The 56,117-nt window shown below is 60.3% G+C and carries 53 protein-coding genes and 1 other RNA gene (2 of these 54 running past the window's edge); 35 read left to right on the top strand and 19 right to left on the bottom strand.

What is annotated here, in order from left to right:
- Both CLU80_RS12175 and CLU80_RS12170 read left to right on the top strand, forming a co-directional pair.
- On the top strand, positions 1-926 hold the 3' portion of the coding sequence (locus CLU80_RS12175) for a CDP-6-deoxy-delta-3,4-glucoseen reductase (protein ID WP_095049381.1). Its footprint begins 43 nt before the window's first position; the window shows 926 of its 969 coding nt (coding positions 44-969); its start codon lies beyond the left edge, outside the window; the stop codon is at positions 924-926.
- A 196-nt stretch (positions 927-1,122) separates the two neighbouring features.
- A complete protein-coding gene (locus tag CLU80_RS12170; RefSeq protein ID WP_099757479.1) occupies positions 1,123-1,791 on the top strand; it encodes a gamma-glutamylcyclotransferase in 669 nt (222 codons plus the stop codon).
- Here CLU80_RS12170 and glpT read toward each other — a convergent pair.
- Complete coding sequence (gene glpT, locus CLU80_RS12165; RefSeq protein WP_016985912.1) at positions 1,767-3,116, bottom strand: glycerol-3-phosphate transporter; 1,350 nt, start codon at positions 3,114-3,116, stop codon at positions 1,767-1,769. The two genes, CLU80_RS12170 and glpT, sit on opposite strands and share 25 nt — an antisense overlap.
- Positions 3,117-3,340: 224 nt before the next feature.
- On the opposite strand from glpT, the gene CLU80_RS12160 reads away from it, so the two are divergent.
- Positions 3,341-3,970 (top strand): flagellar basal body-associated protein FliL, encoded by a 630-nt coding sequence (locus CLU80_RS12160; protein WP_099757478.1) that lies wholly within the window; start codon positions 3,341-3,343, stop codon positions 3,968-3,970.
- Between the two features lie 6 nt (positions 3,971-3,976).
- Here CLU80_RS12160 and CLU80_RS12155 read toward each other — a convergent pair whose 3' ends face one another.
- A complete protein-coding gene (locus tag CLU80_RS12155) occupies positions 3,977-4,954 on the bottom strand; it encodes an NADPH:quinone oxidoreductase family protein (RefSeq protein ID WP_099757477.1) in 978 nt (325 codons plus the stop codon).
- 150 nt (positions 4,955-5,104) lie between these two features.
- Between CLU80_RS12155 and CLU80_RS12150 the strand changes: the two genes are divergently transcribed.
- Complete coding sequence (locus CLU80_RS12150) at positions 5,105-5,512, top strand: flagellar basal body-associated protein FliL (protein ID WP_027610485.1); 408 nt, start codon at positions 5,105-5,107, stop codon at positions 5,510-5,512.
- A gap of 16 nt (positions 5,513-5,528) precedes the next feature.
- On the opposite strand, the gene CLU80_RS12145 is transcribed toward CLU80_RS12150, so the two are convergent.
- From CLU80_RS12145 to CLU80_RS12130, 4 genes are all read right to left on the bottom strand, one after another.
- Positions 5,529-6,647 carry an ABC transporter permease gene (locus CLU80_RS12145; RefSeq protein ID WP_099757476.1) on the bottom strand — a complete coding sequence of 373 codons (1,119 nt, stop codon included), beginning with the start codon at positions 6,645-6,647 and terminating at the stop codon, positions 5,529-5,531.
- Positions 6,647-9,376 (bottom strand): ribosome-associated ATPase/putative transporter RbbA, encoded by a 2,730-nt coding sequence (gene rbbA / locus CLU80_RS12140; RefSeq protein ID WP_099757475.1) that lies wholly within the window; start codon positions 9,374-9,376, stop codon positions 6,647-6,649. Before rbbA ends, CLU80_RS12145 begins: the two co-directional genes overlap by 1 nt.
- Positions 9,373-10,338: an HlyD family secretion protein gene (locus CLU80_RS12135; protein ID WP_099757474.1), complete on the bottom strand. Its 966-nt coding sequence runs from the start codon at positions 10,336-10,338 to the stop codon at positions 9,373-9,375. The genes rbbA and CLU80_RS12135 overlap by 4 nt, the downstream gene beginning before the upstream one ends.
- A gap of 121 nt (positions 10,339-10,459) precedes the next feature.
- Positions 10,460-10,909 (bottom strand): EVE domain-containing protein, encoded by a 450-nt coding sequence (locus CLU80_RS12130; RefSeq protein ID WP_099757473.1) that lies wholly within the window; start codon positions 10,907-10,909, stop codon positions 10,460-10,462.
- Positions 10,910-11,106: 197 nt separating this feature from the next.
- Here CLU80_RS12130 and CLU80_RS30230 point away from each other — a divergent pair, with 197 nt between their 5' ends.
- Entirely contained in the window at positions 11,107-11,262 is a 156-nt protein-coding gene (locus CLU80_RS30230) for a hypothetical protein (RefSeq protein WP_016985917.1), read from the top strand.
- 36 nt (positions 11,263-11,298) lie between these two features.
- Here CLU80_RS30230 and CLU80_RS12120 read toward each other — a convergent pair whose 3' ends face one another.
- The 4 genes from CLU80_RS12120 to CLU80_RS12105 all read right to left on the bottom strand — a co-directional run bounded on the left by CLU80_RS12120 (position 11,299) and on the right by CLU80_RS12105 (position 12,716).
- Complete coding sequence (locus CLU80_RS12120; RefSeq protein ID WP_099757472.1) at positions 11,299-11,904, bottom strand: 5-formyltetrahydrofolate cyclo-ligase; 606 nt, start codon at positions 11,902-11,904, stop codon at positions 11,299-11,301.
- 79 nt (positions 11,905-11,983) lie between these two features.
- A non-coding RNA gene (ssrS, locus tag CLU80_RS12115) (6S RNA) lies at positions 11,984-12,162 on the bottom strand.
- 30 nt (positions 12,163-12,192) lie between these two features.
- On the bottom strand, positions 12,193-12,510 hold the full coding sequence (locus CLU80_RS12110; protein ID WP_093429754.1) for a cell division protein ZapA: 318 nt from the start codon (positions 12,508-12,510) through the stop codon (positions 12,193-12,195).
- Positions 12,507-12,716: a TIGR02449 family protein gene (locus CLU80_RS12105; protein WP_007911197.1), complete on the bottom strand. Its 210-nt coding sequence runs from the start codon at positions 12,714-12,716 to the stop codon at positions 12,507-12,509. Before CLU80_RS12105 ends, CLU80_RS12110 begins: the two co-directional genes overlap by 4 nt.
- Positions 12,717-12,841: 125 nt before the next feature.
- Between CLU80_RS12105 and CLU80_RS12100 the strand changes: the two genes are divergently transcribed.
- The 9 genes from CLU80_RS12100 to gcvH all read left to right on the top strand — a co-directional run bounded on the left by CLU80_RS12100 (position 12,842) and on the right by gcvH (position 22,414).
- The gene (locus CLU80_RS12100) at positions 12,842-13,402 is read left to right on the top strand and encodes a YecA/YgfB family protein (protein WP_093429755.1); all 561 of its coding nucleotides are present in this window, start codon (positions 12,842-12,844) and stop codon (positions 13,400-13,402) included.
- Between the two features lie 27 nt (positions 13,403-13,429).
- Positions 13,430-14,764, top strand: coding sequence for a Xaa-Pro aminopeptidase (gene pepP / locus CLU80_RS12095; protein WP_099757471.1), 1,335 nt, complete (start codon positions 13,430-13,432; stop codon positions 14,762-14,764).
- Positions 14,761-15,948 carry a 2-octaprenyl-6-methoxyphenyl hydroxylase gene (gene ubiH / locus CLU80_RS12090; protein ID WP_093429757.1) on the top strand — a complete coding sequence of 396 codons (1,188 nt, stop codon included), beginning with the start codon at positions 14,761-14,763 and terminating at the stop codon, positions 15,946-15,948. Before pepP ends, ubiH begins: the two co-directional genes overlap by 4 nt.
- Positions 15,941-16,426, top strand: a complete 486-nt coding sequence (locus CLU80_RS12085) for a DUF4442 domain-containing protein (RefSeq protein ID WP_093429758.1) — start codon at positions 15,941-15,943, stop codon at positions 16,424-16,426. The genes ubiH and CLU80_RS12085 overlap by 8 nt, the downstream gene beginning before the upstream one ends.
- 9 nt (positions 16,427-16,435) lie before the next feature.
- A complete protein-coding gene (locus CLU80_RS12080; RefSeq protein ID WP_286079820.1) occupies positions 16,436-17,653 on the top strand; it encodes a 2-octaprenyl-3-methyl-6-methoxy-1,4-benzoquinol hydroxylase in 1,218 nt (405 codons plus the stop codon).
- Positions 17,654-17,874: 221 nt separating this feature from the next.
- The gene (locus tag CLU80_RS12075) at positions 17,875-18,879 is read left to right on the top strand and encodes an extracellular solute-binding protein (protein ID WP_093429760.1); all 1,005 of its coding nucleotides are present in this window, start codon (positions 17,875-17,877) and stop codon (positions 18,877-18,879) included.
- A 246-nt stretch (positions 18,880-19,125) separates the two neighbouring features.
- Positions 19,126-20,742 carry an ABC transporter permease gene (locus CLU80_RS12070; protein WP_095125817.1) on the top strand — a complete coding sequence of 539 codons (1,617 nt, stop codon included), beginning with the start codon at positions 19,126-19,128 and terminating at the stop codon, positions 20,740-20,742.
- 156 nt (positions 20,743-20,898) lie between these two features.
- Positions 20,899-21,981 carry a glycine cleavage system aminomethyltransferase GcvT gene (gcvT, locus tag CLU80_RS12065; RefSeq protein ID WP_093429762.1) on the top strand — a complete coding sequence of 361 codons (1,083 nt, stop codon included), beginning with the start codon at positions 20,899-20,901 and terminating at the stop codon, positions 21,979-21,981.
- 49 nt (positions 21,982-22,030) lie between these two features.
- Complete coding sequence (gcvH, locus tag CLU80_RS12060) at positions 22,031-22,414, top strand: glycine cleavage system protein GcvH (RefSeq protein ID WP_034151982.1); 384 nt, start codon at positions 22,031-22,033, stop codon at positions 22,412-22,414.
- Between the two features lie 55 nt (positions 22,415-22,469).
- On the opposite strand, the gene CLU80_RS12055 is transcribed toward gcvH, so the two are convergent.
- Positions 22,470-23,612 (bottom strand): DegT/DnrJ/EryC1/StrS family aminotransferase, encoded by a 1,143-nt coding sequence (locus CLU80_RS12055; RefSeq protein WP_099759371.1) that lies wholly within the window; start codon positions 23,610-23,612, stop codon positions 22,470-22,472.
- 156 nt (positions 23,613-23,768) lie between these two features.
- Between CLU80_RS12055 and gcvP the strand changes: the two genes are divergently transcribed.
- A complete protein-coding gene (gene gcvP, locus CLU80_RS12050) occupies positions 23,769-26,642 on the top strand; it encodes an aminomethyl-transferring glycine dehydrogenase (protein ID WP_099757469.1) in 2,874 nt (957 codons plus the stop codon).
- Between the two features lie 186 nt (positions 26,643-26,828).
- On the opposite strand, the gene CLU80_RS12045 is transcribed toward gcvP, so the two are convergent.
- From CLU80_RS12045 to CLU80_RS12035, 3 genes are all read right to left on the bottom strand, one after another.
- Complete coding sequence (locus tag CLU80_RS12045; protein ID WP_171057234.1) at positions 26,829-27,149, bottom strand: DUF2388 domain-containing protein; 321 nt, start codon at positions 27,147-27,149, stop codon at positions 26,829-26,831.
- A gap of 65 nt (positions 27,150-27,214) precedes the next feature.
- Positions 27,215-28,999 carry a type IV pilus assembly ATPase TfpB gene (gene tfpB, locus CLU80_RS12040; RefSeq protein ID WP_099757468.1) on the bottom strand — a complete coding sequence of 595 codons (1,785 nt, stop codon included), beginning with the start codon at positions 28,997-28,999 and terminating at the stop codon, positions 27,215-27,217.
- A gap of 92 nt (positions 29,000-29,091) precedes the next feature.
- The gene (locus tag CLU80_RS12035; protein WP_099757467.1) at positions 29,092-29,430 is read right to left on the bottom strand and encodes an ACT-like domain-containing protein; all 339 of its coding nucleotides are present in this window, start codon (positions 29,428-29,430) and stop codon (positions 29,092-29,094) included.
- A gap of 126 nt (positions 29,431-29,556) precedes the next feature.
- Between CLU80_RS12035 and CLU80_RS12030 the strand changes: the two genes are divergently transcribed.
- Positions 29,557-30,021, top strand: a complete 465-nt coding sequence (locus CLU80_RS12030) for an Lrp/AsnC family transcriptional regulator (protein ID WP_016983809.1) — start codon at positions 29,557-29,559, stop codon at positions 30,019-30,021.
- A gap of 89 nt (positions 30,022-30,110) precedes the next feature.
- On the opposite strand, the gene CLU80_RS12025 is transcribed toward CLU80_RS12030, so the two are convergent.
- Positions 30,111-31,481 carry a CYTH domain-containing protein gene (locus tag CLU80_RS12025; protein WP_099757466.1) on the bottom strand — a complete coding sequence of 457 codons (1,371 nt, stop codon included), beginning with the start codon at positions 31,479-31,481 and terminating at the stop codon, positions 30,111-30,113.
- 155 nt (positions 31,482-31,636) lie between these two features.
- On the opposite strand from CLU80_RS12025, the gene argE reads away from it, so the two are divergent.
- On the top strand, positions 31,637-32,794 hold the full coding sequence (gene argE, locus CLU80_RS12020) for an acetylornithine deacetylase (RefSeq protein WP_099757465.1): 1,158 nt from the start codon (positions 31,637-31,639) through the stop codon (positions 32,792-32,794).
- A 273-nt stretch (positions 32,795-33,067) separates the two neighbouring features.
- Positions 33,068-34,369 (top strand): amino-acid N-acetyltransferase, encoded by a 1,302-nt coding sequence (gene argA, locus CLU80_RS12015; RefSeq protein WP_064116338.1) that lies wholly within the window; start codon positions 33,068-33,070, stop codon positions 34,367-34,369.
- A 67-nt stretch (positions 34,370-34,436) separates the two neighbouring features.
- Here the strand turns inward: argA and tauA are convergent, their stop codons facing one another.
- The gene (gene tauA, locus CLU80_RS12010) at positions 34,437-35,426 is read right to left on the bottom strand and encodes a taurine ABC transporter substrate-binding protein (RefSeq protein WP_099757464.1); all 990 of its coding nucleotides are present in this window, start codon (positions 35,424-35,426) and stop codon (positions 34,437-34,439) included.
- A 364-nt stretch (positions 35,427-35,790) separates the two neighbouring features.
- Between tauA and CLU80_RS12005 the strand changes: the two genes are divergently transcribed.
- The 8 genes from CLU80_RS12005 to CLU80_RS11965 all read left to right on the top strand — a co-directional run bounded on the left by CLU80_RS12005 (position 35,791) and on the right by CLU80_RS11965 (position 43,089).
- Positions 35,791-37,158 carry an OprD family porin gene (locus tag CLU80_RS12005; protein WP_099757463.1) on the top strand — a complete coding sequence of 456 codons (1,368 nt, stop codon included), beginning with the start codon at positions 35,791-35,793 and terminating at the stop codon, positions 37,156-37,158.
- A gap of 298 nt (positions 37,159-37,456) precedes the next feature.
- Entirely contained in the window at positions 37,457-38,095 is a 639-nt protein-coding gene (locus tag CLU80_RS12000; protein ID WP_095125823.1) for a peroxiredoxin, read from the top strand.
- Between the two features lie 334 nt (positions 38,096-38,429).
- Positions 38,430-39,023, top strand: a complete 594-nt coding sequence (ssuE, locus tag CLU80_RS11990; protein WP_007913832.1) for an NADPH-dependent FMN reductase — start codon at positions 38,430-38,432, stop codon at positions 39,021-39,023.
- An 89-nt stretch (positions 39,024-39,112) separates the two neighbouring features.
- On the top strand, positions 39,113-40,078 hold the full coding sequence (locus CLU80_RS11985) for a sulfonate ABC transporter substrate-binding protein (RefSeq protein WP_099757462.1): 966 nt from the start codon (positions 39,113-39,115) through the stop codon (positions 40,076-40,078).
- 25 nt (positions 40,079-40,103) lie between these two features.
- Positions 40,104-41,252 (top strand): FMNH2-dependent alkanesulfonate monooxygenase, encoded by a 1,149-nt coding sequence (ssuD, locus tag CLU80_RS11980; RefSeq protein WP_007939251.1) that lies wholly within the window; start codon positions 40,104-40,106, stop codon positions 41,250-41,252.
- 8 nt (positions 41,253-41,260) lie between these two features.
- Positions 41,261-42,043 (top strand): aliphatic sulfonate ABC transporter permease SsuC, encoded by a 783-nt coding sequence (gene ssuC / locus CLU80_RS11975; RefSeq protein WP_003229260.1) that lies wholly within the window; start codon positions 41,261-41,263, stop codon positions 42,041-42,043.
- Entirely contained in the window at positions 42,040-42,846 is an 807-nt protein-coding gene (gene ssuB / locus CLU80_RS11970; protein WP_099757461.1) for an aliphatic sulfonates ABC transporter ATP-binding protein, read from the top strand. The genes ssuC and ssuB overlap by 4 nt, the downstream gene beginning before the upstream one ends.
- 27 nt (positions 42,847-42,873) lie before the next feature.
- Positions 42,874-43,089, top strand: coding sequence for a TOBE domain-containing protein (locus CLU80_RS11965; protein ID WP_003229256.1), 216 nt, complete (start codon positions 42,874-42,876; stop codon positions 43,087-43,089).
- 178 nt (positions 43,090-43,267) lie between these two features.
- Here CLU80_RS11965 and CLU80_RS11960 read toward each other — a convergent pair whose 3' ends face one another.
- Both CLU80_RS11960 and CLU80_RS11955 read right to left on the bottom strand, forming a co-directional pair.
- Complete coding sequence (locus CLU80_RS11960) at positions 43,268-43,906, bottom strand: TetR/AcrR family transcriptional regulator (protein ID WP_099757460.1); 639 nt, start codon at positions 43,904-43,906, stop codon at positions 43,268-43,270.
- A gap of 243 nt (positions 43,907-44,149) precedes the next feature.
- Complete coding sequence (locus tag CLU80_RS11955) at positions 44,150-45,526, bottom strand: glutamine synthetase family protein (RefSeq protein WP_038358985.1); 1,377 nt, start codon at positions 45,524-45,526, stop codon at positions 44,150-44,152.
- A 278-nt stretch (positions 45,527-45,804) separates the two neighbouring features.
- On the opposite strand from CLU80_RS11955, the gene CLU80_RS30225 reads away from it, so the two are divergent.
- The 8 genes from CLU80_RS30225 to CLU80_RS11920 all read left to right on the top strand — a co-directional run bounded on the left by CLU80_RS30225 (position 45,805) and on the right by CLU80_RS11920 (position 54,615).
- On the top strand, positions 45,805-46,161 hold the full coding sequence (locus CLU80_RS30225; protein WP_116254289.1) for a gamma-glutamyl-gamma-aminobutyrate hydrolase family protein: 357 nt from the start codon (positions 45,805-45,807) through the stop codon (positions 46,159-46,161).
- A 94-nt stretch (positions 46,162-46,255) separates the two neighbouring features.
- On the top strand, positions 46,256-47,614 hold the full coding sequence (locus tag CLU80_RS11950) for a glutamine synthetase family protein (protein ID WP_099757459.1): 1,359 nt from the start codon (positions 46,256-46,258) through the stop codon (positions 47,612-47,614).
- 56 nt (positions 47,615-47,670) lie between these two features.
- Positions 47,671-49,035 carry an aspartate aminotransferase family protein gene (locus CLU80_RS11945; protein ID WP_093429776.1) on the top strand — a complete coding sequence of 455 codons (1,365 nt, stop codon included), beginning with the start codon at positions 47,671-47,673 and terminating at the stop codon, positions 49,033-49,035.
- Positions 49,036-49,206: 171 nt separating this feature from the next.
- Positions 49,207-50,316, top strand: coding sequence for a polyamine ABC transporter substrate-binding protein (locus CLU80_RS11940; RefSeq protein ID WP_099757458.1), 1,110 nt, complete (start codon positions 49,207-49,209; stop codon positions 50,314-50,316).
- 187 nt (positions 50,317-50,503) lie between these two features.
- Positions 50,504-51,601, top strand: coding sequence for a polyamine ABC transporter substrate-binding protein (locus CLU80_RS11935; RefSeq protein ID WP_099757457.1), 1,098 nt, complete (start codon positions 50,504-50,506; stop codon positions 51,599-51,601).
- A 67-nt stretch (positions 51,602-51,668) separates the two neighbouring features.
- Positions 51,669-52,811, top strand: coding sequence for an ABC transporter ATP-binding protein (locus CLU80_RS11930; RefSeq protein WP_034151965.1), 1,143 nt, complete (start codon positions 51,669-51,671; stop codon positions 52,809-52,811).
- Positions 52,812-52,846: 35 nt separating this feature from the next.
- A complete protein-coding gene (locus CLU80_RS11925; protein ID WP_177413063.1) occupies positions 52,847-53,728 on the top strand; it encodes an ABC transporter permease subunit in 882 nt (293 codons plus the stop codon).
- Positions 53,725-54,615 carry an ABC transporter permease subunit gene (locus CLU80_RS11920; RefSeq protein WP_093429780.1) on the top strand — a complete coding sequence of 297 codons (891 nt, stop codon included), beginning with the start codon at positions 53,725-53,727 and terminating at the stop codon, positions 54,613-54,615. Before CLU80_RS11925 ends, CLU80_RS11920 begins: the two co-directional genes overlap by 4 nt.
- 150 nt (positions 54,616-54,765) lie before the next feature.
- Here the strand turns inward: CLU80_RS11920 and CLU80_RS11915 are convergent, their stop codons facing one another.
- Entirely contained in the window at positions 54,766-55,404 is a 639-nt protein-coding gene (locus CLU80_RS11915; protein ID WP_093429781.1) for an HD domain-containing protein, read from the bottom strand.
- 152 nt (positions 55,405-55,556) lie between these two features.
- Here CLU80_RS11915 and CLU80_RS11910 point away from each other — a divergent pair, with 152 nt between their 5' ends.
- Positions 55,557-56,117 carry the 5' portion of a GlxA family transcriptional regulator gene (locus CLU80_RS11910; RefSeq protein ID WP_099757455.1) on the top strand. It continues 405 nt past the right edge of the window, so the window shows 561 of its 966 coding nt (coding positions 1-561); the start codon lies at positions 55,557-55,559; the stop codon falls past the right edge of the window.

Genomic DNA, 56,117 nt, shown 5'->3' with positions numbered 1-56,117 from the left:
AGCCCGGTGAGCGGATTCTCGACGGCGCGCGGCGTCTGGGCTACGAATGCCCGCAAAGCTGCCGCAACGGTAATTGTCATGTGTGTGCGGCGTTGCTGGTTGAAGGCCGCGTCGCGCAGGATGGCAAAGTGCACGACCACGGCGAGTTCTACACTTGCATAGCCGAGCCGCTGGAAGACTGCATCCTGCTGTGGGATGGCGTGCTCGCGCTGGGAGAACTGCCGGTGCGCAGCCTGTCATGTCAGGTCATCGAATGCCGCGACGTGGGTGGCGACACCTGGCGTGTGCGGCTGCGCGCTCCGGCGGGCAAGCCACCGCGTTATCACGCCGGGCAGTATTTGATGATCGAGCGCGAGAACGGTGAGAAGTCAGCGTTCTCCATGGCCTCGGCACCGCACGGCGGGCGTGATCTTGAAATCCACGTGCTGGCGCGCGAAGCCAGTGCACTGAGCCTGATCGAACAGCTGCAACGCAACGCGATGGTGCGGGTCGAGTTGCCGTTCGGCGATACGCATCTGGCCGAGCTGCCCGACGGGCCGCTGGTGTTGGTTGCCGCCGGCACCGGCATGGGCCAGATTCACGCCCTGATCGAACACTGCCGCGCTAAAGGCTTCAAACACCCGGTGCATCTGTACTGGGGCGTGCGCCGTCCGGAAGATTTCTATGAGATCGAACATTGGGACGAGTGGCTGAAATTACCCAATCTGTTCCTGCATAAAGTCGTCAGCGATCAATGCGGTTGGGAAGGGCGCTGCGGCATGCTGCACGAGGCAGTCTGTGAAGATTTCCCGGATCTGAAACCGCTGCACGTCTACGCCAGCGGCTCGCCGGCCATGGTCTACGGCACTCTGGACGCACTGGTTGAAGCGGGCATGGACGCCCATCAAATGCGCGCCGACGTGTTCGCTTACGCCCCCCGCTCCTGATTCGTTATAACTCGCTATATAGCCGATCGGTATTTATGTAATCGCATAAATACCGCTAGGTTATATATCAATCAGGCAATCAATTAAGAACTGTGCCATGGCACTCAAATTGCCTTAAAACATATGTGCCTTATTGTTACAGCGGTGCGTTCTATTAAGTAATTCTTCACCCGCGGGGAGCTGAACGCTATTCGCCATGAGCGCCATTGAAAACGCTTTTCTGAATTTGAATTACCCTCCGCGGCTCGATCTTGGGCCGCAGCTGACGCACGAACAACTTCTCGCTTCCATGCAATCAACCATGGCGCGCCACAAGGGCGGGCCGGTGTGGCTGTTCGCGTATGGCTCACTGATCTGGCGGCCTGAATGCTCGGCGGTGGAGCGGTTGCGCGGACGCGTGCATGGTTACCATCGCGGTTTGTACCTGTGGTCGCACGAGCATCGCGGCACGCCGGAAATGCCCGGTCTGGTGTTTGGTCTGGATCGCGGCGGTTCGTGCAGTGGCTTCGCCTATCGCTTGCCGGAAGATAATCTCGACGCGGCGCTGTACGCCTTGTGGAAACGCGAGATGCCAGTGCCTTCCTACCGGCCACACTGGCTCAACTGCCGGCTCGAAGATGGCAGTCAGGTTCAGGCGTTGGGATTCGTTTTGGAGCGACACCTGCCCAGCTATGCCGGCAACTTGCCGGATCACGTGCTGAGCCAAGTGTTCGCAAGCGCTTGCGGGCGTTACGGCACCACTCGCGATTATGTCGAGCAGACCGCCCACGCCCTGCGCAGCCACGCCATGCCAGACCGTAATCTGGAGGCGCGGCTCAAGCGCTGTAAATCACAAAGCGATCAAGCGACTGCTTCACGGCTCTGACTGGCGACTTGCTTGTGCCATAGCGTCGGGGCCAGGAAGGCCATCGCCAGCAGGCAAGCGCCCACCAGCAGGACGAAACCGCCGTCCCAGCCAAAATGGTCAACGGTGTAGCCCATCGCCGCACTGGCCGCGACCGAACCACCCAGATAGCCGAACAGGCCGGTGAAACCCGCAGCCGTGCCGGCTGCTTTCTTCGGCGCCAGTTCCAGCGCCTGCAGACCGATCAACATCACCGGGCCGTAGATCAGGAAGCCGATCGAAAACAGCGCGATCATGTCGACGGTCGGGTTACCGGCCGGGTTCAGCCAGTAAACCAGGGTCGCCACGGTCACCAGCGCCATGAACACCATACCGGTCAGGCCACGGTTGCCACGGAAGATCTTGTCCGACATCCAGCCGCACAGCAGCGTGCCCGGAATGCCCGCCCACTCGTAGAAGAAGTAAGCCCACGAAGTTTTATCGACGGTGAAACCCTTGGCTTCTTTCAGGTAGGTCGGCGCCCAGTCCAGTACGCCGTAGCGCAGCAGGTAAACGAAGACGTTAGCCATGGCGATGTACCAGAGCATTTTGTTGCGCAGCACGTATTTGACGAAGATTTCCTTGGCACTGAATTCGTCTTCGTGGCTGGCGTCGTACCCTTCCGGGTAATCGTTCTTGTACTTCTCGATGGGCGGCAGGCCGACCGATTGCGGGGTGTCGCGCATGGTGATGAAGGCAAATACCGCCACGCCCAGCGCCACTGCTGCCGGTACGTAAAACGCCGCGTGCCAGTCGTTGAACAAGCCCATGCCGAGCAGGAACAGCGGGCCGATCAGGCCGCCGCCAACGTTATGCGCCACGTTCCACACGGATACCACGCCACCGCGTTCCTTCTGCGACCACCAGTGCACCATGGTCCGGCCACTTGGCGGCCAGCCCATGCCCTGGGCCCAGCCGTTGATGAACAGCAGGATGAACATCATGGTTACGCTGGACGTTGCCCAAGGCGCGAAACCGAAAATGAACATCACCCCGGCCGAGACCAGCAGACCGAACGGCAGGAAGTAGCGCGGGTTAGAACGGTCGGACACCAGGCCCATGAGGAATTTCGACAGGCCATAGGCAATGGCGATCGCCGACATCGCCAGACCCAGATCACCACGGCTGTAGCCCTCGTCGATCAGGTACGGCATGGCCAGCGAGAAGTTTTTGCGCAGCAGGTAATAACCGGCGTAGCCAAAGAAAATACCGGCGAAGATCTGCCAGCGCAGGCGTCGGTACGTGCTGTCTATTTTTTCTTCAGGCAATGGAGCCTGATGTGCGGCAGGACGAAAGAAAGCAAACATTCAAGAGCTCCAGATTTCTTGTTTTGACTGCGGATGCGAATGTTACAGTTTCGTTACCGAAAATAGCACCGGTTCGCATCGAGCAAATAGCGGAAAATGTTGGAAGTCGCGCGTTCCTTTACGAACCTGTCGCTCAGCTGTAAGAACAGGGCGTTTTCGTCGCGCTCGGGACGTTGTGACTTAGACTCGCGATTTACAGATCGACTGATTTCGCGAGATAAACGATGACCCCGAAAGTTCACAGGCTATTGCCCAGACTGTTGATGGTTGCTGCGGTGACTGCTTCAGTACTGGTGTTGAGCTTCGCACAGGGTTCTGCAGCGCCAGGCCTGCGCAATGTCACCGTATTGATCGTCCGTCATGCGGAAAAGCCTGAAGTCGGCCGTGAACTCAATGCCCGGGGCGAACAGCGCGCCGCTGCCTACGCGGACTATTTCACCTCGTTGCAACTGGACGACCAGACACTCACGCCCCAGCGTCTGATCGCTACCGCCGACAGCCCGGAAAGCATCCGACCGCGTCAGACACTGATTCCACTGTCCCAGCGCCTGCAATTGCCCATCGAGCAGCCCTACGCCAATAACGACGTCGACAAACTGGTCAGCCTGCTGCGCAAGAACAATCAGGCGAAAACAGTGCTGATCGCTTGGCATCACGGCCACATCAATAAACTGATTGCCGCTTTCGGCGGCGATGGTCCGGCACTGATCGGCCAGCCGAAATGGCCGGTGGATGTTTACGACTGGCTGATCGTTCTGCGCTTCGATGACAAGGGAAAGCTGGTTGGGTCACAGAGCGAAAAGGTTCAGGAACATCTGATGCCGGGCGACATTGCGGCGTCGCCCGGTCGTTGAAGAGTCTCAGCGAACCTTCACCACAACCTTCCCGACAGCCTTGCGCTGGCCAAGATCATTGATCGCCTGCGCCGCATTGCTCAATGAGTACACCTGCGATACCAGCGGTTTCAACTTGCCCTCGGCAAACCAGCCGAACAACTGCTGGAAGTTCGCCGCGTTGTCCTGCGGCTGGCGCTGGGCGAAGGAGCCCCAGAAGACGCCGAGCACCGCCGCGCCCTTGAGCAGGGCAAGGTTGACCGGCAGCTCCGGGATGCGCCCGCTGGCGAAACCGACGACCAGCAGACGGCCATTCCAGGCGATGGCGCGGATGGCTTGGTCGAACAGATCACCGCCGACCGGGTCGTAGATCACGTCGGCGCCCTGGCCGTCGGTGAGGCGTTTGATTTCGTCCTTGAGGCTGGTTTCGCTGTAGTTGATCAGCTCGTCCGCGCCGGCTGCCTTGGCTACCGCGAGCTTCTCGGCGCTGCTGGCGGCAGCGATGACGCGGGCGCCCATGGCTTTGCCGATTTCCACCGCCGCCAGGCCGACGCCGCCGGATGCACCGAGTACCAGCAGGGTTTCCCCCGCTTGCAGGTTGGCGCGTTGCTTGAGGGCGTGCATCGAGGTGCCGTAAGTCATGCTGAACGCGGCGGCGGTGTTGAAGTCCATCGACGGCGGAATCGGCAGGACGTTGTAGCCCGGCACCGCGACCTGTTCAGCGAAGCTGCCCCAACCGGTCAGCGCCATGACTCGGTCACCGACCTTGAGGTGGCTGACCTTTTCCCCGACCTCCGTGACCACGCCAGCCGCTTCACCACCCGGCGAGAACGGGAAGGGCGGCTTGAACTGGTACTTGCCCTCGATGATCAGCGTGTCCGGGAAGTTGACCCCGGCGGCGTGCACCTCCAGCAGGATTTCGTTCTTCTTCGCGACAGGGCTGGCGACGTCTTCCAGCACCAGCGATTCGGCAGGGCCGAAGGCTTTGCACAGCACGGCTTTCATCAGGGCTATTCCTTTGGGAGTGATGGCCGATAAGTGTAGGTGTGTCAGTCAACGGGTCAACGAGCATGCCCGGCCCTGATAGTCAGCCATAAGCTTGTGCTTGCGTGGCGGGTCGTTATGCTAGGCCGCAAACCGGATAAGGAGCGAATTGTGAAAGCGTGGATCATGTTGTTGCTGGCCCTGTCTCTGCCTGTGGCAGCGCTGGCCGAAGAAGCCAAAGAAGGCGAGGCGCCGAAGGTCAACTACATCACCCTGAGCCCGCCGTTCGTGGGCAACTACGGGCTGGACGGCACGCCGAAGCTCAAGGTTTACAAGGCCGATGTGGCATTGCGCGTGACCGGTGAGGAGGCGACCAAACTGGTCAAGGCCAACGAGCCGCTGATCCGTAATCAGCTGGTGGCACTGTTCACCCAGCAGACCACCGAGGCGATGGGCAGCATCGAGGGTAAAGAGAAGCTGCGTCAGGAAGCGTTGAAGCAGACCCAGCAAGTGATGAATGACGAGACCGGCAAGCCGGTGGTTGAGGATCTGTTGTTCAACAACCTGATCATTCAGTAAGTGCGTTGGCTGCTGTTCAGGACGCCAGGCTTTTGCGAAAGCGCGCCAGCGCGATGACGAAGAACAGCAGGCCGATGGCCGTTAGCGCCAGCAAGTCCGGCCAGACCACGCTCAGCCCGGCGTCGCGAAACAGAATCGCGGCGCTGAGGCTGACAAAGTGCGTGGACGGCGAGCCCTGCATGACCCACTGCAGCCATTGGGGCATGCTGTCCAGTGGCGTGCTGCCACCCGACAGCAGCAACATCGGGATGATCACCGGAATCGCCAGCAAGCCGAACTGCGGCGTCGAGCGTGCGAGTGTCGCCAGAAAGATCCCCAACGCGGTACTGGCAAACAGATAAACCGCAGTCACCAGCAAAAACAGGCTCATCGAGCCGGACAGCGGCACGCCGAGTGCGCCTTTGACCACCACCTCCAGCGACAGCCAGGTGCACAGCACCACCACCAGCAGGTTGCTCCAGATTTTCGCCAGCATGATTTCCAGCGCCGTCAGCGGCAGCACCAGCAAATGGTCAAGCGTGCCGTGTTCGCGTTCGCGCAGTAGCGCCGTGCCCGTGAGGATGATTGCCAGAATAGTGATGTTGTTGACGATCTGAATCACCGCCAGAAACCAGCCACCCTCCAGGTTGGTGTTGAACAGCGCGCGGGTGGTCAGTTGAATCGGCGTTTTGCTCGCGGCATCGTCCTGGTCGCCAAAGGCCTGCAGCTCGCGCTGGAAAATCCGGCTGATGTAGCCAGCGCCCATGAACGCCTGGCTCATCGCGGTGGCATCGACGTTGACCTGAATGGCCGGTTGCCGCGCCGCCAGTAGATCGGTTTGAAACCCCGCCGGAATGTTGATCACGAAAGTGTACTGGCCGCTGTCCATGACCTGGTCCAGTTGCGGATAGGGGAGCAGCACTGGCGTCTGGAATTCCGGCGGTTGCAGGGCCTGGGCCAACTGGCGCGAGAGGGCGCTGTGGTCTTCGTCGACGATCGCCACGCTGGCGTTGTGCACGCCGATCACTGAGCCGGCGGCAGGCATGTAGATCGCCACGGTGAAGGCGTAGAACAGGAACAGCAGCAATACGCTGTCGTGGCGCAGGCTGGTCAGTTCCTTGAGCCCCAGGCGCAGGATGTGCGCGAACTTGTGCATCAGGCCTCCTGCTTTTTCAGCATGATCAGGCTCAGCCCGGTGAACCCGACAAAGAACCCGAACAGCGCCAGGCACTGCGGCCACAGCTGCCGCAGGTCCAGCGCTTTGGTGAACGTCCCCACGGCAATGTCGAGAAAGTGTCCTGCCGGAAACAGCATGCCCATCACCGCAGCCGCTCCTTCCAGTGAAGAACGCGGCACGATCAGTCCGGAGAACTGGATGGTCGGCAGGCTGGTAATGATCATGGTGCCGAGGATCGCGGCGATTTGCGTGCGGGTGAACGCCGAGATCAGCAGGCCCATGCTGGTGGTCGCCAGCACATACAGCAGGCCGCCAAACGCCAGCGTCAGCAGGCTGCCCTTGAACGGCACGCCAAACAGCCAGCGGTTCATCGCCACCAGCAGCGCGAGATTGACCAGACTGACCAGCAGGTATGGCGCCTGTTTGCCCAGCAGAAACTCCAGGCGGGTCAGGGGCGTGGCGTAGAAGTTGGTGATCGAGCCGAGTTCTTTTTCGCGCACGATGCCGAGTGCGGTGAGCATCGCCGGAATGAACGCCAGAATCAGCGCCATGACCCCGGGGCCAATAGCGTTGACGCTGACCACATCCTGGTTGTAGCGAAAGCGCGTTTCCAGGCTGGCACCCGCTTGGTGGCTGATGGCGGGGCTGCTCTGTTCGGCCAACTGCTGCAGGTTGGCCAGGTGCACGGCTTCGACATAATTGCGGCTGGTCTCGGCGCGAAACGGCATGCCGCCGTCCAGCCACGCCGCCACCGCAGGCTGGCGTCCGGCGTACAGGTCGCGGCCAAAGCCGGGCGGGATTTCCAGCGCCAGTTTGATTTCCGAGCGTTGCAGGCGGCGGTGCAGCTCTTGAGCGTCGTGGATGGCCGGCCGCTCATCGAAGTAGCGCGAGCCGCGAAAGGCTTCCAGATAGGTTCGGCTCTGCGGGGTTTGATCCTGATCGTAAACGGCGAACGCTAGGTTCTCTACGTCGAGGGAAATTCCGTAGCCGAAAATCACCATCATGAAAATCGCCCCCGCCAGCGCAAAAGCCATGCGCACTTTGTCGCGCAGCAGCTCCTTGCCTTCGCGACTGGCCACGGCCAGCAGGCGACCGAGGCTGAAACCGCGTTGCTGGTCTGGCGGCGCGGCGGCTGGCGCTGAAGGCGCTGTCGGCGATTCACTCGCGGGAGGCGATGGGGCATTGCCTTGGGCCTGTTCCAGACACGTCACGAAAGCGGCTTCCAGCGTCTCTCCGGCAAACTGACGCTGCAGCGCTGCCGGGGTGTCGCAAGCGAGGACTTTGCCGGCGTGCATCAGCGAAATGCGGTCGCAGCGCTGGGCTTCGTTCATGAAGTGGGTGGAGAGAAAAATCGTCACGCCTTGCTCGCGGGACAGTTCGATCAGCAGTCGCCAGAAGTCATCACGGGCTGCCGGGTCGACGCCGGAGGTCGGCTCATCGAGGATCAGCACTTCCGGACGATGCAACACCGCGACCGCCAGCGACAGGCGTTGACGCAGCCCGAGAGGCAGGGCACCGGACGGCTGATCGGCGACGCTGAGCAGGTTGAAGCGCTGAATCAATGCGTCGATGCGTTGCGCGCTTTCGGCCTTGGGCAAGTCGAACAGACGGGCGTGCAGCTCAAGGTTCTGCCGCACGCTGAGTTCGCCATACAGCGAAAAGCTCTGGGACATGAAGCCGACCCGCTTGCGCGTGGCCAGATCCTTGGCGTCCACCGGATTGCCCAGCAGTGTCGCGCTGCCTTCGCTGGCCGGCATCAGCCCGGTCAGGACTTTCATGGTTGTGGTCTTGCCGCAGCCGTTGGAGCCGAGAAAACCGAAAATCTCGCCGCGACCGATGGCGAAGCTGACGTGATCCACCGCAGTGAAGTCGCCGAAGCGCAGCGTCAGGTCGTGGGCTTCGATGGCAGTGTCTGTGGTACCGCCAGTACGCGGCGGAATGACCAACGGCTGAGCGTCGTGATGACTGTCGCCCTGGAAGTGTGTGAAGGCTTCATCGAGTTTGCCGCTGGGGGTGACGGCTGCCAACTCGCGGCTCAGACCGGTGGCAATCAATTGGCCGTTGTCGAGCATCAGGCAATGCTCGAACTGTTCGGCTTCTTCCATATACGCGGTGGCAACCAGCAGGGTCAGTTGCGGGCGCTCGCGCCGTACATCGTCGATCAGCTCCCAGAAGCGTCGGCGTGAGAGCGGGTCGACGCCGGTGGTCGGCTCATCGAGAATCAACAGATCCGGTTCATGGATCAGCGCGCAGCACAGGCCCAGCTTCTGTTTCATACCGCCGGACAACTTGCCGGCGGGGCGCTCGGCGAACTTCAGCAGGTCGGTGGCGAGCAGCAGATTGTGCATGCGTTGCTCGCTGTCGGCTTTCGACAGGCCGAACAGCGTGGCAAAGAACTGGATGTTTTCGCGGATCGACAGCTCGGGATACAGGTTGCCGCCCAATCCCTGGGGCATGAAGGCGATGCGCGCATACAGCGTGTCGCGGTGGCGGCGCTGCTGGATTTGCCCGCCGAGGACGTCCAGTTGCCCTTGCTGCAAGGCCTTCACGCCGGCGATCAGCCCGAGCAGGCTGGACTTGCCCGCACCATCGGGGCCGATCAGCCCGCAACGGGTGCCGGCGGGCAGGCTGAAGGTGATAGCGCTCAGCGCTTGCTGTTTGCCGTAACGGTGCGCGATCGCGTTCGCCTGAACCGCGAGGCCGTTCATTGCAAATTGGCCGGCCAGGCAATCGGCGCGATGCGCACATAACCGGCGCCGGGCATGCCGGGCTTGGCTTGCGGCACGGCGCTGGGTTGGGTCAGGCGCAGCTTGACGCGGAACACCAGTTTTTGCCGCTCGTCACGGGTCTCGACCTCTTTGGGGGTGAACTGCGATTTGCCGGCGACGAAACTGATTTTCGCCGGCAAGGGTTTGTCGGGCAGGGCATCGAGCAGCACCCGGGCTTCATCGCCTACGGCCAGACGCCCGGCCACCGAGGCAGACAGGTAGAGGTTCATGTACTGATCGTTGGGATCAATCAACAGCAGGACGCGGCCACCGGCCCCCAGCACTTCGCCGGGTTCGGCCATGCGCAACTGGATCACCCCATCAATCGGCGCGCGCAGGCTGCTGTCGTCGATTTCGCTGGTCAGTTGAGCGACCTGTGCCTGCGCCGCGCCGATCGCTGCAGCGACCGCCGACACTTGGGCGCGGGCCGCCGTCACGGCAGCATTGCCGGTGCCGATACGCGACTGCAATTGATCGATAACCTGGGCGCTGACGAAACCGTGCTTGAACAGCGATTGCGAACGCCCCAGTTCCTGCTGGGCCAGTAGCAATTCACTCTGGCGCAATTGCACATTGGCCTCGGCGGCGTTGAGGTTTTCCCGGGCGCGCAAGACTTCGGCTTCGGCTTGAGTGCGCTGGGCTTCGAGGGTTCTGGTATCCATGCGCGCGAGCAGTTGGCCCTTGTTGACCTTGTCGCCTTCATCGACCAGCACCTCGGCCAGGCGTCCGGGTGTCTTGCTGGCGATCTGCACTTCGGTGGCTTCCAGCCGCCCGTTGCCCATCGACAGCCCTTCGACCAGACGGCTGCTGATCGACATCCAGTAACCGAGCCCGCCGGCGGCGGCGAGTAACACCAGAAGCGACCCGGCGTATAAAAGTGAAGAGCGGCTGTGCGTCGACATGGGGGCATCCTGCGGCTGTGGCGTGCAGTCTGACTGCTCAAGCGTTCCAGTCGCTTGATGTCAGTCAACCGAGCGCCAAGCCTAGCCCCTTTTTCGGCTAATAACCGTGACCGGGCAGTTCTCAGCGCAAGCCGAGCACGGCGGCCCACTGTTCGGCCGTCACGGGCATGACCGACAACCGCGAGCCCTTCTGCACCAACGGCATCTCGGCCAGCGCGGTCTGCTGCTTGAGGTAATCCAGCTTCAATACCCGGGCAAACGTCTCGACGTGCGCAACATCAATCGCACTCCAGGCATTCTTCTCTGGAGTAGCCTTCGGGTCGAAGTAGTGGCTTTCCGGCTCCAGTGCGGTGGGATCCGGGTACGCCGCCTGAATAATTTTCCCGATACCGGCAATCCCCGGCTCCGGGCAGCTGGAATGGTAGAAAAAGAACTCGTCACCCACGGCCATCGAGCGCAGGAAGTTACGCGCCTGATAGTTGCGAACTCCGTCCCAGCGCGCTGTGCCGAGCTTTTCCAGACCTTTGATAGAGAGTTCGTCGGGCTCGGACTTCATCAGCCAATAGGCCATGGTTTTTGCTCCTGAAACGGTCATTGGGCAGGTTGTCGGGCAATTTTATGACAAACCGACAGTCGGTTGACGTCAGCGTTTGCGCGCAGGTTCACGTTGTCGCAAAATGCCGGCCTTTAAAGCTTGACGCTGCTGCACGGCCTACGAACGGAAACCGCTGCTGTCATCGTGATGATGTGCCTTGAGGGGGGCAATCGATGAAACGCAAACCGGATCTACTATGGACTTTGGTAATTTTGTTTGGCTTGGGCGTCGTGACCACTGGTTATGCGCAGAGCTTGTGGTCGAACAAGGCCGACGCGCCGATTGAAGTCGCGCAACAGGTGCAACAGTCGACAGCCTTCAAGCGCTGAAACGGCTTTCTCGACGCCGCTGATCTGCGCGGCGTCCTATCCCGCGAAATACCAAGCCTTGTCGCTGACCGTGCCTTGTAACGGTACATCCCAGCTTGCCTGCGCCAAGCGTTCGACCTTCTGACATTCATGGGCCAGGCCCAGCAGCGTCGGCTTGCGCCAGCTTTTTCGCCGAGCCAGATACGCCAGGCTGCGATCATAGAAACCGCCGCCCATCCCGAGTCGCCCGCCGACATCGTCAAACCCTACCAACGGCAATAACACCAGATCCAGTGTCCAGACCTTGCGTTGCTGTGCCAGATTGGCTCGCGGCTCGAGAATGCGGAAGCGATTGGGTTTAAGTTTCTCGCCGGGACGAATGCGTTGGAAAACCATCTTGGTGCGTGGCCAGGCGCTGAGCACCGGCAGATAAGTCGATTTACCCCGACGTTGGGCTTCGCGCAGCAGAAGGCGCGGATCGATTTCACCATCGGTGGGCAAATACAAAGAGATATGTCTGGCCCGGCGAAAGTGCGGGTCTTGTGCCAGTTGCCGGTACAGGCCCTTGGCAGCCTGGCGTTGTTCGCTCTTGGTCAGCGCACGGCGCGCCTTGCGCAGCAGGCGGCGGAGTTGAGGGCGGGGCAGCAGCGCGGGTTCGGTCATGGTTCGGCTTCGGCAGGTTGGACGAAAACGTACGCATAAAAAATCCGATGGCGGTTTTCACCGACATCGGATTCGAATCAGGCTCCCCGGATGAACCGCTGTCAACTTAGCCCTTGAACCCGAAAGTTCAAGGTGGAAGATGCAGTAGACTTTAAGGCTTTCCGTCTAGCGGACATGCACACCAGCCCAACGTGCAACTTCCAGGGTAGTGCGAATCGGCTCAGGGACATCGTCAACTGGCAAGCACCCCAGGGAGTGCCGCGAGTATACCGCAAGCGGCCAGTTGAATCAGCCCTTGCTGGTGTTCTGATCGTCGGCGAGGACCAGATCGACACGATCGAGCAAGTCGCGCACCTGTTCACGGGTCGAACCGCTGGCCTGGATGTCCGGACGCTCTTCTTTGTGCAAGAGGTCGTGGGTGATGTTCAGCGCGGCCATCACGGCGATACGGTCGGCACCGATGACTTTGCCGCTGCTGCGGATCTCACGCATCTTGCCATCCAGATAGCGCGCGGCACTGACCAGATTGCTGCGTTCTTCCTGCGGGCAGATGATCGAATATTCTTTATCGAGGATCTGCACGGTGACGCTATTGCTTGAACTCATGAGTCTTGCTCCAGGGCCTTGAGGCGCGAAATCATCGATTCGACCTTACGCCGGGCGATTTCGTTTTTTTCAATGAGGTGAGCGCGTTCCTCGCGCCAGGTCTTTTCCTGAGCTAGTAAGAGTGCATTTTGACTCTTTAGTTGCTCGACTCGGCCAATCAACAGTTCGAGTCTGGCCATCAGCGCTTGCAGGTCGGTGTCTTCCATTGTGTCCACGTGTTCGTCTGATGGGAGGTAGCTGGCGGACAGCCTTTAATAGTCTTGGCGAGTCTGTCGATGTAGGATACAAGGCCTTCATTCTAGACATAGCGCCGTCTGGCGCCTAGCTGCCCATGACCAATGCGAATTCCCCGTACCAAGCCTTTGCCACCCTGCTGACTTCCAGCGGCCACAACGTCTCGCCTGCCGAACTGCATGGCCTGCTGCTTGGCCGTAGCTGCGCCGGTGCCGGCTTCAATGCCGAAGAGTGGCTGATCGATGCTGCCGAGTTGCTCGAAAGCGAACCGCAGGACAATGTCCGTAACGCCTTGATCGGCCTGCAAGAGATGGTCAAAGGCGAGCTGACCGGCGACGACGTCACTGTCGTTCTGCTGCTGCCGACCGATGACGCACCGCTGGCTGACCGCGCCGCTGCACTGGGCCAATGGTGCCAGGGCTTCCTCAGCGGTTTCGGCCTGAACTGCCGCGACAGCAGCATGCTCAGCACTGAAGCCACCGAAGTGCTGCAGGATCTGGCCGCCATTTCCCAAGTGCAGGATGCTCTCGAAGAATCCGAAGACGGCGAAACCGACTACATGGAAGTCATGGAGTATCTGCGCGTCGCGCCGCTGCTGCTGTTCTCGGAAACCAAGAAAGCCGACGTGCCGCCAGCCGCCAAGCCGTCGCTGCATTAATCGCGTGCCAGGGAAAGCCATCTGCCCATGATCCATATCCCGAAAGCGGAATACAGCCGTCGCCGCAAGGCCCTGATGGCGCAGATGGAACCCAACAGCATCGCGATCCTGCCCGCCGCCGCGGTCGCCATTCGCAACCGCGACGTCGAGCACGTCTACCGTCAGGACAGCGATTTCCAGTACCTCAGCGGTTTTCCCGAGCCGCAGGCTGTCATCGTTTTGATGCCCGGCCGTGAGCATGGCGAATACGTGCTGTTCTGCCGTGAGCGCAACGCCGAACGCGAATTGTGGGACGGTTTGCGCGCCGGGCAAGAGGGCGCGATCCGCGACTTCGGTGCCGATGACGCTTTCCCTATTACCGACATCGACGACATCCTCCCGGGCCTGATCGAAGGCCGCGACCGGGTGTATTCGGCGATGGGCAGCAACCCTGAATTCGACCGTCACCTGATGGACTGGATCAATGTGATCCGCTCCAAGGCGCACCTCGGCGCCCAGCCGCCGAACGAATTCGTTGCCCTGGATCATCTGCTGCACGACATGCGTCTGTATAAATCGGCGGCAGAAGTGAAGGTGATGCGCGAAGCCGCACGGATCTCGGCGCAAGCCCACATCCGTGCGATGCAGGCCAGTCGGGCCGGGCTCTACGAGTACAGCCTCGAAGCCGAACTCGACTACGAGTTCCGCAAGGGCGGGGCGAAGATGCCGGCCTACGGCTCGATCGTCGCCGCCGGACGCAACAGCTGCATCCTGCATTACCAGCAGAATGACGCGCTGCTCAAGGACGGCGACCTGGTGTTGATCGATGCCGGTTGCGAGATTGACTGCTACGCCAGCGACATCACCCGCACCTGGCCGGTCAACGGCAAGTTTTCGCCCGAGCAGAAAGCGATCTATGAGTTGGTGCTGGCCTCGCAGGAAGCCGCGTTCGCCGAAATCGCCCCGAACAAGCACTGGAATCAGGCGCACGAAGCCACGGTTCGAGTGATTACCACGGGGCTGGTGAAACTGGGATTGCTGCATGGTGAGGTCGACGAGTTGATCGCCAGCGAAGCCTATAAAGCCTTTTACATGCACCGCGCCGGTCACTGGCTGGGCATGGATGTGCATGACGTTGGTGAGTACAAGGTCGGCGGCGAATGGCGAGTGCTCGAGGTCGGCATGGCGCTGACCGTAGAGCCGGGCATCTACATCGCCCCGGACAATCAGAACGTCGCGAAAAAATGGCGCGGCATTGGTGTACGTATCGAGGACGACGTGGTCGTGACCAAAACAGGTTGTGAAATCCTCACCAGCGGCGTGCCGAAAACCGTCGCTGAAATCGAAGCGCTGATGGCGCAAGCAAGGACCCACGCGGCATGAGTCGAGTCAATCTGGCAATCATCGGTGGCGGTCTGGTCGGCGCCAGTCTGGCGTTGGCCTTGCAGGCCGGGGCCAAGGCGCGTGGCTGGAAGATCGTCCTGATCGAACCGTTTGCACCAGGCGACAGCTGGCAGCCGAGTTACGACGCACGTTCGTCGGCGCTGTCCTTCGGCTCGCGGCAGATTTATCAACGGCTGGGCGTGTGGCAGGAAATCTCCCGTCGCGCCGAGCCGATCAAACAGATTCATGTTTCTGACCGTGGCCGCTTCTCCACCGCGCGTCTGTCGGCGATGGAAGAGGGCGTACCAGCGCTCGGTTACGTGGTGGAAAATGCCTGGCTCGGCCAGTGCCTGTGGCAGCACATCGACAAAGACGTGATCAGCTGGCGTTGCCCGGCGGAGGTCACACGCATGGAACCGCTGCCCGATGGCTATCGCCTGACCCTCAATGATGAAACCACCCTTGAATGCGACCTCGCGGTGCTCGCCGATGGCGGTCGTTCCGGTCTGCGCGAGCAGCTAGGCATTAACGTGCGCAAGCGTCCGTACAACCAGAGCGCGCTGATCGCCAACATCACCCCGAGCGAAGCGCACAACGGCATGGCCTTCGAGCGTTTCACCGACGAAGGGCCGATGGCCTTGCTGCCGCTGCCGGAAAACCGCTGTGCTCTGGTCTGGACCCGTTTGGGCATGGACGCGCAGCGTCTGGCCGATTTGAGCGAGCGTGATTTCCTCAGCGAATTGCAGGGCGTATTCGGTTATCGCCTCGGCACGTTGAAACAGGTTGGCGCACGGCATTTGTATCCGCTGACGTTGGTCGAGGCCGAAGAGCAGGTGCGCTCGCATCTGGCTGTACTCGGCAACGCGGCGCACAGCCTGCACCCGATAGCCGGGCAGGGTTTCAACCTGTCGCTGCGTGACGCCGATGCCTTGGCCGCTGCGTTGCTGGCCAGCGATAAGCCGCTGGGCGACTTCGCCACGTTGCAGGCGTATCGCGAGCGTCAGCGTCTGGATCAGGACCTTACCGTCGGTTTCTCCGATCAGGTCACGCGGCTGTTCGGCAGCACGCAGCCATTGGTGTCGCTGGGCCGCAACATCGGTTTGCTCGGTCTCGATCTGCTGCCACCGGCCAAACGCTGGTTTGCCCGTCAGGCCATGGGTTTGGGAACGCGTCCGGATGCTTAAGTGGTTGACCGCTAAATTCGGCAAGGCGCGGTTGATGCGCTGGGTGATGACGTTCTACCCGCCGTACCTCGGTGCTGGCGTGCGGGTTCGGCACATCAGCGATGACTTCCGCGACATTCAAGTGTCGATGGGCCTTGGCTGGTACAACCGCAACTACGTCGGCACCCAGTTCGGCGGCAGCCTGTATTCGATGGTCGACCCGTTTTTCATGCTGATGCTCATGGAAAACCTCGGCTCGAAGTACATTGTCTGGGACAAGGCTGCCGATATCGATTTCATTGCGCCGGGCAAAGGCCCGGTGTTCGCCCGCTTCAATATCGACGAGACCTTGCTCGCCGAGATTCGCCGGCAAACCGCCAATGGCGAGAAATACCTGCCGCAGTTGCAGGTCGACATTCATGACGGCGCCGGCAATCTGGTGGCGCGGGTCGGTAAAACCCTTTACGTGCGGCTCAAGCCGCAAGCGAGACAGGCTTAAAGCATGGAAATGCGCGCAGATCTGCTGATTGTCGGAGCCGGAATGGTCGGCAGCGCCCTGGCGTTGGCGTTGCAGGACAGCGGGCTGGAAGTCCTGCTGCTCGATGGCAGCCCGCTGAGCGTCAAGCCGTTCGATGCCGACGCGGCATTTGAACCGCGTGTGAGCGCGCTGTCGGCAGCCAGCCAACGCATCCTCGAACGCCTCGGCGTGTGGGACGGCATCGCCATGCGCCGCAGCAGCCCGTACACCGACATGCACGTCTGGGACGGCAGCGGCACCGGGCAGATCCATTTCTCGGCGAGCAGTGTGCACGCCGAGGTGCTGGGTCATATCGTCGAAAACCGTGTGGTGCAGGACGCCTTGCTCGACCGTTTGCACGATTGCGATCTGGGCATGCTCGCTAATGCGCGGCTGGAACAGATGCGCCGCTCGGGCGATGACTGGTTGCTGACGCTGGCTGACGGTCGTCAGTTGCGCGCGCCATTGGTGATTGCCGCTGACGGTGCCAACTCGGCCGTTCGCCGCCTCACCGGGATGGCCACGCGCGAGTGGGATTACATGCACCACGCGATCGTCACCAGCGTGCGCAGCAGCAAGTCGCACCAGATGACCGCGTGGCAGCGCTTTACCGATCACGGGCCATTGGCGTTTCTGCCGCTTGAGCGTGACGGGCAGCAGGATTGGTGTTCGATCGTCTGGTCGACCACGCCGAGCGAAGCCGAGCGCTTGATGGCGCTGGATGAAGCGGCGTTCTGCCGAGAGCTGGAGCGCGCCTTTGAAGGTCGCCTCGGCGCAGTCGTCAGTGCCGATCCGCGACTGTGCGTGCCGCTGCGTCAGCGCCATGCCAAGCGCTATGTGGCCGAAGGGCTGGCGCTGATCGGCGATGCGGCGCACACCATTCACCCGTTGGCGGGGCAGGGTGTGAACCTCGGTTTCCTTGATGCTGCGGTGCTGGCCGAAGTGCTGTTGCAGGCGGCCGAGCGTGGCGAGCGCTTGGCGGAGGTGAAGGTGCTGAGCCGTTACGAGCGCCGGCGTATGCCGCACAACCTGGCGCTGATGGCGGCGATGGAAGGCTTTGAGCGGTTGTTCCAGGCGGATCCGTTGCCGGTCAGGTGGTTGCGTAATGCCGGGTTGAAGCTGGTGGAGCAGATGCCGGAAGCGAAGGCGCTGTTTGTGCGTGAAGCCCTTGGGTTGACCGGGGATCTTCCGGCCCTCGCCAAACCCTGATCTCTTCGTTGCTGCTGATGGCCTCATCGCGAGCAGGCTCACTCCTACAGGGGAACGCATTCCAAATGTAGGAGTGAGCCTGCTCGCGATGGCGCCCGGCCAGGCACCACAATTTTCAAACTGTGCAACATCTGGTAACTCCTTCAAAAAGAGTTCGATTGAGGTGGTAAATGTGAGTCCTTATCATTTGGCCCACATTTTCCGACCGAGAGACCACTCCCATGTTGGCACCCAAGCGTCTTCTGACCGCACTGGCCCTGACCCTGATCGGCAGCACAACGGCCCAGGCCGCTGATGAGGTGGTGGTTTACTCGTCGCGCATCGATGAGCTGATCAAACCGGTCTTCGATGCCTACACCGCCAAGACCGGGGTGAAGATCAAGTTCATCACCGACAAGGAAGCGCCGCTGATGCAGCGCATCAAGGCCGAAGGTGAGAACGCCACCGCCGACCTGCTGCTGACCGTTGACGCCGGCAACCTCTGGCAGGCCGAGCAGATGGGCATCCTCCAGCCGTTCACCTCGAAAACCATCGACGCCAACATTCCACTGCAATATCGCTCGTCCACTCACGCCTGGACCGGCCTGAGCCTGCGCGCGCGGACCATCGCCTACTCCACTGAACGCGTGAAGCCGGGCGAGCTGACCACCTACGAAGCACTGGCCGACAAGAACTGGGAAGGGCGCCTGTGCCTGCGTACGGCGAAGAAGGTCTACAACCAGTCGCTGACCGCGACCATGATCGAAGTCCATGGTGCCGAGAAGACCGAAAAGATCCTCAAGGGCTGGGTCAACAACCTCTCCACCGACGTGTTCTCCGATGATGTCGCGGTGCTCGAAGCGATCAACGCCGGGCAATGTGATGTCGGCATCGTCAACACTTACTACTACGGCCGCCTGCACAAGCAGAAGCCGGAACTGCCGGTGAAGCTGTTCTGGCCGAATCAGGCCGATCGTGGCGTGCACGTGAACCTGTCGGGCATTGGCCTGACCCAGTACGCGCCGCACCCGGAAGCGGCCAAAGCTTTGGTTGAATGGATGACCACGCCCGAGGCGCAGAAGATTTTCGCAGACGTGAACCAGGAGTTTCCGGCCAACCCGGCGGTGGCGCCTTCGGAAGAAGTGGCGGCGTGGGGCAAGTTTGTCGCTGACACCTTGCCGGTGGAAGTGGCGGGCAAGCGTCAGGCTGAAGCGATCCGGATGATGGATCGGGCGGGTTGGAATTGAGGCGTTTCCGATAGACTTGTCTGCTTCAAGATCGCTGCCCCTCACCCCAGCCCTCTCCCAAGGGAGAGGGAGCCGATCTGTGTTGGATTCAACTCCTGAGTTCAACTCGATATCTCAGGTCGATGTAGCTTGAACGAACGCCTCGGTCAGTCCCCTCTCCCTCCGGGAGAGGGTTAGGGTGAGGGCAACAATCCCAACCTGAAATACCCAATCCAAGAACACCTCAATCCCCCCAGAGATTCAAAAGTGGCCCACCCCGCCCAACGCCGCTGGTATCCCATCGTCTTCGCCATCGCCGCGCTGGTGCTGTTGCCCCTGAGCGTTCTGCTGCTCTCCTGGCAGACCATCGATCAACAGATCTGGTCGCACCTGTGGCAAACCCAGATGCCGCGCCTGCTGGGCAACACCCTGACGCTGGTCGTTGGCGTCGGTGTCGGTGTGACGCTGCTGGGTGTTAGCCTCGCCTGGCTCACCAGCCTCTGCGAATTCCCCGGCCGGCGCTGGCTCGACTGGGCGCTGATGCTGCCTTTCGCCATTCCCGCCTATGTGCTGGCCTTCGTTTTCGTCGGCCTGCTCGATTTCGCCGGCCCTGTGCAGACCCTGCTGCGCGAATGGTTCGGCAGCGGCCTGCGGCTGCCGCGCGTGCGCTCCACCGGCGGGGTGATCATCGTGCTGGTGCTGGTCTTCTATCCCTACGTTTACCTGTTGGCGCGCACCGCATTCCTCGCTCAGGGCAAAGGCCTGATGGAAGCGGCGCGGGTGCTTGGCCAATCACCGTGGCAAGCGTTCTGGCGTGTGGCGTTGCCGATGGCGCGTCCGGCCATTGGCGCCGGCGTGGCATTGGCGCTGATGGAAACCCTGGCGGATTTCGGCGCGGTCTCGGTGTTCAACTTCGACACCTTCACCACCGCCATCTACAAGACCTGGTACGGCTTCTTCAGCCTGTCGAGTGCGGCGCAGCTGGCCAGTCTGTTGCTGCTGGTGGTGATGCTGGTGCTCTACGGCGAACGTCGCGCGCGTGGCGCCAATCGGGCGGGCAACGAGCGGCCACGGGTGAAAGCCCTGTATCACTTGCGCGGGCTCAAGGCGTTCGCGGCGATGAGCTGGTGCGCACTGGTGTTCGCCTGCGCCTTCGTCATTCCGCTGCTGCAACTGATCGTCTGGTTCTGGCAGCGCGGCCGTTTCGATCTGGACGAGCGCTACGCGGGGCTGATCCTGCACACCTTGTATTTGGGCGGCATGGCGGCGCTGATTACCGTCAGTGTTGCGCTGTTGTTGGCGTTTGCCCGGCGGCTGGCGCCGACGCAGGCGATCAACTCTGGTGTTGGTCTGGCCAACCTGGGCTACGCCTTGCCGGGTTCGGTGTTGGCCGTGTCGATCATGCTGGCGTTCAGTTATTTGGATCGCGAGCTGGTGATTCCACTCTCCGGTTGGCTCGGCGGCGCGGGCAAACCGCTGCTGCTTGGCAGTCTGGCGGCGTTGCTGATGGCCTATCTGGTGCGTTTTATTGCGGTGGCGTACGGGCCGCTGGAAAGCAGTCTGGCGCGTATACGGCCCTCTTTGCCCGAAGCAGCACGTAGCCTGGGTGTCAGTGGGCCGCGACTGTTTTTCAAAGTGTATCTGCCGCTGTTGCTGCCCGGCGCGCTGAGCGCGGCGCTGCTGGTGTTCGTCGATGTCCTCAAGGAAATGCCCGCGACCCTGCTGATGCGCCCGTTTGGCTGGGACACGCTGGCGGTGCGGATCTTTGAAATGACCAGTGAAGGTGAATGGGCGAGGGCGTCTTTGCCAGCGCTGACCCTGGTTCTGGTCGGTCTATTGCCGGTCATCGGACTGATCCGCCGCTCGGCGCACCGAAACACTTAGTCGTCAGTCCTGAATCATGCGGCTACAATGCGCGGCATTCGGTGCGGTTCGTCTGACAGACCCGTTCGCTGAAATCGGCTGAAAGCCTTCTATTTCGCGGCTTTCACCCCGTACAGCGGCTGTCCGCACCTTCGGCACGCCCGGAAGGAGAAACCCATGGGACAGCGTACGCCTCTGTATGACCTGCATCTCGCCCTCGGCGCGAAGATGGTCGATTTTGGCGGTTGGGACATGCCACTGCATTACGGCTCGCAGGTCGAGGAGCACCACGAAGTGCGCCGCGATTGCGGGGTGTTCGATGTTTCCCACATGACCGTGATCGATGTCACCGGCACCCAGGCCAAGGCCTGGCTGCAGCATTTGCTGGCCAATGATGTCGACCGCCTGCACCGCCCCGGCCGTGCGTTGTACAGCACCATGCTCAACGAGCGTGGCGGCATCGTCGATGACATGATCGTCTACCGCCTCGACGACGCTTATCGACTGGTGTTCAACGCTTCGACCCGCGATCAGGATCTGGCCTGGATGAACGCGCAGCGCGGCGATTACGACGTGCAGCTGCACGAGCGCTCCGAGCTGGCGATGCTCGCCATCCAAGGCCCACAGGCCCGGCACAAGATTGCCGAACTGGTGACCCAGTCTCGCGCCACGCTGATCCAGCACCTCAAACCCTTCGAAGGCTATACCGACGGTGACTGGTTCATCGCGCGTACCGGTTATACCGGTGAAGATGGCCTGGAAATCTGCCTGCCGGCCAATCAGGCGCCGGGGTTCTTCAACGATCTGGTCGGTGCCGGCATTTCCCCGATCGGCCTCGGTGCCCGCGATACCCTGCGGGTTGAAGCCGGGATGAATCTCTACGGTCAGGACATTCACCAAGACGTTTCGCCACTGGCCTCGAACATGGCCTGGAGCATTGCCTGGGAACCGGCCACCCGCCAATTCATCGGCCGTGCTGCGCTGGAGGCGGAAAAAACTGCCGGCATTGCGCACAAACTGGTTGGTCTGGTCCTGGAAGAACGTGGTGTTTTGCGCGCTCATCAAGTGGTTCGCATCGCCGATGTTGGCGAAGGGGAGATCACCAGTGGTAGTTTCTCTCCTACGCTGAGCAAATCGATTGCCCTGGCGCGTGTTCCGATGGCAACTGCCGACCGCGCCGAAGTGGAAATCCGTGGCAAGTGGTACCCGGTACGGGTGGTCAAACCGACCTTCGTACGCCATGGCAAAACTTTGATCTAACCTTTTCCGGCGGGCATGACCGCTGACCCAATTCCTGAGGACACCGAAGATGAGCAATATTCCCGCTGAACTGCGTTTTGCCGAAAGTCATGAATGGGCACGTCTGGAAGCCGACGGCACCGTCACCGTGGGCATCAGCGATCACGCGCAGGAAGCGCTGGGCGATGTGGTGTTCGTCGAGTTGACTGAAGTGGGTAACAAATTCGCCGCTGAAGATCAGGCGGGTGTGGTTGAGTCGGTGAAAGCCGCTTCCGACATTTACTCGCCGATCGCCGGTGAAGTCATCGCCGTCAACGAAGAGCTGAGTGCTTCTCCGGAACTGCTGAACTCCGATCCGTACGGTGCGTGGATCTTCAAACTCAAGCCAGACAATGCAGCTGATCTGGACAAGCTGCTGGATGCCGCTGCCTACAAGGCTGCCATCGGCGAGTAATTGCCCGGCTACACCGCAAAGCCCCGACTTGTCGGGGCTTTTTTATGGGTGTCTGTCAGGCGTTGTGCAACACCGCTTTCACCGCAGCGACCGAGCGCTCGACATCCTCCTTGCTCATCGCGGTAAACATCGGCAGCGACACGATCAGCCGCCCGACACGCTCGGCCACCGGCAACATCCCCTCGTTGAAACCGCGCTCGCGGTACAGACTCAGCAAGTGGATCGGCGGATAGTGATAGCCGATCCCGATACCATGCGCCTGCATCTGCTCCATGAACGTCGCCCGCGCAGGCAAGCCGTCCTTGCGCTCCGGCAGTACCAGTTGGAACAGGTGCCAGTTGCTGTTGGTGAAATCCGCCAGCGGCAGTTGGGCGCCATAGGTCGCTTCAAAGTCAGCGCCAAAGCACTGGAAATAATGCCGCGCCAGTTCACGCCGATGCGCCGTCAGCGCTTCGATATGAGCAAACTGGCCCAGACCGATCGTGGCAGCGACATCGGTCATGTTGAACTTGCCGCCCAGGACATCGACGTCCAGGCCATCGAAACCGTTGCGGGTTACGCCCTGCAAGCGGTACTTCTCCGCTAGCCGCGCTTCCTCAGGTGTGTTCAGCACCAGACAACCCCCCTCGGCGCAGGTGACGTTCTTGTTCGCCTGAAAACTGAACGACACGAAGTCACCGGTGGCGCCGATGCGCTGGCCGTTCCAGCTCGAGCCCAGCGCCTGGGCGGCGTCTTCGACGATGCGCAGATTGTGTTTGCGCGCGATGGCGTACAGGCGATCCATGTCTACGGGCAGACCGGCGAGGTACACCGGAATCACTGCTTTGGTGCGTGGGGTAATGGCCGCTTCCAGTTGGTCCAGGTCGATATTGCGGGTCTGCGGATCGATGTCGGCAAACACGGGTGTGGCGCCGACTTCAAGGATCACGTTGGCTGTGGCCACCCAGGAAATCGGCGTGGTAATCACTTCGTCTCCGGGCCCGATGCCGGCGATGCGCAAGGCGATTTCCATGGTGCAGGTACCGGAATTGAAGGTGCGCACCGGGCGCCCGCCAAAATATTCCGACAACTGTGCTTCGAAGGCCTGAACCTTCGGCCCGCTGGTGATCCAGCCGGAACGCAAGACTTCGCCCACAGCGGCAATCGTCGCTTCGTCGATGACAGGTTTGGAAAACGGCAGAAACGGCAGTGTGCTCATGAGGCTTTGATCATCCGCGAGTTGAACGCCTGACGCAGGCGCCACAGCATGGCCCGGAACGCCCTCGGCCGCCAAGCCGTGCGCGACGATATCGACTGCTATGCTGGTTTGACCGTGTTGCATTGACGCCGAGCGCCAGCCAAGAGAGAGCCCGTCATGTCCCAGTTGCCGTCCCTGAGCCAGTTACGCGACCCCGACGCTTTTTTGCGCCGTCACCTCGGCCCCGATGCTGCCGAACAACAGGCGATGCTCGACAGCCTCGGCCTCGGCAGTCGGGTCGAACTGATCGAACAGACTGTACCGCCGGCCATCCGCCTTAACCGCGCACTGGATCTGCCGCCGGCCCTCGACGAACAAGCGGCGCTGGCCAGACTGCGCGGTTACGCCGAGCAGAATCAGGTCTGGACCAGCCTCATCGGCATGGGCTATCACGGCACCCTCACGCCCACGGTCATCTTGCGCAACGTCCTGGAAAATCCCGGCTGGTACACCGCGTACACGCCGTATCAACCGGAGATCGCCCAGGGCCGGCTCGAAGCGTTGCTGAATTTCCAGCAACTGACCATCGACCTCACCGGTCTGGAACTGGCCAACGCGTCTTTGCTCGATGAGGCCACGGCGGCGGCGGAAGCCATGGCGTTGGCCAAACGCGTAGCCAAATCGAAGAGCAATCTGTTCTTCATTGATGAGAACTGTCATCCACAAACCATTTCGGTGGTGCAGACCCGCGCCGAAGGTTTCGGCTTCGAATTGATCGTCGATGCTGTGGATAATCTCAAACAGCACCAAGTGTTCGGTGCGCTGCTGCAATATCCCGACACCCATGGCGAGGTGCGTGACCTGCGCCCGCTGATCGACCATTTGCATGCGCAGCAAGCGCTGGCCTGCGTCGCCACGGACCTGCTGAGTCTGCTGTTGCTGACGCCGCCGGGTGAGTTGGGCGCCGATGTGGTGTTCGGCTCATCCCAACGTTTCGGTGTGCCGATGGGTTATGGCGGCCCGCACGCGGCGTTCTTTGCCAGTCGCGAGGAATACAAACGGGCGATTCCCGGGCGGATCATCGGCGTGTCGAAGGACGCTCGGGGTAACGTCGCATTGCGCATGGCGCTGCAAACCCGCGAACAACATATCCGCCGCGAGAAGGCCAACTCGAACATCTGCACGGCTCAGGTGTTGCTGGCCAACATCGCCAGTTTCTACGCGGTTTATCACGGGCCGGAAGGCCTGAAACACATCGCCCAGCGCGTGCATCGGCTGACCTGCATTCTGGCCGCAGGGCTTGAGCGCAAAGGAATCAGTCGGGTCAATGCGCAGTTCTTCGACACACTGACGCTGGACGTCGGCGGTGCGCAAACGGCGATCATCGAAAGCGCTCAAGCCGCACAGATCAATCTGCGGATTCTCGGGCGCGGTCGGGTCGGGCTGAGTCTCGATGAGACCTGCGATGAGGGTACCGTGGCCAAGCTGTTCGATGTCCTGCTTGGCGCCGATCATGGGTTGAACGTCGATGAACTTGACGCTGAAGCCCTGAGTTCGGGCATCCCCGACAACCTCCAGCGCAACACACCGTACTTGCGCCACCCGGTGTTCAACGCCCATCACAGCGAAACCGAGATGCTGCGCTATCTCAAACAACTGGAAAACAAGGATCTGGCGCTCAATCAGTCGATGATCCCGCTGGGCTCCTGCACCATGAAACTCAACGCCACCAGCGAAATGATCCCGATTACCTGGCCGCAATTCGCCAACCTGCATCCGTTCGTGCCGCGTGAGCAGGCGGTCGGTTATACGCTGATGATCGAGGAGCTGGAGCGCTGGTTGTGCGCAATCACCGGGTTCGATGCGATCTGCATGCAGCCCAACTCTGGCGCTCAGGGCGAGTACGCCGGGCTGCTGGCGATCCGCAAATACCACGAGAGCCGTCAGCAGGGGGCGCGGGAGATCTGTCTGATTCCGTCCTCGGCCCATGGTACCAACCCGGCTTCGGCGCAAATGGCCGGGATGCGTGTGGTAATCGTCGAGTGCGATGAAGCGGGCAACGTCGATCTTGAGGATCTGCAAGCGAAAGCCGCCGAGGCTGGGGATAAGTTGTCGTGCCTGATGGCGACCTATCCGTCGACCCACGGTGTGTACGAGGAGGGCATCAGCGAGATCTGCGAGGTTATCCACAAGTACGGCGGTCAGGTCTACATGGACGGCGCGAACCTCAACGCGCAGGTCGGGCTGACGCGGCCGGCAGACATTGGCGCCGACGTGTCGCACATGAATTTGCACAAGACTTTTTGCATTCCCCATGGCGGCGGTGGGCCGGGCATGGGGCCGATCGGTATTCGTGCGCATCTGGCGCCGTTCGTCGCCAATCATCCAGTGGTGCCGATCGACGGGCCACTGGCGCAGAACGGCGCGGTCAGCGCGGCGCCTTGGGGCAGCGCGAGCATTCTGCCGATCAGCTGGATGTACATCGCCATGATGGGCCCGCAACTGGCGGATGCCAGCGAGGTGGCGATTCTGGCGGCGAACTATCTGGCGCAGCATTTATCCGGCGCATTCCCGGTGTTGTACACCGGGCGCAACGGGCGGGTCGCTCACGAATGCATTCTCGACCTGCGGCCCTTGAAGGCGCTGACCGGGATCAGCGAAGAAGACGTCGCCAAGCGCCTGATGGATTACGGCTTCCATGCGCCGACCATGTCCTTCCCGGTGCCGGGCACGTTGATGGTCGAGCCGACCGAGAGTGAATCCAAAGCTGAACTGGATCGTTTTATCGGTGCGATGCTGAGCATTCGTGCAGAAATCACCGAAGTGCAAAACGGCAACTGGCCGGCCGAGGACAACCCGTTGAAACGAGCGCCGCATACCCTGGCGGATGTCACCGGAGTTTGGGAGCGGCCCTACAGCATCGAGCAGGGCATTACCCCGGATGCGCACACCAAGGCGCACAAGTATTGGCCGGCGGTGAATCGAGTGGATAACGTTTACGGCGACCGAAACCTGTTCTGTGCCTGCGTCCCGGTGGATGATTACCGCTGACATTCAGACTGTATGCGGTCCTTGTGGGAGCGAGCTTGCTCGCGAAGACGGCGTGTCAGTCGCCGCATATTTCGGATGTGAAATTGCCTTCGCGAGCAAGCTCGCTCCCACAGGGTTTAGTGCTGGGCTCAGAAGACAGGCAAAAAAATGCCGCTCGATTGAGCGGCATTTTTGTTGGCGGATGGCTTACTCGGAAGCCACGGCATTCTTCGCCAGGATCGCATTCGCCAATTCCATATCGGTCGCCTGCAGGCCTGGATTGTCGGCGCGGACTTTCTGCATCGCCGCTTCCAGATACGGTCCGCGAATGCCGCCATCACTGGCAACGAAGCTGCCGGCATCGTCCTGTGCGGCGATGATCAGCTTGTGATCCTTGAAGGTCAGGTAGGTCGAACCGGTAGTGGCACCGGACGAGATGACGTTACGCCAAAAGCTGTCCGCCATGGCCGAACCAACGGGAAGGGACAGCAAGGCCAGAGTGGCGACAGCAAGTTTGAGACGCATGATGAGATGACTCCAGGGGGTTAACTAGGGCCTTGGATCGCCATTCCCCGATCCGGTTCCGTGGCGGCTTATTTCTGCTCGCTCTGCGGCGTCACCCGCAGCACTTCTTCCACCGTCGTCAGCCCCGCCGCGACTTTCTGTGCCCCGGACAGCCGCAAACTGCGCATGCCTTCCTTGAATGCCTGCCGACGAATCGCCGTGAGGTCGGCGTCCGGGGTGATGAACGCCTTGAGGCTGTCGCTCAGTTGCATGATTTCGTAGACCCCGGCGCGGCCGCGATAGCCGGTATCGCGGCATTCCACGCAACCGATGGCGCGTTGTGCGTTGCCCGGTAGCGGCGCTTGCCACGGGCGGGTCAGGGTTTGCCAATCCTCTTCTTCCAGCGTTAGCGGCGCTTTGCAGTGCGGGCACAAGGTGCGCACCAGACGCTGGGCCATCACGCCGAGCACGGTGGCTTTGATCAGGTAGTGCGGCACGCCGAGTTCGAGCAGACGGCTGATTGCGCTGGGGGCGTCATTGGTGTGCAGCGTCGACAAGACCAGGTGCCCGGTGAGCGCCGCCTGAATCGCCATTTCAGCGGTTTCCAGGTCACGGATCTCGCCGATCATGATGATGTCCGGGTCTTGCCGCATCAGCGCGCGCACCCCAGCGGCGAAACTCAGGTCGATGTTGTGCTGCACCTGCATCTGGTTGAACGCCGGCTCGACCATCTCGATCGGGTCTTCGATGGTGCAGAGGTTGACCTCCGGCGTCGCCAGTTTTTTCAGCGTGGTGTACAGCGTGGTGGTCTTGCCCGAGCCGGTCGGCCCGGTGACCAGAATGATGCCGTTGGGCTGGCGGGTCATGTCTTGCCAGCGGCGCAAATCGTCGGCACTGAAACCCAGCTGGTCGAAATCCTTGAGCAGCACTTCCGGGTCGAAAATCCGCATGACCATTTTTTCGCCGAACGCGGTGGGCAGCGTCGAAAGGCGCAGCTCCACTTCACCGCCGTCCGGGGTCTTGGTCTTGACCCGGCCGTCTTGGGGTTTGCGCTTCTCGGCGACGTTCATCCGCCCGAGGCTTTTCAGGCGACTGACAATTGCCATGGTCACCTGCGGCGGGAATTGATAGACGTTGTGCAGCACGCCGTCGATGCGAAAGCGCACCGTGCCTTGTTCACGCCGAGGCTCGATGTGGATATCGCTGGCGCGCTGCTGGAAGGCGTACTGGAACAGCCAGTCGACGATGTTGACGATGTGCGCATCGTTGGCATCCGGCTCCTGATCGCTGGCGCCGAGGTTGAGCAGTTGTTCGAAGTTGCCGAGGTTACCGCTCTGCTGATCGGCATTGCTGGCGCCGCTGACCGATTTGGCCAAGCGGAAGAACTCGACGCTGAAGCGCTGGATATCCGCCGGGTTGGCCACCACCCGTTTGATCGGCAGCTTCAACACGTGGGTGAGATCGGCCTCCCAGCCGGTGACATAAGGCTGGGCGCTGGCCACGGTCACCGAATCGCGGTCGACCGCCACGGCGAGAATCTTGTGCCGTTGCGCAAAGGCATAGGACATCAACGGCGTGATCGCGGCGACGTTGATCTTCAACGGGTCAATACGCAAGTACGGCTGGCCGGCCTGTTGCGCCAGCCACAGGGTCAGGCTTTCCAGGTCGAGGTGTTTGCCCGGACGGCTGAGGTCGTCCAGTTGCTGGCTGGCGATGAATTCCAGCGGATGCATCTGAGCATGAGCCGCGAGACGGCGGCGGGCATTCAGCGCCTGCTCCGCCGAGTCCTGGCAAATAAACCCTTGGGCGACCAGTTCACGCAGCACTTCGTTGAGTTCCAGCCAGCGGTCCTGAGTGGCAAGTTGAACGGACATGCGGGCTTCCTTTTGAGCGACAGTGCGCAAAAGGATAGTCGCGGCCCCGCAGACCGTTGGGCCACTACCCGACGAAGCCGTTGCCGAACTTGTCAGCCGGCCGCTTGCGTCCGCGCATCCCAAGCGCTGTCGGCGTTTTGCAGATTGACCGAGCAGACGCTGATCAGGTTACGAAGTTTTTCCGCGATCACTTGCGCGCGATGCCAACTGAGACCGCCCATGACCAGGTCGATCGACAGCAGATCATCCATGCGCTGCACATTGACCTGCTCGGGCGTGAGGAACTGCAGTGCGAACAGGTTGAGCACCCGCACCAGCAGATCCGGCTCGGCCTCGGCGAGGATCTGATACTGCGCCAGGCAATGGGCGTTGCTGACGTTCCAGACGTCGGCGCGGGTAGGCGAGGTGGTTACGGCTTCGAGGTGTGGCATGGCGAGTCTCCAAAATCTCTGGAGGAATTTTTACATTCGACGCCGGGTATTTCTTGGCTATGATCGTCGTTATTGACGATTGATCGAAAGGATCAATTCGCAAAATGTTCGATTAGAGGTTTTTCTATGCACAGTGAGTTGGACAGCTACGACCGCAAGATTCTCGCCCTCCTGCAAGAGGACGCCTCGCTGTCGAGCGCGCAGATCGCCGAGCAGGTCGGCCTGTCGCAATCACCGTGCTGGCGGCGGATTCAGCGGATGAAAGAGGAGGGCATCATTCGCGGCCAGGTGACCTTGCTTGATCGCAAGAAGATTGGCCTGAATACGCAGATCTTTGCCGAGATCAAACTCAACGCCCACGGGCGTTCGAACTTCACCGAGTTCACCGAAGCGATTCGCGGCTTTCCGGAAGTGCTGGAGTGCTATGTGCTGATGGGGGCGGTGGATTTTTTACTGCGGATTGTTGCGGCGGACATCGAGGCGTATGAGCGATTCTTTTTCGAGAAGCTGTCGCTGGTGCCGGGGATTCAGGAAGTGAATTCGATTGTGGCGTTGTCGGAGATCAAATCCACCACAAGCCTCCCTGTCTGAGGTCAGGCAGTTGGCCTCTTCGCGAGCAGGCTCGCTCCCACAGGGGATTGCATTCCAATGTGGGAGCGAGCCTGCTCGCGAAAGCGGTATTACATGCGCAGAAGCATTTTCCATGCGCGATTCTGGTAAACCGCAATCGCCTGTTGCTTGCGCGCGTCGAGCAGTTCGTCAGTGATCGTCGGCTCGTTGGCCAGTTGCGCCAACTTGTTCAGCTCGCCGTACAGACGATCCATTTCCGGGATTTCCAGCACGTTGCGCGCGTGGTGCAGCCAGACCTGAATGCGCTCGATACGCGGCAGTTGTTCAGCCAGATCTTCCGGCTGCTGCTGATAACGCTGCAGTTGCAGAGCAGTGGCTTCTTCGCCCAACAGGCGCGGCAACCAGCTATGCAACTGCGCACCGCCCTGACGATTGCCGCGAACGTTGCGCTCGGCGGTCCAGGTACGGGCCAGCAACCAGCGTGACGTGCTCAGCGAGAACAGACCCCAGCGCGGATCTTCCAGTTCTTCGAGGAACTGCTCCGGCGCAGCCTTGCGTACGTCTTCATCTTCGATGCCGGCCTGTACCAGCGGACGCCAGTCTTCCAGCAATGCATCAAGCGCGACGCGCAAATCGTGAGTCGACTGACGCGGCGCGGCCTGGCCGAGGCTGCTGAGCAGGGCGCGCATTTCCGCGAGGTTCTCGACCCAGTCGAGCAACAGGCGCCAGTGGCCGTTGAAACGGTACTGTTCGGCCAGACGCTGGCTGCTGCCGAGCAAATGCCAGCTCAGCGCGGCGAAGGCGTCGTCGAGTTGGGTTTCCGGGGTCAGCTCCGGCGCCGGCAGGCTCAGCGAATAGCTGTTGGCGTCGTACAGACGATAGCCGCGCTCAGCCTTGCTGATGTCACACGGCATCAACGCCAGGGTTTCAGCCAGTTCGGCGGCCAGTTCCAGCAGCGCGGCAGGCTCGCCTTCGCGCAGCTCCAGTTCCAGCTCGCAGATTTCTTCTTTCTGCTTGCCTACCACAACGTGACCGAGATCCAGCGCGGCTTCGATGACCACTTTGCTCTTGCCACGGCCCCAGGCGATTTCGGCGCGCTCGCGGACGAAGTCGGTGGTGAAGATCGGCTTGAGGGTTTTCTTGTCCAGCTCGGCCAGCGACTCGGGCCAGCATTCGCCGTCGAGTTTTTTCACGTCGAGCTTGGCTTTCGGCAACTTCCAGTCGTATTCATTGCGTTCGGACAGACCAGCAACGCTTTGGCCACGGGTCTTGAGGGTTTGAATGACTTCGTCACCGTCCTTGCGCAGGCGCAGGGCGACTTTGGCCTGGGCCAGATCGCGCTCAGGGGTGTCGAAGTACTGGTTCATCAACTCACGGCGTTCCCAGCCACTTTTGTTGCGTTTTTTCAGTAACGGGTGCTCGCGCAGCGCAGCGAGGGTTTCGCGGCTGACGCGGAGTTTGATTTCGGTTTCTTTCTGCATGGCCGGAAAATCCAGGATCGGGAGCGCAGCCGGGGAATATGTGGCTGCCAAGGCCGTGCAGTGTACAGGACTGATTCGTCCTACGCCCTGCGGCGGTTTATTCCTGACGCCGGATGGTTCTATGATGGACTTCAAATCGGGAGTTGGAGTCAGCGATGCCTTTGCCGTCCATGCAAGACCAGTTCGCTGCGCTGATCGCCGCGCCATCGGTCAGCTGTACCCAACCGAACCTCGACCAATCCAACCGCGCGGTGATCGATTTGCTCGCCGGCTGGCTGGGCGACCTGGGTTTCAATTGCGATATCCAGCAGGTCAGCCCCGGCAAATTCAACCTGCTCGCCAGTTTCGGCAGCGGCCCCGGCGGGCTGGTGCTGGCCGGGCACAGCGACACGGTGCCGTACGACGATGCGTTGTGGCAGACCGATCCGCTGAAACTCACCGAAGTCGATGGCCGTTGGGTTGGCTTGGGCAGTTGCGACATGAAAGGGTTCTTCGCGCTGATCATCGAAGCGGTGCTGCCGCTGCTCGATCAGCCGTTCAAGCAGCCGCTGCTGATCCTCGCCACCTGCGATGAAGAAAGCTCGATGTCCGGCGCCCGTGCACTGGCCGAGGCCGGGCGGCCGCTGGGTCGCGCAGCGGTGATCGGCGAGCCGACCGGCCTCAAGCCGATCCGCATGCACAAAGGCATCATGATGGAGCGCATCGACATCCTCGGGCAGAGCGGCCATTCGTCGGATCCGCGCCTGGGCCACAGCGCCCTCGAAGCGATGCACGATGCGATCGGCGAACTGCGCGGCCTGCGCCTGCTGTGGCAGCGCGAATTCAATAATCCGCAGTTCAGCGTGCCGCAACCGACGATGAACTTCGGCTGCATCCATGGCGGCGATAATCCCAACCGTATCTGCGGCCAGTGTTCGCTGGAATTCGACCTGCGGCCATTGCCGGGTATGGACCCGAAAGTCCTGCGCGCAGAGATTCTGCGCAAACTCAACCCGGTCGCCGAACGCCACCAGGTGAAGATCGACTACAAACCTTTGTTTCCGGAAGTGCCGTCGTTCGAGCAGGCCGAAGACGCTGAACTGGTGCGCATTGCTGAAAAGCTCACCGGCCACAGCGCCGAAGCAGTAGCGTTTGGCACCGAAGCACCTTATCTTCAGCGCCTTGGTTGCGAAACCATCGTGCTCGGCCCTGGCGACATTGCCTGTGCGCATCAGCCCGGCGAGTACCTTGAAATGTCACGTTTGCAGCCTACCGTGCATCTATTACGGCAACTGATTGAACATTACTGCCTGACCCCGGACAAAGTTCTATGAATTGAACACTGTCCATGTGGGAGCGAGCTTGCTCGCGAAGGCGTCGGGTCAGTCGACATTGATGTATCTGATACACCGCTTTTGCGAGCAAGCTCACTCCTACAAGGGATCTATGTTTTGCCCGATCAAACGCTGTAAATTGCCAGCAACCCAACCCGTATTCATGAGGAGAGCGCGCGTGTCGCCAAGCCTGTTCCGACGATAACCATCAGCCCGCTGTGCGTTTTCCGTTTCGCCCCTTTTTCGGCTGCTATTTATTACAGGCCCAGGTTCATGCCCGAATACGTCAATTGGCTTCGTCACGCGTCCCCTTATATCAATGCCCACCGCGACTGCACCTTCGTCGTCATGCTGCCTGGCGACGGTGTGGAGCATCCGAATTTCGGCAACATCGTCCACGACATCGTCCTGCTGCACAGCCTCGGCGTGCGCCTGGTGCTGGTGCACGGTTCGCGCCCGCAGATTGAAACCCGCCTTGCCGCCCGTGGCCTGACCCCGCATTACCACCACGGCATGCGCATCACCGATGCCGCAACCCTGGAATGTGTAATCGATGCAGTCGGCCAATTGCGCATCGCCATCGAAGCACGTTTGTCGATGGACATGGCTTCGTCGCCGATGCAGGGCTCGCGTCTGCGCGTGGCCAGCGGCAACCTCGTTACCGCGCGGCCGATAGGTGTGCTGGAAGGCGTCGACTATCACCATACCGGCGAAGTGCGCCGGGTCGACCGCAAGGGCATCAATCGCCTGCTCGACGAGCGTTCGATCGTGTTGCTGTCGCCGTTGGGCTACTCGCCGACCGGTGAAATCTTCAACCTCGCCTGCGAAGACGTCGCCACCCGCGCCGCTATCGACCTGGGCGCGGACAAGCTGTTGCTGTTCGGGGCTGATCTCGGTCTGATCGACGAGAACGGCAAACTGGTGCGTGAGTTGCGTCCACAGCAAGTGCCGGCGCATTTACAGCGTCTGGGCAGCAGCAATTATCAGGCGGAACTGCTTGATGCCGCTGCCGAGGCTTGCCGTGGCGGCGTGGCGCGCAGCCATATCGTCAGTTACGCCGAAGACGGCGCGCTGCTGACCGAGCTGTTCACCCGTGACGGTGGCGGTACGCTGGTCGCGCAAGAGCAATTCGAACTGGTGCGTGAGGCGGCGATTGAAGACGTCGGCGGTTTGCTCGACTTGATCAGCCCGCTGGAAGAGCAGGGGATTCTGGTGCGTCGTTCGCGCGAAGTGCTGGAGCGTGAGATCGAGCAGTTCAGCGTGGTCGAGCGTGAAGGCATGATCATCGCCTGCGCGGCGCTGTATCAGATTGCCGATTCCGATGCCGGTGAGCTGGCGTGCCTGGCGGTGAATCCGGAGTATCGTCATGGCGGTCGCGGTGATGAACTGCTGGAGCGCATTGAAACCCGTGCGCGGGCGCAAGGTTTGAAGACGCTGTTCGTCCTCACCACACGCACCGCGCACTGGTTCCGTGAGCGTGGGTTCGAGCCGAGCAGCGTTGAACGCCTGCCAGCGGCGCGGGCTTCGTTGTACAACTTCCAGCGCAATTCGAAAATCTTCGAAAAAACCCTTTAACCGAGTTGCTCCATTCGCGAGCAGGCTCGCTCCCACTCCTGTGGGAGCGAGCCTGCTCGCGAAGCTTTTATTGCGCCACAAACTTCGCGCTGATGTACGGTGAGTAGTCCGGCAGCACCGTTTCAACCTTGCCCTGTTCCTTCAAAAACTTCGCCGTCTCGCCAATCGCCTTCGCCGTGCCGCCATCCAGCAGCGCCGTGGTTTGCTGCGCCTTGGCATCCGGGAACGCCGAACCTGCGAGCAATTCCGGCACATCAGCGGCATTGGCACCGGTCAGTTTGGCGATTTTCTGTACCGGCACCGAGTCAGCCGTCCAGCTATCTTTATGCGCCGCGTAATCGGCAAATGAATCCAGCGTGACCTTGGCGAACTTCGCGACGACGTCGGGGTGCTTTTCGGCGAAGTCCTTGCGCGCGACCCAGACCTCGAAAGTCGGCGCGCCCCACTGGCCGACCTGCGCGGCATCGGTCAGGGTCTTGCCGGTCTTGCGGATTTCCCCCAGCGCCGGTGACCAGACAAACGCACCATCGATATCCCCACGCTTCCACGCCGCGGCGATCTCTGCGGGTTGCAGGTTCACCACTTTGACTTTCGAGGCGTCCAGGCCCCAGTGCTTGAGGGCGCCGAGCAGGCTGTAGTGGGAAGTGGAAACGAACGGCGTAGCGATGGTCTTGCCGACCAGATCCTGCGGCGTGTTGATACCGCTGCCATTGCGCACCACCAGCGCTTCGGCAGCATTGATCTGCGCCGAAACGATGAACGCCACAATCGGCAGATTGCGCGAAGCGGCAGCGGCCAATGGGCTGGAACCGAGGTTGCCGATCTGCACGTCACCCGAAGCAATGGCTGTCACAACTTCCGGGCCGCTGTTGAAGCGGCGCCAGTCGATTTTCTCGCCGATGGTTTTCTCGTAGACGCCGTCGGCTTGCGGGACTTTGCTTGGGTCGATACCGGTTTGATAGCCGACCGTGAGGTTGGCGGCATGGGCCGAAAAAGAAATCAGAGCTGACACACAAACTGTAACAAATTGACTAGATAGTGCGCGTTTGGCCATCATGGCGTCGCCTTTTCGATAGGGTTTGACGATTCGGGGTTGCGCCAAAGCTAATCGATATAAAAAAATGCTAACAAATACCATTTAGGAATGAGCTTAGTCGCCGATACGCTGTTTCCCGGCGGAGGTGGCACGATACTGGCCATATTCCGAAATGGTATGAAAAAGAATGAATAAATTCTTTTTGGGTTTATCAGGAAATCTTTACTCTGCACGGACCAAATCACTGCGATTAGACCTTGGTCGTAGACACACAAGGTTACGATTGACTTGTCAGTCACGGTCTGGCGCTAATCGCGCATCTTAGGACCCAGGGCATCAGACCCCGGGCCAGGAACACAAGAATTAGAAACGAGAGGAGCTTTACATGAACAAGTCCACCTTGGCCCTGGCTGTGGCCGTAGGGGTTATGGCGCAGCAGGCAGGCGCCGCCGGTTTCATCGAAGACAGCAAAGCTACTTTGGGGCTGCGTAACTTCTACATCAACACTGATAACCGTGACGGCGATACCAAAGCTGCCAAGGCTCAGAACAAGCAAGAAGAATGGGGCCAAGGCTTCGATCTGCGTTTCATCTCCGGTTACACCCAAGGCACCGTAGGCTTCGGTATCGACGCCATCGGCCTGGTGGGCGTGCGTCTGGATTCGGGTGGCGGCACCAACGGTGCCACGTCGACTTCCTATGGCGGCACTGTATTCCCGAGCAAGTCCAACGGTGAAGCGGTCGACAACTACTCCAGCCTGGGTCTGACTGCCAAAGCCAAGATCTCCCAGACCGAACTGAAGCTCGGCACCCTGCAGCCAAAACTGCCGGTCATCGTGACCAACGACGGTCGTCTGCTGCCGCAAACCTTCCAGGGTGGCCAGATCACTTCGAGCGAGATCAAGGATCTGACGCTGGTTGCTGGTCAAATCGAGCACGCCAAGGGCCGTAACTCCAGCAACAACGAAGAGTTGTCGATTGCTGGCTCCAACGCTCACACCGCTGCCGGTCGTGACAGCAACAAGTTCATCTACGGTGGTGGCGACTACAAAATCACCAAAGACCTGACTGCCCAGTACTACTACGGCAATCTGCAGGATTACTACAAGCAGCACTTCCTGGGTCTGGTACACAACTGGGCAATCGGCCCGGGTGTATTGAAGTCTGACTTCCGTTACTTCAACAGCCGTGACGATGGCGCCAACGGTAACGACCCTGCCTACTACACCACCGGTGACTACGGCACTGGCATCACCAAAGGTAAAGTCGACAACAACCTGTACAGCGGCTTGTTCCTGTACACCGTTGAAGGTCACACCTTCGGTGGCGGTTATCAGGTCAGCAACGGCAACAGCGACTTCCCTTGGCTGAACCAGGGTGACGGCTCGTCGGCTTACATCACTACCGACATGCAGATTGCCAAATTCGCCCGCGCTGGCGAGCGTACCTGGCAAGCTCGCTACTCGTACGACTTCGCCAAAGTTGGCGTACCTGGCCTGACCGCCGGTGTGGTTTACCTGCGTGGCGATAACATCGACACCACCGGTAAAGTCGGCGACCGCCAAGTCAGCACCAACGCGACCGGCCGTTCCGAGTGGGAACGCGACCTGACCATCGGTTATGTCGTACCGGAAGGCCCGCTGAAAAACGTTGGCGTGATGTGGAAAAACGCAATGTGGCGCAACGACATCCCAGGTCAGCGTGACCAGGATGAAAACCGCCTGATCGTCAGCTACTCGATCCCGCTGCTGTAATAGCGCGTCTCGATTCGCTGATGTAAAAAAAAGCCCCGTCCGGCATCGCGCCGGACGGGGCTTTTGCGTTTTCGAGTCAGGCTCACCCCCGTAAGCCCTCCCCGAAACATCCCTCTTTACAGCAACTCAAGGCCTTCTCGAACCTTGCGGCCGATGTTCGTCGGGATGCCTGCCAACGTCCAGTGAACAGATGTTTAATATTCATTAATGATCTAAATATCTAGTTATTTATTCTTTTTCACGATGGCAAATCCCGGGCTACAGTTGAGGTCTCGAACAACTCATCAGGAGCAGCACCATGAGCCTCAGACTCGGCGACATCGCCCCCGATTTCGAACAGGATTCCAGCGCCGGCAAGATTCGTTTCCACGAATGGCTGGGCGATAGCTGGGGCGTGCTGTTCTCCCACCCGGCGGACTTTACTCCGGTGTGCACCACTGAGCTGGGCTTCACCGCCAAGCTCAAGGATGAGTTCAGCAAACGCGGCGTCAAAGCCATCGCGCTGTCGGTCGACCCGGTGGATTCGCACCACAAGTGGATCGAAGACATCAACGAAACCCAGAACACTGTCGTCAACTTTCCGATCCTGGCGGACGCCGATCGCAAGGTCTCGGATCTGTATGACCTGATCCACCCGAACGCCAACGACACGCTGACCGTGCGCTCGCTGTTCGTGATCGATCCGAACAAGAAGATTCGTTTGACCATCACCTACCCGGCGAGCACCGGGCGCAACTTCCACGAGATTCTGCGGGTGATCGATTCGCTGCAGCTCACCGACAACTACAAGGTGGCTACGCCGGCCAACTGGCAGGACGGTGAAGAGGTCGTGATCGTGCCGTCGCTCAAGGATGAGGACGAGATCAAGCAGCGCTTTCCGAAGGGCTATCGCGCGGTGAAGCCGTACCTGCGCCTGACGCCACAGCCGAATAAGTGATATCACCGGGCAGATCGTTCCCACGTCGAGGCGTCGAACCGTCCGCGTGGGAATGCCGCCCGTGACGCTCCGCGTCACAGTGGACGCGGAGCGTCCATGGATTCATTCCCACGCAGAGCGTGGGAATGATCAGTGGTTGCTACTAAGCAGGGGATTTCAGGCCGTTTCGACGGCCTTTTTTTTCGCCCGAAACAAAGCGAATCGTATATCTCCAAAACGCATAACCAAATGAATAAATATGATTTATGGATATATAAATCAGCTGGTAAGGTCATTCCCATCGAAGCGAGATCGCAACCCGCGAATCGCCTGAAACGCTTAAGGAATTGTCTCGATGCTGGTCGTCTCACTCGGTGGCAGTCCCAGCCTGCGCTCCCGTTCCGGGGTGCTGCTGGAACGCTCGCAACGCTGGTTGCAGGCGCAAGGGGTGGAAGTGGTGAGTTATCAGGTGCGGGACTTCCCGGCTGAAGATTTGCTTCACGCCCGCTTCGACAGCCCGAAGGTGCTCGACCTGCTGCAACAGATCGAAAACGCCGACGGCCTGTTGATCGCCACGCCGGTGTACAAGGCTTCGTTTTCCGGCGCGTTGAAGACGTTGCTGGATCTGCTCCCGGAGCGCGCCCTGAACCACAAGATTGTTTTGCCAATGGCCACCGGCGGCAGCATCGCCCACATGCTGGTGGTCGATTACGCGCTCAAGCCTGTGTTGTCCGCGCTGAAAGCCCAGGAAATGCTCCAAGGGATTTTCGCCGAGGACAGCCAGATCGCTTACGGCGAAGGCAGTGCCGCAGCACAACTGGCACCGGCGCTGGAGCAGCGACTGCATGAAGCGCTGGATCAGTTTGTCGGCGCCATGGCGCGCCGACCGAAACCGCTGGAACCGGGCCTGTTGAACGAACGTTTGTTGAGTGCTCGCTGGAGCATTTAAGTCTCATCGAAATTTGAAGTACTCGCCTTACTCGCCCGCTAACGGGCAAGCAGGTGCAGCCAAAACCCAACAGCAAAAAGGAGAGCGCTATGCGCACTGTATTTTTGCGTCGTGGTCTGGTCGCTCTGTTTGCTGCGGCTGTCACCTTCGGCGCCATCACTCAAGCTCAAGCCGAGACTCTTCGGATCGGTTATCAGAAGTACGGCACGCTGGTGCTGCTCAAGGCCAAGGGCACTTTGGAAAAACGTCTGGCCGCCCAAGGCGTCGACGTGCAATGGACTGAATTCCCCGGCGGCCCGCAGCTGCTGGAAGGCCTGAACGTCGGCTCGATCGACTTCGGTGTCACCGGCGAAACTCCACCGGTGTTCGCTCAGGCGGCCGGCGCCGATCTGCTTTACGTTGCCTACGAACCGCCAGCGCCGAACAGCGAAGCGATCCTTGTGCCGAAAGACTCGCCGATCAAATCGGTGGCCGATCTCAAGGGCAAGAAGGTCGCACTGAACAAAGGCTCCAACGTCCACTACCTGCTGGTGCGCGCACTGGAAGACGCCGGCCTCAAATACAGTGACATTCAAACCGTCTTCCTGCCGCCCGCCGATGCCCGCGCCGCGTTCGAACGTGGCAGCGTCGACGCCTGGGTCATCTGGGATCCGTACCAGGCTGCTGCTGAAAAACAGCTGCAAGCGCACACCCTGCGCGACGGTAAAGGCATCGTCGACAACCACCAGTTTTACCTCGCGACCAAGCCTTACGCCGAGAAAAATCCTCAGGTGATCAAGACCCTCGTCGAGGAAGTGCGCGCAGTCGGCGAGTGGTCCAAAGCCAACCCTGAAGACGTGACCCAACAGGTTGCGCCACTGCTCGGTCTGCCGGCGGACATCACCCTGACCTCGGTGAAACGCCAGGGCTACGGCGCACTGTTCCTGACCCCGGAAGTGGTCGCCGCGCAGCAGAAAATCGCCGACACGTTCTTCCAGCTCAAGCTGATTCCCAAGCCATTGAGCATCAAGGATGTGATCTGGACACCACCGGCCGCTGTGGCTAAAGCGCAGTAATTCGAATTCCTAAGGAGACCACTCCATGAGCCTCAATATCTTCTGGTTCCTGCCTACCCACGGCGACGGCCATTACCTTGGCACCGCCGAAGGCGCTCGCGCCGTCGACCACGGTTATCTGCAACAGGTCGCGCAAGCGGCGGATCGTCTGGGCTTCGGCGGTGTGCTGATTCCTACCGGCCGTTCTTGCGAAGACTCATGGCTGGTGGCAGCGTCGCTGATCCCGGTGACCCAGCGCCTGAAATTCCTCGTGGCTCTGCGCCCCGGGATCATTTCCCCGACGGTCGCGGCGCGGCAGGCAGCCACGCTGGATCGCCTGTCCGGCGGGCGTGCGCTGTTCAATCTGGTCACTGGTGGTGACCCGGAGGAATTGGCCGGCGATGGTCTGTTCCTCAGCCACGAAGAACGCTATCAGGCTTCGGTGGAATTCACCCGCATCTGGCGTCGTGTGCTGGAAGGCGAAACCGTCGATTACGACGGTCAGCACATCAGCGTGAAAGGCGCGAAGTTGCTCTATCCGCCGATCCAGCAACCGCGTCCGCCGCTGTACTTCGGTGGTTCTTCGGAAGCGGCGCAGGATCTGGCTGCAGAACAAGTGGAAATGGTCTTGACCTGGGGCGAGCCGCCCGCAGCGGTTGCGGAGAAGATCGAACAGGTGCGCGCCAAAGCCGCCAAGCTCGGCCGCACCGTGCGCTTCGGCATTCGTCTGCATGTGATCGTCCGTGAAACCAACGCTGAAGCCTGGCAAGCGGCGGATCGGCTGATCTCGCACCTGGACGACGACACCATCGCTCGTGCTCAGGCTTCGCTGGCGCGGTTCGATTCGGTCGGCCAGCAACGCATGGCCGCCCTGCACGGCGGCAGTCGCGACAACCTCGAAGTCAGCCCTAACCTCTGGGCCGGCGTCGGTCTGGTGCGTGGTGGTGCCGGTACGGCGCTGGTCGGCGATGGCCCGACCGTGGCCGCGCGCGTGAAGGAGTACGCCGATCTGGGCATCGACACCTTTATCTTCTCCGGTTATCCACACCTCGAAGAGTCGTACCGCGTCGCTGAACTGCTGTTCCCGCATCTCGACATCGAGCGCCCGGAACTGCCGAAAAGCGCCGGTTATGTCAGCCCGTTCGGCGAGATGGTCGCCAACGACATTCTTCCCAAAGCCGCGTCGCAGAGCTGAGGCGCGCCATGAAGAAAATCATCCACAGCCTCGCGCCCTGGGCGTTGCCGGTGTTGTTGCTAGCGGTGTGGCAGTTGTCGGTGTCGGCGGGTTGGTTGTCGACACGGATTCTGCCGGCACCGGTGGCGGTGATCGAGGCCGGCGTGAGCCTGGTGCGCAGCGGCGAGATCTGGACGCACCTGGCCATCAGTGGCTGGCGTGCAGCCCTCGGTTTCACCATCGGCGGCAGCATCGGTCTGGTCCTGGGCTTTATCACCGGTCTGTCGAAGTGGGGCGAACGCCTGCTCGACAGTTCGGTGCAGATGATCCGCAACGTGCCGCACCTGGCGCTGATTCCGCTGGTGATCCTGTGGTTCGGCATCGACGAGTCGGCGAAGATTTTTCTGGTGGCGCTGGGCACGTTGTTCCCGATCTACCTCAACACTTATCACGGCATCCGCAACGTCGACCCGGCACTGGTGGAGATGGCGCGCAGTTATGGCCTGAGCGGTTTCAGCCTGTTCTGGCAGGTGATTCTGCCGGGTGCGCTGCCTTCGATTCTGGTCGGTGTGCGTTTCGCGCTGGGCTTTATGTGGTTGACGCTGATCGTCGCCGAAACCATTTCCGCCAGCTCGGGCATCGGCTATCTGGCGATGAATGCCCGCGAGTTTTTGCAGACCGACGTGGTGGTGCTGGCGATCCTGCTTTACGCAGTACTCGGCAAACTCGCTGACCTTGCGGCACGTGGACTTGAACGTGTGTGGTTGCGTTGGCACCCGGCCTATCAGGTTGCCAAAGGAGGTGCGGCATGACTGCTCAACAACCTCCACGCCTGCTGCGCGGGATTCCGCTGGCAGTGCGCAACCTGCAGAAAACCTTCGGCGCGCGGCAGGTGTTGCGTGACATCGATCTGCACATTCCGGCAGGGCAGTTTGTCGCCGTGGTCGGGCGTAGCGGCTGCGGCAAAAGTACCTTGCTGCGCTTGCTCGCCGGGCTCGATCAACCGACTGGCGGCGACTTGCTCGCCGGTTCTGCGCCGCTCAGCGATGCGCGGGAAGACACCCGATTGATGTTCCAGGAAGCACGTCTGCTGCCGTGGAAAAAGATCATCGACAACGTTGGCCTTGGGCTCAAGGGCAACTGGCGTCAGCAAGCACTGGATGCGCTGGAAGCAGTCGGTCTGGCGGATCGTGCCAATGAGTGGCCGGCGGCGTTATCTGGTGGACAGAAGCAGCGCGTTGCACTGGCGCGGGCGCTGATCCATCAACCGCGTCTGCTGCTGCTCGACGAACCGCTCGGCGCACTGGACGCACTGACCCGCATTGAAATGCAGCAACTGATCGAACGTCTCTGGCAACAACACGGCTTCACCGTGCTGCTGGTGACTCACGACGTCAGCGAAGCGGTGGCGATTGCCGACCGGGTGATTCTGATCGAGGACGGCGAAGTCGGTCTTGATCTGCATGTGGAACTGTCGCGGCCGCGAGTGCGTGGTTCGCACCGACTGGCGGCGCTGGAAACCGAAGTGCTTAACCGTGTTCTCTCCCTGCCCGGCGAACCGCCGGCGCCGGAACCTGTTTCACCACTGCCTACGCAACTGCGTTGGGCTCAATAACTCAAGCAAACGACAGGAATCATTGCCATGACTATCAAAGCCATCAACGTCCGCAACCAGTTCAAAGGCTCGATCAAAGAAATCGTCCTCGGTGACGTGCTGTCGGAAATCGACGTGCAGACCGCTTCGGGCATCGTTACTTCGGTGATTACCACCCGCTCGGTCAAGGAGCTGGAACTGGTGGTCGGCAGCGAAGTGATCGCCTTTGTAAAATCCACCGAGGTGTCGATCGCCAAGTTGTAAGCCGGTGAGTAAAAAACAACCCCGGAGAGCGTGAGCCGTTCGGGGTTTTTTGTGCCTGATCTGAAAACTGCGGTGCGGCCTTCGTGAGCAAGCTCGCTCCCACAGGTTCGGTGTTGCCCACAGATGTTGTATTCACTACAAATCACTGTGGGAGCGAGCTTGCTCGCGAAAGGGCCAGTCAGAGCACTAGAGATCTTTTGGGTAGATACGGCGGCAGATACAGGCCGATATAGGCATCAAAAACGCGCATGCCTTCCTCGGCCATGCGCGGCGTGATCTGCCCATGCTGCTGCACCGAACGCGCATATACCCGATCACCCAACTCCATCGCCAGGGCGAACACATCGACATCCTTCGGCAGCCTAGGCAATTCGAAGTGATGATCGAACAGCTTGTGCATCAGGTCGCCCAGTTCGATGTCGTGCTGACGGTCAGCCTGAGTGACTTCGGTCAGACCATGCTGGGCAAGGATCAACTGCCGTGCCGCCGCGTCTTCATCGTAGATCTCCAGCATCCGTTGCTCAACCAGCCGCGACAGATCGCGCCAGTCGCGCAAGGCGTCATGATCAATCGGCGCTTGCAGGCAGGCGCGAAACGCGGCGTGCACATCTGTCGTCAGTGCCTCAAGCAACGCCGGGACGCTGGCGAAGAAGTGGTACACGGAGGAGGGCGGAATCTGCGCGCGCTCGGCGACGCTGTAGATCGACAGACTCGCCACGCCCTCGGCAGCCAGCAGCGTGCGCGCGGCGTCGAGTATCGAATCGATGCGCGCCTGACTGCGGGCACGGGGTTTGCGGACGGGGGCGGGTCGCGTCATGGAAGTCTCCTGCGGGGCAGCGGGCATTGTACGAGCCGGCTTGTGTGTTGTCTTGTCGGCCGCTTTCGTCGGAGCGCCGCCCGGAGCAAGCTCGCTCCCACAGGGAGGCTCTGTGTGCACAGTATTCATGTTCACTGGAGATTAATTGTGGGAGCGAGCTTGCTCGCGAACCGCCGCAGGCGGCCATAAAAAAACGCCGTGGGCTGAGTCAGCCGACGGCGTTCTGTTTGGCGCTACAACCGCTTACACGGTATGCAGATACCAGTTGTACTCAAGGTCGGAGATGGAGTGTTCGAACTCCTCCAGCTCGCTTTCCTTGCAGGCGACGAAAATATCGATGTATTTCGGATCGATGTACTTGGCCATCACCTCGCTGTCGTCCAGCTCACGCAGGGCATCGCGCAAGTTGTTCGGCAGGCTTTGCTCGTTCTGCTCGTAGCTGTTGCCTTCGACTGGCGCGCCTGGCTCGATCTTGTTGGTCAGACCATGATGCACGCCGGCCAGTACCGAAGCCATCAGCAGGTACGGGTTGGCGTCGGCACCGGCCACGCGGTGTTCGATACGCACGGCATCGGCAGAGCCGGTCGGTACGCGAATCGCCACGGTGCGGTTGTCCAGACCCCAGCACGGCGAGTTCGGCACGTAGAACTGTGCGCCGAAACGACGGTAGGAGTTGACGTTCGGGCAGAGGAACGCCATCTGCGCGGGCAGGGTCTCGAGCACACCGCCGATCGCGTGACGCAGCGCGGCGTTCTGCTCGGGATCCTCGCTGGCAAAAATGTTTTTGCCTTCTTTATCCAGAATCGAGATGTGTACGTGCAGACCGTTACCTGCCTGGCCCGGATACGGCTTGGCCATGAAGGTGGTGTCCATTTCATGGTCGTACGCGATGTTCTTGATCAGGCGCTTGAGCAGGACCGCGTAGTCGCAGGCCTTGATCGGGTCGGCTACGTGGTGCAGGTTCACTTCGAACTGCGCCGGGGCACTTTCCTTGACGATGGCGTCGGCCGGAATGCCTTGCTCTTTGGCGCCTTCCAGAATGTCCTGGAGGCAGTCAACGTATTCGTCGAGGTCGTCGATCAGGTAGACCTGCGTCGAGTGTGGGCGTTTGCCGGAGATCGGCGAGCGTGGCGGCTGAGGACGGCCGTTCACGTTCTCCTGGTCGATCAGGTAGAACTCGAGTTCAAATGCGGCGCAAATGGTCAGGCCCAGTTCGTCAAACTTTGCAACAACTTGACGGAGCACTTCGCGCGGATCGGCGAAGAACGGGTCGCCTTCGAGTTCGTGCATGGTCATCAACAGTTGCGCAGTCGGGCGCTTCTGCCATGGCTCGTTGCACAGGGTATCGGGGATTGGATAGCAGATACGATCGGCGTCGCCGATGTCGAGGCCCAGGCCGGTGCTTTCCACCGTGGAACCGTTGATATCCAGAGCAAATAGAGAGGCCGGCAGGTTGATGCCTTTCTCGTAAACCTTGTGGAGGCTGGTGCGTTCAATGCGCTTGCCGCGCACCACACCATTCATATCCGCAATCAGAAGGTCAACGTACAGAACCTCAGGATGTTCCTTAAGGAACGCGTTCGCTTCGTTAAGCTGAACGGCACGCGGGGGTACCGACATGATGCAACACCTTTGTTGTTAAAAATATCAATCATTGATCTTTTCTGGTTTCAGTCAACCCGAACGGCCTGCCGAAGTCAAGCGAGGCCTTTTTTGCCCTAAAAAAGCGCTGTGAGGGCATTTATGGGGCATTTTTGGGCAGTTTTTTGTCCTGAGGAAGCTTGCCACCCGCGGGCTTGAGCAGGCCGTGTTGTATTTTTTACGGAGGTGTTGTGTAAAAAAATGAACAAGGCTAAGCTCCGATCAAACCCATAACAGCAATAATACCGGGGTGCTTCATGTCTCGCCTGCCGTTAATCGGCATCACCGACTGCTCGCAACAGTCCGGTCTGCATGCTCATCACATCAGTGGCGAAAAATCCGTCCGTAGCGCAGCCAGCATGGCTGAATCGTTGCCGACGATGTTCCCGTCCATGGTCGCTCAAGCGCAAGCGTCCGATATTCTGGACGTACGGGACAGCATCCTGTTTATGGCGTCCCCTTCCAATATAGATCGCTTTCACTCCCAAAGCCTGTGTCGCGTGCCCAGCCGTGCTCATGATTCTGCACGCCTCGTCTGTGCACAGGAAATGCAACGCCAGCGTAAAGGGCAGGTAAGCTCCTCTTTCATTGTCTATGCGCGGTGCCAGGCGTAAGCCGGTACTGCGCGAGCAAGCCCCCTTTAACGCGACGCTCAAAGCGTCAAACTTTGCCTGACATCCTGTCAGGAGACTCAGCCCAGAGGCATTTATGAGTAACAACCTCGACCAGCTCACCGATTGGTTGAAAGACCACAAGATCACAGAAGTCGAATGCATGATCGCCGACTTGACCGGTATCACCCGGGGCAAGATCTCGCCGACCAACAAGTTCATCGCCGAAAAAGGCATGCGCCTGCCAGAAAGCGTGCTGTTGCAGACCGTGACCGGCGACTACGTCGAAGACGACATCTATTACGAACTGCTCGACCCGGCCGACATCGACATGATCTGCCGCCCCGACCAGAACGCCGTGTACCTGGTGCCGTGGGCCATCGAGCCGACCGCCCAGGTAATCCACGACACCTACGACAAGCAGGGCAACCCGATCGAGCTGTCGCCGCGCAACGTCCTCAAGAAAGTCCTCAAACTCTATGCCGACAAGGGCTGGCAGCCGATCGTCGCGCCGGAAATGGAGTTCTACCTGACCAAGCGCAGCGACGACCCTGACTATCCGTTGCAGCCTCCGATTGGCCGTTCGGGCCGTCCGGAAATCGGTCGTCAGTCGTTCTCCATTGAAGCGGCGAACGAATTCGATCCGCTGTTCGAAGACGTCTACGACTGGTGCGAACTGCAGGAGCTGGACCTCGACACGCTGATCCACGAAGACGGCACGGCGCAGATGGAAATCAACTTCCGTCACGGTGACGCACTGTCGCTGGCCGACCAGATTCTGGTGTTCAAGCGCACCATGCGTGAAGCAGCACTCAAGCACGACGTGGCCGCGACTTTCATGGCCAAGCCAATGACCGGCGAGCCGGGCAGCGCGATGCATTTGCACCAGAGCATCATCGACATCGAAACCGGCAAGAACGTCTTCTCCAATGAAGACGGGACCATGAGCCAGTTGTTCCTGCATCACATCGGTGGTTTGCAGAAACTGATTCCTGAGTTGTTGCCGCTGTTCGCGCCGAACGTCAACTCGTTCCGCCGCTTCCTGCCGGATACCTCGGCACCGGTGAACGTGGAGTGGGGCGAAGAGAACCGCACCGTGGGCCTGCGCGTACCCGATGCCGGCCCGCAGAACCGCCGTGTGGAAAACCGCTTGCCGGGCGCCGACGCCAACCCGTACCTGGCGATTGCCGCGAGCCTGCTCTGCGGCTACATCGGCATGATCGAAGGCCTGAACCCGAGCGCGCCGGTGGTGGGCCGTGGTTATGAGCGCCGCAACCTGCGCCTGCCACTGACCATCGAAGACGCACTGGAACGTATGGAAAACAGCGCGACCATCGAGAAGTACCTGGGCAAAACCTTCATCACTGGCTACGTCGCGGTAAAACGGGCCGAGCATGAAAACTTCAAGCGCGTGATCAGTTCCTGGGAGCGTGAGTACCTGCTCTTCGCCGTCTGATACGCCGGGCGCGGCTGGCAGCAGCCGCGCCTTCACCGATAACAAGGAGAATTGGCATGACCAGCAACAACCCGCAAACCCGCGAGTGGCAAGCACTCAGCAATGATCACCACCTGGCCCCGTTCAGCGACTTCAAGCAACTGAAAGAGAAGGGCCCGCGGATCATTACCAACGCCAAGGGCGTTTACCTGTGGGACAGCGAAGGCAACAAGATTCTCGACGGCATGGCTGGTCTGTGGTGCGTGGCCATCGGTTATGGTCGTGATGAGCTGGCCGATGCGGCCGCCAAACAAATGCGCGAACTGCCGTACTACAACCTGTTCTTCCAGACCGCGCACCCGCCGGCACTGGAACTGGCCAAGGCGATTGCCGACGTGGCGCCGGAAGGCATGAACCACGTGTTCTTCACCGGCTCTGGCTCCGAAGGCAACGACACCATGCTGCGTATGGTTCGCCACTACTGGGCGATCAAAGGCCAGCCGAACAAGAAAGTCATCATCAGCCGCAAGAACGGTTATCACGGTTCGACCGTAGCCGGCGCGAGCCTCGGTGGCATGACGTATATGCACGAACAAGGCGACTTGCCGATCCCGGGCATCGTTCATATCGCGCAGCCGTACTGGTTCGCTGAGGGTGGCGACATGTCCCCGGAAGAGTTCGGTATCTGGGCGGCCAACCAGCTGGAAGAGAAGATTCTCGAAGTCGGCGTCGACAACGTCGGTGCCTTTATTGCCGAGCCGATCCAGGGCGCCGGCGGCGTGATCATTCCGCCAGACAGCTACTGGCCGCGCATCAAGGAAATCCTCGCCAAGTACGACATCCTCTTCGTCGCCGACGAAGTGATTTGTGGTTTCGGCCGTACCGGTGAGTGGTTCGGTAGCGATTTCTACGACCTTGCGCCCGACATGATGACCATCGCCAAAGGCCTGACTTCCGGCTACATCCCGATGGGTGGCCTGATCGTTCGCGACTCCGTTGTGGCGGTGCTCAACGAAGGCGGCGATTTCAACCACGGCTTTACTTACTCCGGTCACCCGGTGGCAGCAGCGGTGGGCCTGGAAAACATCCGCATTCTGCGCGACGAAAAAATTATCGAGAACGCCCGCAACGAAACGGCACCGTATTTGCAGAAACGTCTGCGGGAACTGAGTGATCACCCGTTGGTGGGTGAAGTTCGCGGGGTTGGTCTGTTGGGCGCGATCGAGCTGGTGCAGGACAAGGCCACGCGCAAGCGTTATGAAGGCAAGGGCGTCGGCATGATCTGCCGCCAGTTCTGCTTCGACAATGGCCTGATCATGCGCGCTGTGGGCGACACCATGATCATCGCGCCGCCGCTGGTGATCAGCAAAGCCGAGATCGATGAGCTGGTGACCAAGGCACGCAAGTGTCTGGACCTGACCCTCAGTGCGTTGCAAGGCTAAGTGCTAGGCTCTGAGCGGGGGAGCTGCGGCGCTCTCGCTCAAAGCTGTCAGAAAGGCCGGTCTTTTCTTGAAAGACCGCCTCGGATCTTGCCAGACTAACCGCGGTTCCAGTTGTCCGGGTTCGGCCGCTGAACAAAGTGGTTCAAAAAAGAAAAATTTGGAGCATGACGCATGAAGGCATTAGGTAAAAAGCTTGCTGGCAAGACACTTCTCGCGCTGTCCGTGGCGGGCATGATGGCGGGTGCGGTTCACGCGGACGACAAAGTACTGCACGTCTACAACTGGTCGGATTACATCGCGCCGGACACCATCGCCAACTTCGAGAAAGAGTCGGGGATCAAGGTGGTCTACGACGTATTCGACAGTAACGAAACCCTGGAAGCCAAACTGCTCGCGGGCAAGTCCGGCTATGACGTGGTCGTACCGTCGAACAACTTCCTGGCCAAGCAGATCAAGGCTGGCGTTTACCAGGAGCTGGACCAGTCCAAGCTGCCTAACTGGAAGAACCTCAACCAGGACCTGCTCAAGGCCGTGTCGGTCAGCGACCCGGGCAACAAGCACGCCTTCCCGTACATGTGGGGCTCGATCGGCATCGGTTACAACGCGGAGAAGGTCAAGGCTGCGCTGGGCGTCGACACCATCGATTCGTGGGACGTGCTGCTCAAGCCGGAGAACATCGCCAAACTCAAGGGCTGCGGCGTGAGCTTCCTCGATTCGCCGACCGAAATGCTCCCGGTCGCGCTGCACTACCTGGGCCTGCCAACCGACAGCCAGAAGAAAGAAGACATCAAGAAAGCCGAGGAACTGTTCCTCAAGATTCGTCCTTCGATCACCTACTTCCACTCCTCCAAGTACATCTCGGACCTGGCCAACGGCAACATCTGCGTAGCGGTCGGCTACTCGGGTGACGTGCAGCAGGCCAAGTCGCGTGCCGCCGAGGCCGGTGACAAGGTGAAAGTCAGCTACGCCATTCCGAAAGAAGGCGCGGGCAGCTTCTTCGACATGGTCGCCATCCCTAAAGATGCCGAAAACGTTGAAGGCGCCTACAAGTTCATGACCTTCCTGCAGAAGCCTGAAGTCATGGCCGGCATCACCAACGCCGTACGTTTCCCGAACGGTAACGCCGCTGCAACCGCACTGGTGGAAAAAGACATCACCAGCGATCCAGGCATCTACCCGCCAGCCGACGTGCAGGCCAAGTTGTATGCGATCGCCGACTTGCCGGCAGCGACCCAGCGTGAAATGACCCGCAGCTGGACCAAGATTAAATCCGGTAAATAAGCCGGTTTGAAGCAGCAACCGCTGGCCGTCGTCCCCGCGAGGGCGGCCAGCGGATCAATTAAATGACAGGAAGTTTTGCAGGAACGGTTTTTCGAGGGTAAGTTGCGCGCCGGTTTTGTTGCCGGGCAGCCATGGCTGTCATGCAGTGCGGGGCAACTTGGGCCCAACTAATTTAGAGGACCTCCACTTGCCTATTTTTTCTTCTTTGCGCAAAGCCCTGCTGGCCACTGCCGGCCTGACGATCGCCGTCGGAGCCCAGGCCGCCGGTACGGTACATATTTATAACTGGTCCGATTACATCGGCGAGACCACGCTGGCCGATTTCCAGAAAGAAACCGGGATCAAACCGGTCTACGACGTCTTTGACTCCAACGAAACCCTGGAAGGCAAGCTGCTGGCCGGGCGTACCGGTTACGACGTGGTCGTGCCGTCGAACCACTTCCTTGGCAAGCAGATCAAGGCTGGCGCGTTCCAGAAACTCGACAAGTCGCAGCTGCCCAACTATGCCAATCTCGACCCGGTGCTGCTCAAGCGTCTGGAGCAAAACGATCCGGGCAACCTGTACGCCGTGCCGTACCTGTGGGGCACCAACGGCATCGGTTACAACGTCGACAAGGTCAAGGCAGTGCTCGGTATCGACAAGATCGATTCCTGGAGCGTGCTGTTCGAACCCGAGAACATCAAGAAGCTGCACAGCTGCGGCGTCGCGTTCCTCGATTCGGCGGATGAAATGATGCCGACCGTGCTCAACTACATGGGCCTGAACGCCAACAGCACCAACACCAAGGATTACGAAAAGGCCACGGCCAAACTGCTCGCCGTGCGTCCGTACGTGACCTATTTCCACTCGTCCAAGTACATCGGCGACCTGGCCAACGGCGATATCTGCGTGGCCATCGGTTTCTCCGGAGACATCTTCCAGGCCAAGCACCGCGCCGAGGAAGCCAAGAAGGGCGTGAACATCGCGTACTCGATCCCGAAAGAAGGCGGCGCGCTGTGGTTCGACATGCTGGCGATTCCGAAGGATTCGTCCAACGTCAAAGAAGCCCACGCCTTCATCAACTATTTGCTGAAACCTGAGGTGATTGCCCAGGTCAGTGATTACGTCGGTTACGCCAACCCCAACCCGGGTTCGGACAAGCTGATGGAACAGTCCATTCGCACCGATGAAGCGGTTTATCCACCGCAAGCAGTACTCGACAAGACCTACGTGTCGACCGAGTTGCCGCCCAATATTCAACGTTTGATGACCCGCAGCTGGACCAAGGTCAAGTCGGGCAAGTAAGGCACAAACTATCCTGGGTTCGTCTGCATTGGGCGAACTGCATTGTTTTTTTCTGGGAGTTTCGTAAATGGCAGTTGCCTCCGGCGCCTATAAGAAAGCCCTCGAGGGCGACCAGACACCGAAACAGGTGTTGGTCAAAATCGACCGGGTCACGAAGAAGTTCGACGAGACGATTGCCGTGGACGATGTGTCCCTGGAAATCAAGAAGGGCGAGATCTTCGCCTTGCTCGGCGGTTCGGGATCGGGCAAATCCACTCTGCTGCGGATGCTGGCAGGGTTCGAACGGCCCACGGAGGGGCGGATTTTCCTCGACGGCGTCGACATCACCGACATGCCGCCGTACGAACGTCCGATCAACATGATGTTCCAGTCGTACGCCTTGTTCCCGCACATGACCGTGGCGCAGAACATCGCCTTCGGCCTGCAGCAGGACAAGATTCCCAAGGCCGAGGTCGATGCCCGTGTGGCCGAGATGCTCAAGCTGGTGCAGATGAGCCAGTACGCCAAGCGCAAGCCGCATCAGTTGTCGGGCGGTCAGCGTCAGCGTGTGGCGCTGGCACGTTCGCTGGCCAAGCGACCGAAGTTGCTGTTGCTCGATGAGCCGATGGGCGCATTGGACAAGAAACTGCGTTCGCAGATGCAGCTGGAACTGGTGGAAATCATCGAGCGCGTCGGCGTGACCTGCGTGATGGTGACCCACGACCAGGAAGAGGCCATGACCATGGCCGAGCGCATCGCGATCATGCACCTGGGCTGGATCGCCCAGATCGGCAGCCCGATCGACATCTACGAAACCCCGACCAGCCGTCTGGTCTGCGAATTTATCGGTAACGTCAACATCTTCGAAGGTGAAGTGATCGACGACGCCGAAGGCCACGCGACCATCACCTGTAAGGATCTCGATCGGCAGATCTACGTCGGCCACGGCATCAGCACCTCGGTGCAGGACAAGTCCGTGACCTACGCGATCCGCCCGGAGAAGCTGCTGGTCACCGCCGACCAGCCGACCTGCGAGTACAACTGGTCCAGCGGCAAGGTGCACGACATCGCCTACCTCGGCGGGCACTCGGTGTTCTACGTTGAATTGCCGAGCGGCAAACTGGTGCAGTCGTTTGTGGCCAACGCTGAACGTCGCGGCGCGCGTCCGACCTGGGGTGATCAGGTCTACGTGTGGTGGGAAGACGACAGCGGCGTGGTACTTCGCTCATGAACATGCGCAAATTCAAACGTCGCATCAACCGAATAATCCCCAATGGCCGGCAACTGGTCATCGGGGTTCCGTTCATCTGGCTGTTTCTGTTCTTCATGCTGCCGTTCTTCATCGTCCTGAAGATCAGTTTCGCCGAAGCCGACGTGGCCATTCCGCCGTACACCGAGATCTACACGTACGCCGAGCAGAAGCTGCAACTGCTGCTGAACCTTGGCAACTACGCGATGCTGGCGGGCGACGAGTTGTACATCGCCGCTTACCTCGGCTCGTTGAAGATGGCGTTCATCAGCACCGTCCTCTGCCTGCTGATCGGCTACCCGATGGCCTACGCCATCGCCACCGCCCGTAAAGAAATGCAAACGGTGTTGGTATTGCTGATCATGATGCCGACCTGGACCGCAATCCTGATCCGCGTTTACGCGTGGATGGGCATCCTCAGCAACAACGGTTTGCTCAATGGTTTCCTGATGAGCATGGGATTCATCGACGAGCCGCTGCAAATCCTCAACACCAACCTCGCGGTGTACATCGGTGTTGTTTATTCGTACCTGCCGTTCATGATCCTGCCGCTGTACGCCAACCTGGTGAAGCACGATCACAGCTTGCTGGAAGCCGCTTCCGACCTCGGTTCGAGCACCTTCAACAGCTTCTGGAAAATCACCATTCCACTGTCCAAGAACGGCATCATTGCCGGCTGCATGCTGGTGTTCATCCCGGTGGTCGGTGAGTTCGTGATCCCGGAACTGCTTGGCGGTCCGGAAACCCTGATGATCGGCAAGGTGCTGTGGCAAGAGTTCTTCAACAACCGTGACTGGCCGGTAGCGTCCGCGCTGGCGGTGGTGATGCTGGCGATCCTGATTGTGCCGATCATTCTGTTCAACCGCAGTCAGGCCAAGGAAATGGAGGGTAAAGAATGAAGCGCTTCCGTTTCTCCAGTCTGATGCTGGTCCTGGGTTTGTTGTTTATCTACCTGCCGATGCTGATCCTGGTGATCTACTCGTTCAACGCCTCGAAACTGGTGACGGTGTGGGGCGGCTGGTCGATCAAGTGGTACGTCGGCCTGCTCGACAACACGCAACTGATGGGCTCGGTGTTGCGCTCGCTGGAAATCGCCTGCTACACCGCGGTCGCTGCGGTGGCGCTGGGTACGCTGGCAGCGTTCGTGCTGACCCGTATCACCCGCTTCAAGGGCCGCACGCTGTTCGGCGGTCTGGTCACAGCGCCGTTGGTGATGCCGGAAGTGATCACCGGTCTGTCGCTGTTGCTGCTGTTCGTGGCCATGGCGCAGATGATCGGCTGGCCGCAGGAACGTGGCATCGTCACCATCTGGATCGCCCACACCACATTCTGTGCGGCGTATGTGGCGGTGGTGGTGTCGGCGCGTCTGCGTGAGCTGGACCTGTCGATCGAAGAAGCGGCCATGGACCTCGGTGCACGGCCGTGGAAGGTGTTCTTCCTGATCACCATCCCGATGATCGCGCCGTCGCTGGCGGCGGGCGGCATGATGTCGTTCGCGCTGTCGCTGGATGACCTGGTGCTGGCGAGCTTCGTCTCCGGTCCGGGGTCGACGACCCTGCCGATGGAGGTGTTCTCGGCGGTACGTCTGGGTGTGAAACCCGAGATCAATGCCGTTGCCAGTCTGATTCTGCTGGCGGTGTCGATCGTGACCTTCATGGTCTGGTTCTTCAGCCGCCGTGCCGAAGAAGCGCGCAAGAAAGCCATCCAGCAAGCCATCGAAGAAAGCGCAGCCGATTCGTGGAAGCAGCCGGACGTGCGTCGCGCCCCGGCGCCGGAAGCGGCGTAAGCCAAATGGGGTTGATCACAAATCTGTGATTAACCCCAGTCCCTGTGGGAGCGAGCTTGCTCGCGAAGAGGGCGTGTCAGGCGACTGAAATGTTGGCTGACCCACCGCATTCGCGAGCAAGCTCGCTCCCACAGTTGTTTCTGGTGATATTCAAATCCACGGAGATTGGCGGATGACTTCAACAAAGTTCATCGGCTTGAACCCCGGCTGCTGATCCTTCAGCACATCAGTCTTCACATTGCCAAACGTCGTCTGCGGACGATGGCGCAAGCCATCGGCAAACGCGCAGATGATGCACTCCTTGAAGCCTTCCCCGCGCGGGTGCGCATGCACCACCGCTTCGCGCTGCACAGTGCTGAACGCCGCGTAATCCATCCCCAGCACGTCCATTTCCACACCAGCGGTGACCAGCGCTACGGTCGGGCGCAGATGCTTGGGCACGCCCGGCGTGGTGTGCAGGGCAATCGACAGCCAGACCTGCTCGATGTCGTCATCGCTCAACCCGTACGGTTTGAGAAACGCCGCCGCTGCGTTGGCACCGTCCACTTCGAAGCGCTCATCATCACTGCGGTGACCTTCGACCAGACCGAGGTCATGGAACATTGCACCGACGTACAGCAGCTCCGGGTTGTAAGCCAGTTGCTGGCGCTCGCCGCTCAACGCACCGAACAGAAAGACCCGGCGCGAGTGGTGGTAGAGCAGGTCGGATTCGATGTCGCGGATGTATTCGGTGGTGGCCCGGGCGAGGGCGCTGTCAGGGATTTTGATGCCGGCGATGGTTGTGGTCATGGCAAGTTTCCTCACTGAAACGCCGTTGTGGCGCTGATGGGGAAAGTCTGTTCCCGGCGCTGGAAGCGGACAATCGATGCATGGCTGCGATCCTTGCCAATCCACCTGCAAATCGTGCCAACTCGGGTCAGACCCAAAGGAGCTTTGCCGCCATGACCAAAACCGTCGCCATCGTCGTGTTCCCCGGCGTGCAGTCGCTGGACGTCAGCGGCCCGATGGATGTGTTCGCCGAGGCCAATCGCTTCCTGGCGCCCGAGGATCACTATCGGCTCGAAGTAATCGGCGTCGAGCACGGGCCGATGGCCTGTTCCAACGGTTTGACCCTGAATGCTCATCGGCATTTCAGCGAAGCACTCGACGCCTACGATCTGCTGCTGGTCGCCGGTGGGCCGCAACTGCCCTTCATGGATTTCGGCGCGACGTTCGACGGTTGGCTGCGCGGGGCCTGCGCACGGGCGCAGCGTTTCGGCTCGATCTGCAACGGCGCGTTTATGCTGGCGCGGGCCGAATTGCTGGAGGCGCGCACCGTCACCACCCACTGGAACGATGCCGAGGCGTTGGCGCAGTTGTGTCCGACAACGCAGGTTGAGGCCGATCGCTTGTATGTCGAGGACGGCACGCTCTACACCTCGGCCGGGGTCACGGCGGGGATTGACCTGTCGCTGTACCTGCTGGCGCGGGATCACGGCGCTGAGGTAGCGTTGAGCGTGGCC

The organism is Pseudomonas sp. 29 (assembly GCF_002754355.1).
Lineage (GTDB): Bacteria > Pseudomonadota > Gammaproteobacteria > Pseudomonadales > Pseudomonadaceae > Aquipseudomonas > Aquipseudomonas neuropathica.
Note: the sequence above shows the minus strand (reverse complement) of the source record. Positions and strands in the feature narration are given on the sequence as shown.

Excerpts from the sequence above, each read along its gene's own strand:
- CLU80_RS12170 (WP_099757479.1), top strand. The coding sequence starts at position 1,123 with ATGAGCGCCATTGAAAACGCTTTTCTGAATTTGAATTACCCTCCGCGG.
- glpT (WP_016985912.1), bottom strand. The coding sequence starts at position 3,116 with ATGTTTGCTTTCTTTCGTCCTGCCGCACATCAGGCTCCATTGCCTGAA.
- CLU80_RS12160 (WP_099757478.1), top strand. The coding sequence starts at position 3,341 with ATGACCCCGAAAGTTCACAGGCTATTGCCCAGACTGTTGATGGTTGCT.
- CLU80_RS12155 (WP_099757477.1), bottom strand. The coding sequence starts at position 4,954 with ATGAAAGCCGTGCTGTGCAAAGCCTTCGGCCCTGCCGAATCGCTGGTG.
- CLU80_RS12145 (WP_099757476.1), bottom strand. The coding sequence starts at position 6,647 with ATGCACAAGTTCGCGCACATCCTGCGCCTGGGGCTCAAGGAACTGACC.
- rbbA (WP_099757475.1), bottom strand. The coding sequence starts at position 9,376 with ATGAACGGCCTCGCGGTTCAGGCGAACGCGATCGCGCACCGTTACGGC.
- CLU80_RS12135 (WP_099757474.1), bottom strand. The coding sequence starts at position 10,338 with ATGTCGACGCACAGCCGCTCTTCACTTTTATACGCCGGGTCGCTTCTG.
- CLU80_RS12130 (WP_099757473.1), bottom strand. The coding sequence starts at position 10,909 with ATGGCCTATTGGCTGATGAAGTCCGAGCCCGACGAACTCTCTATCAAA.
- CLU80_RS30230 (WP_016985917.1), top strand. The coding sequence starts at position 11,107 with ATGAAACGCAAACCGGATCTACTATGGACTTTGGTAATTTTGTTTGGC.
- CLU80_RS12120 (WP_099757472.1), bottom strand. The coding sequence starts at position 11,904 with ATGACCGAACCCGCGCTGCTGCCCCGCCCTCAACTCCGCCGCCTGCTG.
- CLU80_RS12110 (WP_093429754.1), bottom strand. The coding sequence starts at position 12,510 with ATGAGTTCAAGCAATAGCGTCACCGTGCAGATCCTCGATAAAGAATAT.
- CLU80_RS12105 (WP_007911197.1), bottom strand. The coding sequence starts at position 12,716 with ATGGAAGACACCGACCTGCAAGCGCTGATGGCCAGACTCGAACTGTTG.
- CLU80_RS12100 (WP_093429755.1), top strand. The coding sequence starts at position 12,842 with ATGACCAATGCGAATTCCCCGTACCAAGCCTTTGCCACCCTGCTGACT.
- pepP (WP_099757471.1), top strand. The coding sequence starts at position 13,430 with ATGATCCATATCCCGAAAGCGGAATACAGCCGTCGCCGCAAGGCCCTG.
- ubiH (WP_093429757.1), top strand. The coding sequence starts at position 14,761 with ATGAGTCGAGTCAATCTGGCAATCATCGGTGGCGGTCTGGTCGGCGCC.
- CLU80_RS12085 (WP_093429758.1), top strand. The coding sequence starts at position 15,941 with ATGCTTAAGTGGTTGACCGCTAAATTCGGCAAGGCGCGGTTGATGCGC.
- CLU80_RS12080 (WP_286079820.1), top strand. The coding sequence starts at position 16,436 with ATGCGCGCAGATCTGCTGATTGTCGGAGCCGGAATGGTCGGCAGCGCC.
- CLU80_RS12075 (WP_093429760.1), top strand. The coding sequence starts at position 17,875 with ATGTTGGCACCCAAGCGTCTTCTGACCGCACTGGCCCTGACCCTGATC.
- gcvT (WP_093429762.1), top strand. The coding sequence starts at position 20,899 with ATGGGACAGCGTACGCCTCTGTATGACCTGCATCTCGCCCTCGGCGCG.
- gcvH (WP_034151982.1), top strand. The coding sequence starts at position 22,031 with ATGAGCAATATTCCCGCTGAACTGCGTTTTGCCGAAAGTCATGAATGG.
- CLU80_RS12055 (WP_099759371.1), bottom strand. The coding sequence starts at position 23,612 with ATGAGCACACTGCCGTTTCTGCCGTTTTCCAAACCTGTCATCGACGAA.
- gcvP (WP_099757469.1), top strand. The coding sequence starts at position 23,769 with ATGTCCCAGTTGCCGTCCCTGAGCCAGTTACGCGACCCCGACGCTTTT.
- tfpB (WP_099757468.1), bottom strand. The coding sequence starts at position 28,999 with ATGTCCGTTCAACTTGCCACTCAGGACCGCTGGCTGGAACTCAACGAA.
- CLU80_RS12035 (WP_099757467.1), bottom strand. The coding sequence starts at position 29,430 with ATGCCACACCTCGAAGCCGTAACCACCTCGCCTACCCGCGCCGACGTC.
- CLU80_RS12030 (WP_016983809.1), top strand. The coding sequence starts at position 29,557 with ATGCACAGTGAGTTGGACAGCTACGACCGCAAGATTCTCGCCCTCCTG.
- CLU80_RS12025 (WP_099757466.1), bottom strand. The coding sequence starts at position 31,481 with ATGCAGAAAGAAACCGAAATCAAACTCCGCGTCAGCCGCGAAACCCTC.
- argE (WP_099757465.1), top strand. The coding sequence starts at position 31,637 with ATGCCTTTGCCGTCCATGCAAGACCAGTTCGCTGCGCTGATCGCCGCG.
- argA (WP_064116338.1), top strand. The coding sequence starts at position 33,068 with ATGCCCGAATACGTCAATTGGCTTCGTCACGCGTCCCCTTATATCAAT.
- tauA (WP_099757464.1), bottom strand. The coding sequence starts at position 35,426 with ATGATGGCCAAACGCGCACTATCTAGTCAATTTGTTACAGTTTGTGTG.
- CLU80_RS12005 (WP_099757463.1), top strand. The coding sequence starts at position 35,791 with ATGAACAAGTCCACCTTGGCCCTGGCTGTGGCCGTAGGGGTTATGGCG.
- CLU80_RS12000 (WP_095125823.1), top strand. The coding sequence starts at position 37,457 with ATGAGCCTCAGACTCGGCGACATCGCCCCCGATTTCGAACAGGATTCC.
- ssuE (WP_007913832.1), top strand. The coding sequence starts at position 38,430 with ATGCTGGTCGTCTCACTCGGTGGCAGTCCCAGCCTGCGCTCCCGTTCC.
- CLU80_RS11985 (WP_099757462.1), top strand. The coding sequence starts at position 39,113 with ATGCGCACTGTATTTTTGCGTCGTGGTCTGGTCGCTCTGTTTGCTGCG.
- ssuD (WP_007939251.1), top strand. The coding sequence starts at position 40,104 with ATGAGCCTCAATATCTTCTGGTTCCTGCCTACCCACGGCGACGGCCAT.
- ssuC (WP_003229260.1), top strand. The coding sequence starts at position 41,261 with ATGAAGAAAATCATCCACAGCCTCGCGCCCTGGGCGTTGCCGGTGTTG.
- ssuB (WP_099757461.1), top strand. The coding sequence starts at position 42,040 with ATGACTGCTCAACAACCTCCACGCCTGCTGCGCGGGATTCCGCTGGCA.
- CLU80_RS11965 (WP_003229256.1), top strand. The coding sequence starts at position 42,874 with ATGACTATCAAAGCCATCAACGTCCGCAACCAGTTCAAAGGCTCGATC.
- CLU80_RS11960 (WP_099757460.1), bottom strand. The coding sequence starts at position 43,906 with ATGACGCGACCCGCCCCCGTCCGCAAACCCCGTGCCCGCAGTCAGGCG.
- CLU80_RS11955 (WP_038358985.1), bottom strand. The coding sequence starts at position 45,526 with ATGTCGGTACCCCCGCGTGCCGTTCAGCTTAACGAAGCGAACGCGTTC.
- CLU80_RS30225 (WP_116254289.1), top strand. The coding sequence starts at position 45,805 with ATGTCTCGCCTGCCGTTAATCGGCATCACCGACTGCTCGCAACAGTCC.
- CLU80_RS11950 (WP_099757459.1), top strand. The coding sequence starts at position 46,256 with ATGAGTAACAACCTCGACCAGCTCACCGATTGGTTGAAAGACCACAAG.
- CLU80_RS11945 (WP_093429776.1), top strand. The coding sequence starts at position 47,671 with ATGACCAGCAACAACCCGCAAACCCGCGAGTGGCAAGCACTCAGCAAT.
- CLU80_RS11940 (WP_099757458.1), top strand. The coding sequence starts at position 49,207 with ATGAAGGCATTAGGTAAAAAGCTTGCTGGCAAGACACTTCTCGCGCTG.
- CLU80_RS11930 (WP_034151965.1), top strand. The coding sequence starts at position 51,669 with ATGGCAGTTGCCTCCGGCGCCTATAAGAAAGCCCTCGAGGGCGACCAG.
- CLU80_RS11920 (WP_093429780.1), top strand. The coding sequence starts at position 53,725 with ATGAAGCGCTTCCGTTTCTCCAGTCTGATGCTGGTCCTGGGTTTGTTG.
- CLU80_RS11915 (WP_093429781.1), bottom strand. The coding sequence starts at position 55,404 with ATGACCACAACCATCGCCGGCATCAAAATCCCTGACAGCGCCCTCGCC.